This window comes from Sphingobium estronivorans, from assembly GCF_008692605.1.
In the GTDB taxonomy this organism is placed as follows: Bacteria; Pseudomonadota; Alphaproteobacteria; order Sphingomonadales; family Sphingomonadaceae; genus Sphingobium; species Sphingobium estronivorans.
On the sequence record NZ_LFCT01000004.1, the window covers coordinates 113,641 to 169,215 of the forward strand.

54 protein-coding genes and 1 riboswitch (2 of these 55 cut by a window edge) are annotated in these 55,575 nt (G+C 66.1%); of the genes, 30 read left to right on the top strand and 24 right to left on the bottom strand.

Features of this window, described 5'->3' with window-relative positions:
- The 4 genes in view from F7P65_RS04570 to F7P65_RS04585 are tightly spaced (each overlapping or abutting the next) and all read right to left on the bottom strand, a layout consistent with a single transcriptional unit that may run on beyond the window.
- A protein-coding gene (locus F7P65_RS04570; RefSeq protein ID WP_150290576.1) for an ABC transporter ATP-binding protein crosses the window boundary here: on the bottom strand, positions 1-81 show its 5' end (the start). It extends 1,761 nt beyond the left edge of the window; 81 of the gene's 1,842 nt are visible here — the first part of the coding sequence; it begins with the start codon at positions 79-81; its stop codon lies beyond the left edge, outside the window.
- Positions 78-1,094 (bottom strand): glycosyltransferase family 2 protein, encoded by a 1,017-nt coding sequence (locus F7P65_RS04575; protein WP_150290577.1) that lies wholly within the window; start codon positions 1,092-1,094, stop codon positions 78-80. The genes F7P65_RS04570 and F7P65_RS04575 overlap by 4 nt, the downstream gene beginning before the upstream one ends.
- Positions 1,091-4,117 (bottom strand): trifunctional glycosyltransferase/class I SAM-dependent methyltransferase/polysaccharide deacetylase, encoded by a 3,027-nt coding sequence (locus F7P65_RS04580; RefSeq protein WP_150290578.1) that lies wholly within the window; start codon positions 4,115-4,117, stop codon positions 1,091-1,093. The genes F7P65_RS04575 and F7P65_RS04580 overlap by 4 nt, the downstream gene beginning before the upstream one ends.
- Positions 4,110-5,147 carry a glycosyltransferase family 2 protein gene (locus tag F7P65_RS04585; protein ID WP_150290579.1) on the bottom strand — a complete coding sequence of 346 codons (1,038 nt, stop codon included), beginning with the start codon at positions 5,145-5,147 and terminating at the stop codon, positions 4,110-4,112. Before F7P65_RS04585 ends, F7P65_RS04580 begins: the two co-directional genes overlap by 8 nt.
- Positions 5,148-5,361: 214 nt before the next feature.
- On the opposite strand from F7P65_RS04585, the gene F7P65_RS04590 reads away from it, so the two are divergent.
- Positions 5,362-6,285 carry a glycosyl hydrolase gene (locus tag F7P65_RS04590; RefSeq protein ID WP_162854531.1) on the top strand — a complete coding sequence of 308 codons (924 nt, stop codon included), beginning with the start codon at positions 5,362-5,364 and terminating at the stop codon, positions 6,283-6,285.
- Here F7P65_RS04590 and F7P65_RS04595 read toward each other — a convergent pair.
- The 5 genes from F7P65_RS04595 to F7P65_RS04615 form a co-directional block, all read right to left on the bottom strand.
- The gene (locus F7P65_RS04595; protein ID WP_150290581.1) at positions 6,215-7,321 is read right to left on the bottom strand and encodes an acyltransferase family protein; all 1,107 of its coding nucleotides are present in this window, start codon (positions 7,319-7,321) and stop codon (positions 6,215-6,217) included. The two genes, F7P65_RS04590 and F7P65_RS04595, sit on opposite strands and share 71 nt — an antisense overlap.
- Before the next feature lie 9 nt (positions 7,322-7,330).
- Positions 7,331-8,548 carry a beta-ketoacyl-[acyl-carrier-protein] synthase family protein gene (locus F7P65_RS04600; RefSeq protein ID WP_150290582.1) on the bottom strand — a complete coding sequence of 406 codons (1,218 nt, stop codon included), beginning with the start codon at positions 8,546-8,548 and terminating at the stop codon, positions 7,331-7,333.
- Positions 8,545-8,802, bottom strand: coding sequence for an acyl carrier protein (locus tag F7P65_RS04605; protein WP_240334206.1), 258 nt, complete (start codon positions 8,800-8,802; stop codon positions 8,545-8,547). Before F7P65_RS04605 ends, F7P65_RS04600 begins: the two co-directional genes overlap by 4 nt.
- Before the next feature lie 115 nt (positions 8,803-8,917).
- Positions 8,918-10,261, bottom strand: coding sequence for an HlyD family type I secretion periplasmic adaptor subunit (locus F7P65_RS04610; protein WP_162854532.1), 1,344 nt, complete (start codon positions 10,259-10,261; stop codon positions 8,918-8,920).
- 1 nt (position 10,262) lies between these two features.
- Positions 10,263-12,002 (bottom strand): ATP-binding cassette domain-containing protein, encoded by a 1,740-nt coding sequence (locus tag F7P65_RS04615; protein WP_150290584.1) that lies wholly within the window; start codon positions 12,000-12,002, stop codon positions 10,263-10,265.
- 126 nt (positions 12,003-12,128) lie between these two features.
- Between F7P65_RS04615 and F7P65_RS04620 the strand changes: the two genes are divergently transcribed.
- The 3 genes from F7P65_RS04620 to F7P65_RS04630 all read left to right on the top strand — a co-directional run bounded on the left by F7P65_RS04620 (position 12,129) and on the right by F7P65_RS04630 (position 18,028).
- Entirely contained in the window at positions 12,129-13,229 is a 1,101-nt protein-coding gene (locus F7P65_RS04620; RefSeq protein WP_150290585.1) for an acyltransferase family protein, read from the top strand.
- Positions 13,230-13,849: 620 nt separating this feature from the next.
- Entirely contained in the window at positions 13,850-16,120 is a 2,271-nt protein-coding gene (locus F7P65_RS04625) for a glycoside hydrolase family 3 N-terminal domain-containing protein (protein ID WP_150290586.1), read from the top strand.
- Positions 16,121-16,159: 39 nt separating this feature from the next.
- Positions 16,160-18,028, top strand: a complete 1,869-nt coding sequence (locus F7P65_RS04630; RefSeq protein WP_150290587.1) for an ABC-F family ATP-binding cassette domain-containing protein — start codon at positions 16,160-16,162, stop codon at positions 18,026-18,028.
- A 52-nt stretch (positions 18,029-18,080) separates the two neighbouring features.
- Here the strand turns inward: F7P65_RS04630 and F7P65_RS04635 are convergent, their stop codons facing one another.
- Both F7P65_RS04635 and F7P65_RS04640 read right to left on the bottom strand, forming a co-directional pair.
- On the bottom strand, positions 18,081-19,178 hold the full coding sequence (locus F7P65_RS04635) for an AI-2E family transporter (RefSeq protein ID WP_150290588.1): 1,098 nt from the start codon (positions 19,176-19,178) through the stop codon (positions 18,081-18,083).
- A 42-nt stretch (positions 19,179-19,220) separates the two neighbouring features.
- Positions 19,221-20,444 (bottom strand): cytochrome b/b6 domain-containing protein, encoded by a 1,224-nt coding sequence (locus F7P65_RS04640; protein WP_150290589.1) that lies wholly within the window; start codon positions 20,442-20,444, stop codon positions 19,221-19,223.
- Between the two features lie 217 nt (positions 20,445-20,661).
- Here F7P65_RS04640 and F7P65_RS04645 point away from each other — a divergent pair, with 217 nt between their 5' ends.
- Positions 20,662-21,099, top strand: a complete 438-nt coding sequence (locus tag F7P65_RS04645; protein ID WP_150290590.1) for an acyl-CoA thioesterase — start codon at positions 20,662-20,664, stop codon at positions 21,097-21,099.
- Between the two features lie 3 nt (positions 21,100-21,102).
- On the opposite strand, the gene F7P65_RS04650 is transcribed toward F7P65_RS04645, so the two are convergent.
- Positions 21,103-21,486: a DUF983 domain-containing protein gene (locus F7P65_RS04650; RefSeq protein WP_150290591.1), complete on the bottom strand. Its 384-nt coding sequence runs from the start codon at positions 21,484-21,486 to the stop codon at positions 21,103-21,105.
- Between the two features lie 88 nt (positions 21,487-21,574).
- Between F7P65_RS04650 and pabB the strand changes: the two genes are divergently transcribed.
- The 5 genes from pabB (at position 21,575) to msrA (ending at position 25,880) form a co-directional block, all read left to right on the top strand.
- Positions 21,575-22,753 carry an aminodeoxychorismate synthase component I gene (pabB, locus tag F7P65_RS04655; RefSeq protein WP_150290592.1) on the top strand — a complete coding sequence of 393 codons (1,179 nt, stop codon included), beginning with the start codon at positions 21,575-21,577 and terminating at the stop codon, positions 22,751-22,753.
- A gap of 24 nt (positions 22,754-22,777) precedes the next feature.
- On the top strand, positions 22,778-23,401 hold the full coding sequence (locus F7P65_RS04660) for an aminotransferase class IV (RefSeq protein WP_150290593.1): 624 nt from the start codon (positions 22,778-22,780) through the stop codon (positions 23,399-23,401).
- A 125-nt stretch (positions 23,402-23,526) separates the two neighbouring features.
- The gene (locus F7P65_RS04665) at positions 23,527-24,729 is read left to right on the top strand and encodes a pyridoxal phosphate-dependent aminotransferase (RefSeq protein ID WP_150290594.1); all 1,203 of its coding nucleotides are present in this window, start codon (positions 23,527-23,529) and stop codon (positions 24,727-24,729) included.
- 322 nt (positions 24,730-25,051) lie between these two features.
- The gene (locus F7P65_RS21960; protein WP_162854533.1) at positions 25,052-25,222 is read left to right on the top strand and encodes a hypothetical protein; all 171 of its coding nucleotides are present in this window, start codon (positions 25,052-25,054) and stop codon (positions 25,220-25,222) included.
- Entirely contained in the window at positions 25,209-25,880 is a 672-nt protein-coding gene (gene msrA, locus F7P65_RS04670) for a peptide-methionine (S)-S-oxide reductase MsrA (RefSeq protein ID WP_150290595.1), read from the top strand. Before F7P65_RS21960 ends, msrA begins: the two co-directional genes overlap by 14 nt.
- A gap of 175 nt (positions 25,881-26,055) precedes the next feature.
- On the opposite strand, the gene F7P65_RS04675 is transcribed toward msrA, so the two are convergent.
- Positions 26,056-26,661, bottom strand: a complete 606-nt coding sequence (locus tag F7P65_RS04675) for a TlpA family protein disulfide reductase (protein WP_205451921.1) — start codon at positions 26,659-26,661, stop codon at positions 26,056-26,058.
- A gap of 58 nt (positions 26,662-26,719) precedes the next feature.
- Between F7P65_RS04675 and argH the strand changes: the two genes are divergently transcribed.
- The 5 genes from argH to F7P65_RS04700 are packed head-to-tail and all read left to right on the top strand — an operon-like array spanning position 26,720 to position 31,378.
- Entirely contained in the window at positions 26,720-28,099 is a 1,380-nt protein-coding gene (argH, locus tag F7P65_RS04680) for an argininosuccinate lyase (protein WP_150290596.1), read from the top strand.
- The gene (locus F7P65_RS04685) at positions 28,099-28,362 is read left to right on the top strand and encodes a hypothetical protein (RefSeq protein ID WP_150290683.1); all 264 of its coding nucleotides are present in this window, start codon (positions 28,099-28,101) and stop codon (positions 28,360-28,362) included. Before argH ends, F7P65_RS04685 begins: the two co-directional genes overlap by 1 nt.
- A gap of 42 nt (positions 28,363-28,404) precedes the next feature.
- Positions 28,405-29,670 carry a diaminopimelate decarboxylase gene (lysA, locus tag F7P65_RS04690; RefSeq protein ID WP_150290597.1) on the top strand — a complete coding sequence of 422 codons (1,266 nt, stop codon included), beginning with the start codon at positions 28,405-28,407 and terminating at the stop codon, positions 29,668-29,670.
- Positions 29,670-30,428: a siroheme synthase gene (locus F7P65_RS04695; protein WP_150290598.1), complete on the top strand. Its 759-nt coding sequence runs from the start codon at positions 29,670-29,672 to the stop codon at positions 30,426-30,428. Before lysA ends, F7P65_RS04695 begins: the two co-directional genes overlap by 1 nt.
- A complete protein-coding gene (locus tag F7P65_RS04700) occupies positions 30,425-31,378 on the top strand; it encodes a zinc transporter ZntB (RefSeq protein WP_150290684.1) in 954 nt (317 codons plus the stop codon). Before F7P65_RS04695 ends, F7P65_RS04700 begins: the two co-directional genes overlap by 4 nt.
- Before the next feature lie 22 nt (positions 31,379-31,400).
- Here F7P65_RS04700 and F7P65_RS04705 read toward each other — a convergent pair whose 3' ends face one another.
- Both F7P65_RS04705 and F7P65_RS04710 read right to left on the bottom strand, forming a co-directional pair.
- Positions 31,401-32,024 carry a response regulator transcription factor gene (locus F7P65_RS04705; protein ID WP_150290599.1) on the bottom strand — a complete coding sequence of 208 codons (624 nt, stop codon included), beginning with the start codon at positions 32,022-32,024 and terminating at the stop codon, positions 31,401-31,403.
- Positions 32,025-32,082: 58 nt separating this feature from the next.
- Positions 32,083-32,730 carry a TetR/AcrR family transcriptional regulator gene (locus tag F7P65_RS04710; protein ID WP_162854534.1) on the bottom strand — a complete coding sequence of 216 codons (648 nt, stop codon included), beginning with the start codon at positions 32,728-32,730 and terminating at the stop codon, positions 32,083-32,085.
- An 89-nt stretch (positions 32,731-32,819) separates the two neighbouring features.
- Here F7P65_RS04710 and F7P65_RS04715 point away from each other — a divergent pair, with 89 nt between their 5' ends.
- From F7P65_RS04715 to F7P65_RS04725, 3 genes are read left to right on the top strand one after another with little or no spacing between them, the layout of a single operon-like run.
- A complete protein-coding gene (locus F7P65_RS04715; protein ID WP_150290600.1) occupies positions 32,820-34,346 on the top strand; it encodes an efflux transporter outer membrane subunit in 1,527 nt (508 codons plus the stop codon).
- Complete coding sequence (locus F7P65_RS04720) at positions 34,339-35,502, top strand: EmrA/EmrK family multidrug efflux transporter periplasmic adaptor subunit (RefSeq protein ID WP_150290601.1); 1,164 nt, start codon at positions 34,339-34,341, stop codon at positions 35,500-35,502. The genes F7P65_RS04715 and F7P65_RS04720 overlap by 8 nt, the downstream gene beginning before the upstream one ends.
- A 13-nt stretch (positions 35,503-35,515) precedes the next feature.
- The gene (locus F7P65_RS04725) at positions 35,516-37,045 is read left to right on the top strand and encodes a DHA2 family efflux MFS transporter permease subunit (protein ID WP_150290602.1); all 1,530 of its coding nucleotides are present in this window, start codon (positions 35,516-35,518) and stop codon (positions 37,043-37,045) included.
- Between the two features lie 13 nt (positions 37,046-37,058).
- Here F7P65_RS04725 and F7P65_RS04730 read toward each other — a convergent pair whose 3' ends face one another.
- Both F7P65_RS04730 and mobA read right to left on the bottom strand, forming a co-directional pair.
- On the bottom strand, positions 37,059-38,639 hold the full coding sequence (locus tag F7P65_RS04730) for an ABC-F family ATP-binding cassette domain-containing protein (protein ID WP_150290603.1): 1,581 nt from the start codon (positions 38,637-38,639) through the stop codon (positions 37,059-37,061).
- Positions 38,640-38,821: 182 nt separating this feature from the next.
- Positions 38,822-39,343 carry a molybdenum cofactor guanylyltransferase gene (mobA, locus tag F7P65_RS04735; RefSeq protein ID WP_150290604.1) on the bottom strand — a complete coding sequence of 174 codons (522 nt, stop codon included), beginning with the start codon at positions 39,341-39,343 and terminating at the stop codon, positions 38,822-38,824.
- A gap of 69 nt (positions 39,344-39,412) precedes the next feature.
- A riboswitch (cobalamin riboswitch) is annotated at positions 39,413-39,624 on the top strand.
- A gap of 171 nt (positions 39,625-39,795) precedes the next feature.
- On the opposite strand from mobA, the gene F7P65_RS04740 reads away from it, so the two are divergent.
- Complete coding sequence (locus tag F7P65_RS04740; RefSeq protein ID WP_150290605.1) at positions 39,796-41,613, top strand: TonB-dependent receptor plug domain-containing protein; 1,818 nt, start codon at positions 39,796-39,798, stop codon at positions 41,611-41,613.
- A gap of 33 nt (positions 41,614-41,646) precedes the next feature.
- On the opposite strand, the gene F7P65_RS04745 is transcribed toward F7P65_RS04740, so the two are convergent.
- The gene (locus F7P65_RS04745; protein WP_150290606.1) at positions 41,647-42,447 is read right to left on the bottom strand and encodes an ABC transporter substrate-binding protein; all 801 of its coding nucleotides are present in this window, start codon (positions 42,445-42,447) and stop codon (positions 41,647-41,649) included.
- A 104-nt stretch (positions 42,448-42,551) separates the two neighbouring features.
- On the opposite strand from F7P65_RS04745, the gene F7P65_RS04750 reads away from it, so the two are divergent.
- Positions 42,552-43,547, top strand: a complete 996-nt coding sequence (locus tag F7P65_RS04750) for a FecCD family ABC transporter permease (protein ID WP_150290607.1) — start codon at positions 42,552-42,554, stop codon at positions 43,545-43,547.
- Entirely contained in the window at positions 43,541-44,320 is a 780-nt protein-coding gene (locus F7P65_RS04755; protein WP_150290608.1) for an ABC transporter ATP-binding protein, read from the top strand. Before F7P65_RS04750 ends, F7P65_RS04755 begins: the two co-directional genes overlap by 7 nt.
- Positions 44,321-44,346: 26 nt before the next feature.
- Here F7P65_RS04755 and F7P65_RS04760 read toward each other — a convergent pair whose 3' ends face one another.
- Positions 44,347-45,549 (bottom strand): penicillin-binding protein activator, encoded by a 1,203-nt coding sequence (locus tag F7P65_RS04760; RefSeq protein WP_420853303.1) that lies wholly within the window; start codon positions 45,547-45,549, stop codon positions 44,347-44,349.
- A gap of 11 nt (positions 45,550-45,560) precedes the next feature.
- Here F7P65_RS04760 and rsmI point away from each other — a divergent pair, with 11 nt between their 5' ends.
- The 4 genes from rsmI to F7P65_RS04780 are packed head-to-tail and all read left to right on the top strand — an operon-like array spanning position 45,561 to position 48,392.
- On the top strand, positions 45,561-46,403 hold the full coding sequence (gene rsmI / locus F7P65_RS04765; RefSeq protein ID WP_150290609.1) for a 16S rRNA (cytidine(1402)-2'-O)-methyltransferase: 843 nt from the start codon (positions 45,561-45,563) through the stop codon (positions 46,401-46,403).
- Positions 46,400-46,753: a YraN family protein gene (locus F7P65_RS04770; RefSeq protein ID WP_150290610.1), complete on the top strand. Its 354-nt coding sequence runs from the start codon at positions 46,400-46,402 to the stop codon at positions 46,751-46,753. The genes rsmI and F7P65_RS04770 overlap by 4 nt, the downstream gene beginning before the upstream one ends.
- Positions 46,754-46,801: 48 nt before the next feature.
- Complete coding sequence (gene gshB / locus F7P65_RS04775; protein ID WP_150290611.1) at positions 46,802-47,776, top strand: glutathione synthase; 975 nt, start codon at positions 46,802-46,804, stop codon at positions 47,774-47,776.
- 16 nt (positions 47,777-47,792) lie between these two features.
- Entirely contained in the window at positions 47,793-48,392 is a 600-nt protein-coding gene (locus tag F7P65_RS04780) for a DedA family protein (protein WP_150290612.1), read from the top strand.
- A gap of 34 nt (positions 48,393-48,426) precedes the next feature.
- Here F7P65_RS04780 and F7P65_RS04785 read toward each other — a convergent pair whose 3' ends face one another.
- Positions 48,427-49,323, bottom strand: coding sequence for a tyrosine recombinase XerC (locus tag F7P65_RS04785; protein WP_150290613.1), 897 nt, complete (start codon positions 49,321-49,323; stop codon positions 48,427-48,429).
- A gap of 65 nt (positions 49,324-49,388) precedes the next feature.
- Between F7P65_RS04785 and F7P65_RS04790 the strand changes: the two genes are divergently transcribed.
- Genes F7P65_RS04790 through nadA form a run of 3 tightly spaced genes read left to right on the top strand, consistent with a single transcriptional unit; the run spans position 49,389 to position 51,991 of the window.
- Entirely contained in the window at positions 49,389-50,267 is an 879-nt protein-coding gene (locus F7P65_RS04790; protein WP_150290614.1) for an MBL fold metallo-hydrolase, read from the top strand.
- Positions 50,252-50,971 (top strand): DUF4230 domain-containing protein, encoded by a 720-nt coding sequence (locus F7P65_RS04795; RefSeq protein WP_150290615.1) that lies wholly within the window; start codon positions 50,252-50,254, stop codon positions 50,969-50,971. Before F7P65_RS04790 ends, F7P65_RS04795 begins: the two co-directional genes overlap by 16 nt.
- A gap of 33 nt (positions 50,972-51,004) precedes the next feature.
- Complete coding sequence (gene nadA / locus F7P65_RS04800; RefSeq protein WP_150290616.1) at positions 51,005-51,991, top strand: quinolinate synthase NadA; 987 nt, start codon at positions 51,005-51,007, stop codon at positions 51,989-51,991.
- A 23-nt stretch (positions 51,992-52,014) separates the two neighbouring features.
- On the opposite strand, the gene F7P65_RS04805 is transcribed toward nadA, so the two are convergent.
- Positions 52,015-52,500, bottom strand: a complete 486-nt coding sequence (locus tag F7P65_RS04805) for an SRPBCC domain-containing protein (RefSeq protein WP_150290617.1) — start codon at positions 52,498-52,500, stop codon at positions 52,015-52,017.
- On the bottom strand, positions 52,497-52,820 hold the full coding sequence (locus F7P65_RS04810) for an ArsR/SmtB family transcription factor (protein WP_150290618.1): 324 nt from the start codon (positions 52,818-52,820) through the stop codon (positions 52,497-52,499). Before F7P65_RS04810 ends, F7P65_RS04805 begins: the two co-directional genes overlap by 4 nt.
- Before the next feature lie 88 nt (positions 52,821-52,908).
- Between F7P65_RS04810 and nadC the strand changes: the two genes are divergently transcribed.
- On the top strand, positions 52,909-53,772 hold the full coding sequence (gene nadC, locus F7P65_RS04815; protein ID WP_150290619.1) for a carboxylating nicotinate-nucleotide diphosphorylase: 864 nt from the start codon (positions 52,909-52,911) through the stop codon (positions 53,770-53,772).
- Complete coding sequence (locus tag F7P65_RS04820) at positions 53,765-54,469, top strand: ribonuclease T2 family protein (RefSeq protein WP_150290620.1); 705 nt, start codon at positions 53,765-53,767, stop codon at positions 54,467-54,469. Before nadC ends, F7P65_RS04820 begins: the two co-directional genes overlap by 8 nt.
- 5 nt (positions 54,470-54,474) lie before the next feature.
- Here the strand turns inward: F7P65_RS04820 and F7P65_RS04825 are convergent, their stop codons facing one another.
- Complete coding sequence (locus tag F7P65_RS04825) at positions 54,475-54,897, bottom strand: DUF4112 domain-containing protein (protein WP_150290621.1); 423 nt, start codon at positions 54,895-54,897, stop codon at positions 54,475-54,477.
- Positions 54,898-54,916: 19 nt separating this feature from the next.
- Positions 54,917-55,575: the end of an ABC transporter substrate-binding protein gene (locus F7P65_RS04830; protein ID WP_150290622.1), read on the bottom strand. The gene runs 829 nt beyond the window's last position; 659 of the gene's 1,488 nt are visible here — the last part of the coding sequence; the start codon falls outside the window, past its right edge; the stop codon is at positions 54,917-54,919.

The following is a 55,575-nucleotide window of genomic DNA, read 5'->3' on the forward strand; positions in this document are numbered from 1 at the left end:
GTGGAGGTCGCTCAGGGAAGCGCGCGCCGCGCCCGGTTCACGCTTGCCCTGCGTCGGTTCGGGGATGGCTGCGTCGGTCATGGTGCACAATCCCCGATTGCGAAAATATGGGATTGCGCGGGCGCCTGCGCGCGACGGCCATGGCGAAGGGCGCGCAGACGCTGCCGCAGGCGTCGCGCGGCACTCCTGGCAAGCTGCATGCCGGCACCGGGGACCGAGCGGAACAGGATATGCGCGGCAAGGCGCGGCTGCGGCCGTGCCAGCATCGCGACCAGCGCCGTCAACTGCCGCGCGTCGCGCAGGAACACGGCCCGGCGCGCCAGCCAGATCGCATAATTGGCCATCCCTTCCTTGAGGACTGCCTGCTTGTCGCCATGGCGCGCGGCCATTTCATCGACGACCATCATCCATGACCGCAGCATCCGGCACATGTTGCTGGACATATTGTCGGGCAGATAACGATAACCGACCAGATAGTCCGGCACCACGGCGAAGCGGTGCCGTTCCGCGACGCGGGCGTAGAACAATATGTCCTCGCAGCCCTGCGCTCCGGCGCGCCATAATCCGCTCTCAAAACCCCGGGCGTCGATCAACGCCTGCCGCCGGACCAGCGCCGCGCTGCCATTGCCGATGAAATTGCCCCGGAACAGATGGTCGAGAACCCAGCCGTCCCGCATCGGCCGGTCGCGATTGTCGGTGACATGGCTGTGCACGTCGATCTTCGCGGACCAGCAATATACCAGGCCGCACTCGGCACCCGCCGTGTCGAGCGCCGCCATTTGCCGCTCGATCTTGCCGGGCGCCCACAGGTCGTCCGCGTCGACAAAGGCGATCAGGTCCGACCGGGCATCCTGCCAGCCGCGATTGCGCGCGGCGGCGACCCCGCCATTGTGCGTTTCGATCAACCGCACGCGCGGGTCGGCGGCGGCGTGGGACCGCACGATGGCGGCGGTCTCGTCGCGCGACCCATCGTCCACGACGATGATCTCCAATGCGCGATGGGTCTGGCTGCGAACGCTGCGCAGCGTTTCGTCAATCGTCGCCCGGGCGTTGTAGGCGGGGATGACGATGCTCACCAGCCGTTCGTCGGTCATCGCACAGCCTCCATCATTGCGGCGAAATCCGCGACCGTGCGGTCGCCGCGTATCTCCATCCGGCTGAGGTCGAAGGGGCAGTCGCCCAGCCTCACCGCGCCCACGCCGCCGCCCAGCGCCAGGCCATAGCCGCATTGCTCGGCCAGCCTGCCGAAGCGGCCGTCCGTCGCGCCGAAGGGGGAGGCGACGGCGCGCGGCGCCCAGCCGATCCACCGTTCGATCATCGCCCGCGATCGCAGCAATTCGCTTGCCAGTTCGCGGCTCGACAGGCCGTCAGCCGCGCGATGCGACGCGAGATGAGAGCCGAAGAAAACCCCCTCCTGCGCCAGTCGCGCGATGGTCGCGGCATCCATCAACGGTGCGGGCGTCCCGTGCCGGGCATCCCATTGGGATGTGCCGCCGACATGATCGGTCACCAGAAATACCTCCGCCGTCAGGTCGAGTCCCTGAAGGATCGGCCAGGCGTGATCGGCGAAATTCTGAAATCCATCGTCGAAGGTGATCCAGACCGGCCGGCCGGCGAAGGGCTCGCCATGGGTCAGATGCCATTGGACATGATCCCCCGTCACCGCATGATAGCCATGCGACCGCAGCCAGCGCATCTGGTCGCGGAAATCCCGGCCCGTCACGCGATAACGCCGCAAGGCATCGGGCCCATCGTCGCTGACCGCATGGTACATCAGCACCGGCAGGGTGGGACGGCGCTCGTCCACGGCCTCGGCCCGCAGCGTGGGCGCGCCGTTCCAGATGACCCGCCGCGCCACCGCCGGGTCCAGCGGCGCCTCCATCGCATGGCTTTCGATCAGGGGCGCGGCAGAGGCCTCTCCCTCCGCCACGCGGCGGAAGCGGTCGACGCGATACAGTTCGGTCTGGATCGACCGTTCCAGGATCAGGCCGGGCATATCCTCCAGCACCTGCGCGATCACCTTGACGCCGAAGGGATTGGCCCAGTCGAAGCCGGTCCGGTCGCGGTCGTCGCCGATCATATGGGCATGGGCGGTGACAATGACGCCGCCGGGCGCCAGGGCCGCCGCCAGCCGTGCGGCCACCGCTCGCAATTCAGCGACATCGTCCAGATAATAAAGGACTTCGGAACAGACGATCAGGTCCATGTCCTGCGGCAACGGGTCGCGGGACAGATCGAGCACGGCGAAATCGACATTGCCCCTGCCTTCGCATCGGGCACGGGCACGCGTCACGGCCGGCTCGGCAATATCGGTGGCGGTCAGATGGCCGACCTTCTCCGCCAGCATGGCGGTGAAGCGCCCCTCGGCACAGGCCAGTTCCAACGCCTTCGCGACCGGACGGTCGGGCAACAGGGACAATTGCAGGCGATATTTTTCCTGCTCATAGGGCGATCCGTAATTCCAGGGATCCTCCACTGCGAAATAGCTGTCCCAGAATAGCTTCCGGTCCCCGTCGCGCGCCGCTTCGGCAGGCGGTTGCGAAAGGGCTGGCGCGGCCGGAGCGGGCCTGGGCGTCTCCAACGCTTCGGCGCGGGCCTCCACCGCCAGCATCGCCAAAGCGTGATTGTGACCGCCGGACGGATATAGTCTGGGCAGGCGGTCCACCAGCCGCGCGCCTTCCGCTCGTGCCCCTCGCGATTCATCGCCCGTGCCCAGCTTGCGCGCGATCCGCTCCATCCACCGCCCGCCGATGCCGTGCCGGCTTTCCGCGCGCCGGATGGCGACCGGCGCGGCCAGTGCGCCGATCAAGTCGCCAATGGCCTTGCGCGCCGGATCGGGAAAGCGGCTCTGGTCGACCCATTCCAGCAGGTCGAACCGTCCCAGCATGGCGGGTTCGGCAATGGCGGCGACCTTGTCGCCCTGCATGACATAGGCGTAAAGCCGATCCTGCGGGCCGGCGAGGTCCGTGACCGTGGGCGCATCGGCGGCCATGCGCAGCCCCAATGTCAGGCCCAGCGGACGCGGCGCCGACAGGTCGTCATGACAAAGCAATTTGTGATCCAGCGCATAGCGCATCCGCCGTTCCGCGAGGGGATCGGCCCAGGCCTGTCCCATTTCGAGGAACAGCCGATCCAGCGCGCTGCCATAATCGGGCCAACGCGCCGCCAGCCGGGCCGGCACGGTCCGCAGACTGACCGACAGCGCCTCGACGATCGTGTTGGCAAGCGCCTCCGCCCGGTCGGGCCCGTGGCCGAGCGCGGCCAAAACCTCCCGGTCGATGAGGCGGTCGTCGCCACCGGTCAGCGCAACCACCATGTTCCACAGGGCGAACCAGGCATAGGCCTCCTCCGGCGAAAGCCCGCTGGCATCGTCCAGTCCCGCGGCATGGCAGGGCAGGGGATGACGCACGCGCGGATCGGGTCCGAAGGCGCGGAACACCACCTTGCGGCCATCCTCCAGCATCTGGCGGCTGGCGCGGGTCAGCGATCCGGGGGAGGCGCGATAATAAGCGAAAGGCCGGTCCACCATCAGCCATTGGGCGCCTGCGCGGGAAAGACGTTGCCACAGATCCCAATCCTCGCAGGTCGGCAGGCTGGTGTCGAAACCGCCTGCGTCCACGACCATCTGCCGGTCGATCATGAGGGAATTGATCGTGACTGCGCAGGTCCGGGCAAATATGGAAAATGGTGCATCCTGCACCCGTGGATCGACCGCGCCGGCGGTCATCGTCCCATCGGGCATGACCCGCCGATAGCCGCAATAGGCAACGCGATAGGCGGGCGCGCTCTCCAGCGCGGCCAGCATCGTCGCCATGAAGGGGGGATCGATCCAGTCGTCCGAATCCAGGAAGCTCATCCACTGGCTCCGGGCGAGCGCAATACCGCGATTGCGCGCTGCCGCGGCGCCTTCGCGCGCGCCGGGCACCAACCGGAAACGGCTGTCCTGCGCCGCGCGCCGGGCCACGATGGCGGCTGTCGCGTCGGTCGACCCGTCATCGACGATCACCGCTTCCCAATCGGCGAAGCTCTGGGCGGCCAGGCTGTCGAGCGCCGCCTCGATCGTCGCTTCCGCATTATAGGCCGGCACGATGACCGACACGCGCGGGGCCTCAGCCATGGGGGCGCTTCTGCCGCCAGTAGAAGAGGAGGCCGGCGAAATAGCCGGTGACTTCCTGCTTCAGAAAGCGGTCCTCGATGGTTCGGCCCTGCCGCAGCCGCCGCCATATCCGCCCCGCATACCAGCGCGGCATCCGCCACAGCGCCTGCCGCAGGTTGCAGCGCAGCCCGGTGCGTTCGTTCTGCACCATCAGCGCCGCCGCATGGCCCCGCATATAGGAATAGATCTGGTGCGACAGTCCCTCCATCGCCCGGCGATGAAAGTGAAAGGCAATGGCCGTGGGTTCGTAACGGCAATCGATCCCTGCCGCGAGCAGACGGTACCAATATTCGGAATCGCCCGAACAGCCGGCCTGCCCGACATCCAGCCGCTCGTCGAAATAGCCGACCCGGTCGAAAACATCGCGGCGGAAGGCCATGCTGGCCCCGGCGCCCACCTTCCACGCGGGGAAAACGACCTGTGCGGAGGTCGCCGCGAAGTCGGCGGCGCGAAAATCGATCCGATCATAGCCCTGACCGAAGCTCCAATAGCTTTCGAAATGGCGTTGCGCCGCCGTTTCCAGCTCGCCCGGCAGCACCAGGCCGGTCACCGCGCCGATGGACGGCTCATCGAAGGCCGCCAGCAGATGCTCCAGCCATTGCGGGTGCAGCAGCACATCGTCGTCCGTATAGGCGATGATGTCGGCGGTGGCGCGCAGGGCGCCGGTGTTGCGGGCAAAGTCCAGCCCCGGCCGGTCCTCCCGCACATAGACGACGCCGGCCTCCAGCGCGACTTCGCGGGTGCGTCCGTCGCGCGAGGCATTGTCGACGACAACGATCTCCGCTGGGGTCACGCTCTGCTGCGGCAGCGAAGCGAGGCAGCGCCGCAGTTCGTCCGGCCGGTCGCGGGTGCAGATGACCACGCTGACGCTGAGCGGCGGCAGGGTGGCGTGAGGCGTGGGCGGCGTCCCCGCCTCCATGCGCTTTTCCCGCCCGTCGTCCAGCCGCAGCACATGGCCGACCGCATAGCCCGAACGCCAGAAAACGGTCATGGCTTCGCCTTCCGCGGGGTGCGAAGCGGCGCCGTTCCGATCAAGATCGATATGTTTTACGCCTTGCAGGTTCGATAGGCCCGGCAAGGATTGTGCGGGAAGATATGACACGATAGCCTGACCGTTATTGCCCCTGACCCGTTCGACGGGATTTTTTGTTCAATGCAGCAAAAGCACGCCAGTCGCAACTATTGCCATAGGCATGACTATGACAATGATGATGAATATTGAGTATAAACAGGATCGAATTGGGCCGGCGCGCCGGTTTTTTTCGATCGCCATGCTTTTTGGCCTGTGGTTCGCGCCTTTGCCCGCCATTGCGCGGGACGGCGCCCGCCCCGACAGGATCGAGCAGCCCGAAAAGATCGGCGTGGGCACCTGGCCGCTTCATGGCGAGGCGCGGATGATCCGCGACATCGACCGGCTCGGCGCGCGCTGGTTTTATAGCTGGACGAAGCGTGCCCCCCAATCGGACAGGCGCTTCGTGCCGATGCATTGGGGACGGCAGGACAGCGCCGGGCAAACCCATGCCGTCATGCTGGCGTTCAACGAACCCGATGAGCCGAAACAGGCCGCCATGACGGTGGAGGAGGCGCTCGCCCAATGGCCGCGCCTGATGGCGGCCGCCCGTCGCCTGTCGTCCCCCGCCACGTCGCGCGAACAGACGCTGGGCGCGCAGTCATGGCTCGGACGCTTCATGGCGGAGGCGGAGAGGCGGAGCTATCGCGTCGATTTCATCGCGGTCCATTATTATACGCAGGACCCGGACATCGGCCTGTTCAAACGCTTTCTGGAGCAGGTCCATGCCCAATATGGCCGCCCCGTCTGGGTCACCGAATGGGCGCTGGCGGACTGGGACAGGCCGGATCGCTTTTCCGCCGCCCAGCAGCAGGCCTTTTTCGAAGGGGCGGTCCAGATGATGGACGATCTCGACTTCGTGGAGCGCCATGCCTGGTTCGGAACCTATGCGGGTCTCGACAATCTCGACCTGGGATCGGCGCTGCTGACCCGCGACGGCCGGCTGACCCCGCTTGGCGATGCGTTCCGCGCCGCCGCGCAGGGCAGCCTCAAGGGGCCGGAATGCGTGTCCGAACCGAAAGACGCAGCGTCGGGATCCGTGTCACCAGCCCCCTGCTGAGGCTGAAGCACAGCGCGATGGCCCGGTCGAGCATCGGCCGCAGCAAATGGAACAGCAAGGCATGGATCGGCGCGTTGAGCAGCAGGACCGCAGCCAGCAGCAGATGCCTCTCCTGATTGGCCAGCGCGCCGATCAGCAAGGGATAGAAAGCGGTGATGACCCATCCGTGCAGCAGCAGGAATTGCAGCGAGTAGCGACCGAACCAACGGGCGATGCGCCGGGGCCAGACCGGCCGGTCAAGCCGGGACACCCAGAGCAGAAACAGCAGGAAGCCCACCTCCTGCACCAACGCCAGCGGGATGAAGCCCGCCGTGCCCACCATGGGATAGGGCAGGAAGTTCAGATTGCAGGTCCAGCACAGCCCGCTGCGCCAGAGATCCGGTCCATTGAACCACGCCGCCGCCAGCGACAGCAACAACCCGCCCGCGCCCGTTATGGCGGGCACTTGCCAAGAGCGCGAAAGGCGCATGCCCATCAGGAAGAACAGGCCGGCAAACGGCCAGTTGCGCCATTCGTAAAGATTATAGGGCCAGTGGCGGCTTTCCCCATAGGCGATCACGATCGCGATCGCCGTGACTGCCGCCGCAAAGCCGATCCTGCTCCGTTCGAACAGATAGGCGAGGGGGCGGATGACCGCGAGCACGACGAAGAACCAGGCCACGAACGTCGAATAGCCGGTGCCGTGCAGGATCGGGCGGACCAATGTGCGCAGCAGATCGTGCAGGGTCGCCGGCGGCCCATAGATCAGCGCATTCAAAGCGAAGCCGCCGAAATGCGACAGCACCGCCAGCAAGAGCAGCATGACCGACTGCATCGCGACGGACTCGACCGTTCGTCGCTTCAGACCCCTCGCCCCCATGCCGCCCAGGAAGAAAAAGGCCGACACATGCCCAGCCAGCAGCTTGATCTGCAGCAGTGACGCGGAAAAAGCGGAGGGATCGGGCGCCAGCTTCAACAGCGCGAACAGGATATGCAGGTGAAACACGCCCAGCAAGACATAGCCGCGCGCGGCATCGGCTCGGGCGTCGAGTGTCATGGCCGGCGATCAGTCCGGCGATCCGGCCGCCGAAAATGCCAGCACCGCATTCAAGCCGCCAAAGGCGAAGCTGTTGGACAGGGCGTGGCGAACGGGCGTGCGGCGCGCGCCTTCGGCCACGAAGTCCAGCCCCAGCGCGGGGTCCGGGTCCGTGCAGTTCGCGGTCGGCGGCACCAATTGTTCCTGTAGCGCCTTGACCGTCATCACCGCTTCCAGCGCGCCGGCAGCGCCCAGGCTGTGCCCCAGCACCGCCTTCACCGACGACACCAGCGGCAGCGGCGCGCCATCGAACACGGCCCGGATGACCGCGCTTTCCACCTCGTCGTTCATCGCGGTCCCGGTGCCATGGGCATTGACATAGTCGATGTCGGCGGGGCTGAGGCGGGCGTCCGCCAGTGCGGCCCGCATCGCCTCCATCGTGCTCTCCGCATTGGGGGAGGTCAGGTCGGCGGCGTCCGCATTTGCGCCGAAGCCCGTCAGTTCGGCCAAGATGGTCGCACCCCGCGCCCGGGCATGGTCCCATTCCTCCAGGATCAGCGTTGCCGCGCCTTCGCCGATCACGAGGCCCGAACGGTTGCGGGAAAAGGGACGGCAGGTGTCGGCGGACAGGACGCGCAGCGCCTCCCACCCGACCATCGTGCCGGCGGTGATGCAAGCCTCCGCGCCGCCCGCGACCGCGATCTTCGCTTCGCCCGAGCGCACCATTTTGAACGCCAGCCCCAGCGCATGGGCACCCGAGGCGCAGGCGCTGGCGACGGCCAGCGCCATGCCGCGCAAGCCCAGATCCATCGTGATCTGGCTGGCGGGAGCGTTCGTCATCAGCTTGGGTATGGAAAAAGGATGCACCCTGGGCTTGCCCTCGCCATAGAGCCGGGCGAAATTATCGTCCAGCGTCTGCATGCCGCCGACGCCGACGCCGATGATCGTCGGCGCCTGGCGCAGCGCCGGGTCATCCCGATCGATGCCGCTATGCGCCAGCGCCTCGCGCGCGGTGATGACCGCGAATTGCGAAACGCGGTCGAGCATCGCCAACTGCCGGGCAGGGAAATGATCGGCGGGATCATAATCCTTCACCTGCGCCGCAATGGGGCAGGTGACGAGATCGCCTCGCTCGATATCGATCGGGCCGATGCCGCTCTCGCCCGCAGCGACGGCGCGCCAGCTTTCCGGCGCCGTCTTGCCCACGGGCGTGATCGCGCCCAGTCCGGTGATGGCGACGCGCTTCATCTGCTCTGGCGTTTCGCCAACGCATCTTCGACGACCGTGACGATATCGCCTACCGTCCGCAACTGCACCGAATCCCCGACATTGGCATTGAACGGTATGTCGATGCCGAACTCTTCTTCGATGGCGAAGACCGTTTCGATCACATCTAGCGACTCATAGCCCGCCTCGGCAAGATCGCTATTGTCATCGAGCGATGCAGGATCGCGGCCGATCTGCTTGCCCACGATCGCCTTGACCCGTTCCAGAACAGACATGACATTACCCCCCAATGCGACGGCGCGCCAATATTCACCTTCGCAATTGCAGCATGCCGATTAAAATCTGGCCGTACAAGCAAGGAATTATATCGTCGGTTATACAAGATGATGATTAATTCTCGCGGAAAGCCCGGTTGAACTGGTCGCGAAGTGGCTTGGTGATATAGGAAAGCAGCGACCGTTTCTCCGTCTGGACGAAACATTCGACGGGCATCCCCGGTTTGAGTTGCAATGTTCCCAACCGGCGCAATTGCTGTTCGTCAATTTCCACTTCCGCCTTGTAGAAGCTGTTGCCGGTCCGGTCGTCGACCGTTCTTTCGGGCGCGATCCGCGCCACCGTGCCGCTCAGTTCGGGCGTGGACTGGAGGTTGAAGGCGGTGAAGCGGGCCACGGCCTTCTGCCCCAGATGCAATTGATCGATGTCATAGGGGCTGATGTGGATTTCGATGGTCAACCGGTCGGAATCGGGCACGATCTGCATGATCGTCTGCATCGGCGGCACGACCCCGCCCACGGTCGAATAGCTCAGCTTGTCGACGATCCCGGCATAGGGCGCGCGCAGCAGGCTGCGGTCATAGCTGTCCCCGGCGGTGACGGACCGGATTTCCTGATCGTTGAGCCGGGACTGCACATCGGCCAGCAGATTGCCCGCTTCGGCCCGTGCCGCCTGATCCGCCTGGATCGATTGCTGCCGCAATTCCGCGATCCGCGCCCGGCTCTGCGCGATCTGCGCACCCAGCGAGGCTTCCGTGCCTTCCAGATCCGCCGCGGTGCGCTCCAACTGATTGAGGCGCGAGATGGTGACGAGCTTGCGTTCGTAGAGCGACTTCACGCCCTCCCGCTCCGGGGCGATGAGCTGCGATTGCTTGTTGGCGGCCGCAGCCTGCGCCTGCAAGGCACGGATTTCCTCGCCCGCCTGCCGGATGCGCTCGGCATATTGCGCCTGTTCCCCGGCACGGGCGCGCCGCCGGGCTTCGAACAATTGCATTTCCTGCGCCATCGCCAGCCGGGCGGCGGGCGTCGGGTTGCGCGTCATCTCGGCCGGGAAGCCGAGCGCCGGCCGCCCGTCGCGCTCGGCCGTCAGGCGCACGCGCGCGGCGAGCAGCTGGTCCACGCTGTCGCCCATGCGGGCCGCGCTGGTGGCCGACACGGTGCTGTCCAGCCGCATCAGCTTCTGTCCCTTCTGCACCCGGTCGCCTTCCTTGACGAACATTTCGGCGATGACGCCGCCATTGGGATGGGCGATCTGCTTGACGCGGCTCTCGACCGTCACCTCGCCCTGGCCGATCACCGCGCCGCGCGTCTGGATGACCGCCGCCAGCAGGAACAGGCACAGGAACAGCGCGGCGACCGCGATCAGGCTGATGCGGACGCTGCGGCGCAGGGCGACCTCGGGATGGGCGAACAATTCCGCCTCGTCATCCGCGACGAAGGTGCTGGGCAACTGGTAATTCATCTCACTGCTCCTGCCCGTCTGCGCTGGGCGTCCCGGTCTTTTCCGTTCTGACGGGCTTGCGCGCTTCCAGCAGGCGTTGCCGCACATCCTGTTTCGGCCCGAAATCCTGTACCGCGCCGTCGCGCAGCACCAATATAGAGTCCGCCGCATCGACGGTGGCCGATGCGTTGCCGACGATGACGCAGATGGCCCCCCGCGCCCGCGCCCGGGCCAGCGCTTCGCTCAGCGCCTGTTGGCCCCGGCCGTCGAGATGGGTCGCCGGTTCGTCCAGCAGCAGAAGGAAGGGTTTGCCGTATAGCGCTCGTGCCAGCGCGATCCGCTGACGTTCGGCGACGGACAGCCTGTAGCCTTCTTCCCCCACCTGCGTCAGATAGCCTTCGGGCATCCGCACGATCATGTCGTGGATGCCCGCCGCCGTCGCCGCCTCGATAATGTCGTCCGGCTGCGCGTTGGGGGTGAAGCGCGCGATATTGTCGGCAATCGTGCCGTCGAACAAATCGATGGTCTGCGGCATATAGCCGACGTGCCGCGCCAATATGTCGCTTTGCCACTGGTCGAGAGCGGCATCGTCGAGCCGCACCGTCCCGGCCAGCGTGGGCCATATCCCCGCCAGCACCTTGAGCAGGGAGGATTTGCCCGAACCGGCCACGCCGATGATTCCCAATATCGTGCCTTGCGTCAGCGCGAAGCTCACGTCGCGCAGCAGAACCGTGCGGGTGCCGGGTGCCGCCACGGCGACCTGTTCCGCCCGCAGGCTGGCTTCCGGCGCGGGCAGCGGCAGCTTGTCCGGCTGGGCCGGAGCCGCGCCGAGCAACGTTCCCAGATTGCGCAGCGATTGCCAGCCCAAAGCCAGTTCCGGCAGCCTGCCGGCGACCGATGCGAAGGGCGCCATGGCCTTCCACCCCAGCAGCGCGGACGCGATGACGATCCCCAGGCTGGCCCGGTCGAACACTGCAAGGATCGCGCCGATCGCGATCAGCGCCGCGAACAGCGTGTTGAGCAGCATCGCGCCGATGACGCTCTGGGTCGTGGCCAGCCGGTCCAGCGTCCAGGCGGGAATGGCGACGCGGCGTTCGGCCTTGCGCCGTTCCGTTACCATGGTCGGGCGCATGCCCAGCGCGCGGACCAGACCGTGGTGGCGGCGATGATTTTCGGTCAGAAGATGGCGCTCTGTCAGGGCCGGGAGCATGGCGGACACCAGCGACCGGGCGCGCCGCCAGCCGGACAGCAGAAACGCGCCGCCGATCAGGCCCGCAATCGCCAGCGCCAGCGCCAGCCAGCCGCTCAGGAGGAACAGCACGATCAGGAAGAGGGGGAAGGCAGCCAGGTCCAATGCCGCCAGCGTCCCCGGTCCGCCGAGCGCGGCGCGAACGCTGTCCTGCGCATGGCCGATCTGCATGTCTTGCGCGCGGCTGCCGTCCGCATGGGGCAAACGGCCACGCATCGCCGCCGTTGTCGCGCCCAGCCGGATGTCGATGGCATTGGCATATTGGAGCAGGATTCGCGACCGCAGCAACGCAAGACCGGTCGTGAAGGCCAGCGCGACCAGCATCAGCAGCACGATGCCCAGCAGGCTTTCGCCGCTGCGCGCCACCATCGCCACGTCGAAAACCAGGATGCAGTAAATGGCGAGGATGATCGGGAACAGTGCCAGCGCGGCGGTCAGGAACAGCAATCCCGCCAGCGTGCTTCTGCTGCCCGCCGTCAACTCGCGCAGCGCGTGATGCGTGTCGTCCTGCAAACCGGTACCTGCTGTGATTCTGTCGAGAGTGCCGTTCTAATAGGCGGAAAGTTAAAGTGTTTCTAATCATTCCTTTTCGTGGCAGTGAAAAACCGACCGGCCGCGAATTAAAGGGTATCGCGATTGATGACGATCAACGACGAACTATTGAAACCGGAACGTAACAATCTGACGCTCGTTCGTCTTGTTCTGGCGTCCGCCGTCATCCTGACGCATTGCTACTGGCAGGTGCATCGCGTCATGGGGAAGGACCCGTTCAGCGACTGGCTGGGGGTGCCCCTGTCCGTGTATGCGGTGGACGGCTTCTTCTTCCTCAGCGGTTTTCTCGTTTATGGCAGCCTGCGTCGGCAGACCGATGTGCGCCGCTTCATGATGTCGCGCCTGGCCCGGATGATGCCTGCCTTGTGCGTGTCCGTCCTTCTGACCGTGGCGGTCGGCGCGCTGTTCACCGCCGCGCCGCTCACCGCCTATTTCGGCGGAGAGACGGCGCGGTTCGCTGCCTATAATCTGGCGCTTCAGGGCGGCCATTACAGCCTGACCGGCATAATCTGCGGCGATGCGCCCTGCGTCGTCAATGGATCGCTCTGGACGCTGCGCTTTGAATTTCTCTGTTATCTCGCGCTCGCGCTGCTGGGCCTGACGGGCTTGGCCCGGCCCCGGCTGGTCCTGACCCTCGTGGCGCCCGTGACGCTGGCCGGCGCGCTGATCGTGCATGTTCCTGCCGTTGCCGCGCTGGTTCATGCGATGGGCGGGAAAGGCGGGGTCTATTGGGTGGAAAGCATCGACCGTCTCTGGACGCTGTTCGCCGCCGGCATGGTGGCGGAAATCCTGCGTCATCGGATCAGACTGTCTTGGCTGCTTCTGGTCCTGCTCGGTCTGGCCAACGTGGCTGCCTATCGCTGGAACCTCAATGTCCATGTCCAGACGCTGTTCGTGGGCTATGCGGTGCTGTGCGGCGGTTTCCTGACGTCGCGCCACGGCGCGATTTCGGGGCGGTGGCCCGACTATAGCTACGGGATGTACATCTATGCCTTTCCCGTGATGGTCCTGCTGGCGGGGGTGTTGCGGACCGACGATTATCGGCTGCTGGCACTGGCGAGCTTTGTCGGCACCCTGCCGCTCGCTGCCCTGTCCTGGCATTTTGTCGAAAAGCCGGTGCTGGACAAGGCGCGGGCGCGTCGCAAAAAAGCGGCCGCCAAGCCGCAGCCGGCCTTCGGCACGATCTGAAATGATTTTTTTCTAGTTGGCCAGCTGGATGATGGGGATGGCGATCGCGATCCAGAGAATGATCGACAGTCCGACGCTCAGGAAAAAGCCGCGAACGGCACTTGGTGGCGTTGCATCAATCATACGACCTCTCCCCCGGACCGATTCTCATGGCTTCGGCCTCATTTCTTTACTTACATTAAAAATTTCCAGTGTGCCATAAATTCGATATAGATCGCGAAGAGATTGCCCGAAATCGATTTCTACCGCAGGACAATGCGGCGTTAAATCATCTCTTTGGGCATATTGTAAAAATTGGCCACTCCTTTGGATATGGAAAATTTTTGCAAGTCTTATATCTTTAGATGTATCTAATTTTGACCAACAATCCTGTGCTATGGTGGAGGTGTTGCGATAATAACGGAAAATCGACAGTAGAAATTGTCGGATAGCATCGAGCTATAAAAGGACGTTCCGATTTTCTGCTCCCGATCCGTCTTTGGCATCCTATATGGCGCGCGCCCTTCGAACATCCGCTCCCGAATTAGGCTCGCCTCGTCCTTTTGCGGCGGGAGGGGAGGTTCGCTTTCGGGCGCCAACCGGCTAACGCCCATTCATCCGGTTTCTGTTACCTTCTTCTGATGATCATCGACCGCCGCGCCGTTCTGACTGCCGCCCTTGGGGGTTTCCTGACCCTTCCGCTTCCTCGCCGCGCCCTGGCCGCGAGCGAAGTGGAGCGTGTGGACGGCCTGATCGCCCGCATGACGATCGAGGAAAAGGCGGGCCAGATGACCTGTCTGGCCGACAGCTTCCGTCCCTATAACCCGCCCAACCCGCAGGTCGGCATCCAGAATGAAAAGGATCTGGCCGACGAAATCCGCAAAGGCCGCGTCGGCTGCCTGTTCAACGGCATCGGCGTGGCAGGCGCCCGCCGCGCGCAGGACATCGCGCTCAAGCAGAGCCGCTTGCGGATTCCGCTGCTGTTCGCGGGGGATGTGATCCATGGCCTCAAGACCATCTTCCCGGTGACGCTGGGCGAATCGGCCAGCTTCGATCCGTCGCTGGCCGAACGCACCGCCCGCGCCATGGCGGTCGAGGCCACGGCAGCGGGCCTGCACCTGACCTTCGCGCCAATGGTCGATATCGCCCGCGATCAGCGCTGGGGCCGGGTGGTCGAGGGGGCAGGGGAAGACGTCATCCTGAGCAGCCTCTTCGCCGCCGCCCGCGTGCGCGGCTATCAGGGGCGTGACCTGCGCCGTGACGACTCCTTGCTCTCCTGCCCCAAGCATTTTGCCGCCTATGGCGCGGTGGCAGGCGGCCTGGAATATGGCAGCGTCGACATTAGCGACGAAACGCTGCGCGAAACCCATCTCCCACCCTTCGGCGCGGCCTTTGCGGCGGGTGCGCTCACGACCATGGCCGCCTTCAGCGAGATCAACGGCGTGCCCGCAACCGCCGACCGCGACCTCCTCACCGACACGCTGCGCGGTGAGATGAAGTTCCGCGGTTTCGTCTTTTCCGACTATACCGCCGACGAGGAACTGATCGCCCATGGCTATGCGGAGGACGAGCGCGACGCCACCCGCCTCGCGATCCTCGCGGGCGTCGACATGTCGATGCAGAGCGGCCTCTACATCCGTCACATCCCCGAACTGGTGAAGAGCGGCGCGGTGCCGATGGAGACGGTCGACGTCGCCGTCCGCCGCATCCTCTATGTCAAGACCGCCATCGGCCTGTTCGACAATCCCCATCGTTCGCTCAACGAGGAAGCGGAAAAGACCCGCATCTTCACCCCGGCCCACCGCGCGCTGGCCCGTGAGGCCGCCACCCGCTCCATCGTGCTGCTCCAGAACAGCGGCATCCTCCCGCTCGATCCGGCGAAGGGCCAGAGCATCGCCCTCATCGGTCCGTTCGGGGAGGACAAGGCCAACATCTACGGACCCTGGGCCTTTTATGGCGACAAGGGCAAGGGCGTCGACATCGCGACCGGCCTGCGGGCCGCCTTGCCCGATCCCGCCAGGCTGATCATCGCCCAGGGCTGCGACATCCTGTCTCCCATCGAAGGGGGCATCGCCAGCGCCGTGGACGCCGCCAGGGCTGCGGACATCGTCATCCTTGCCGTCGGCGAATCGCAGGACATGTCCGGCGAAGCCCAATCCCGCACCGCCATCGAAATCCCCCCGCCCCAGCAGGCGCTGGCCGACGCCGTCGCCGCCACCGGCAAGCCCATGATCGTCCTGCTCCGCCATGGCCGCGCGCTGGCGCTGCATGACGGCGTCGCCAATGCGCAGGCGATCCTTGCCACCTGGTTCCTCGGTTCGGAATCGGGTCATGCCATAGCCGACATTGTGTTCGGCAAGGAAAACCCCTCCGCCAAGCTGCCGGTCAGCTTCCCCTGGGAATCGGGGCAGGAGCCGTTTTTCTACGACCGAAAATCGACCGGCCGCCCGGTGATCGACAACCGCACCGAATATCGGTCGCGCTACACCACCACCGACAACAGCGCCCGTTTCCCCTTTGGCCATGGCCTCAGCTACAGCGATTTCGCGCTGGAGAATCTGAAGCTGTCCGACACGGCCCTGCGCTGGGACCGCGCCATCGAAGTCACCGCCCGTCTCACCAACAAGGGCGACCGCAAGGGCAGCGAAGTGGTGCAACTCTACATCCGCGATCGCGTGGCGAGCCGAACCCGTCCGATCCGCGAACTGAAGCGAATCGAGCGCGTCACCCTTGGCCCCGGTGAGAGCAAGACGGTCCGCTTCTCCCTCTCGCGCACCGACCTGCAATTCGTCGGGGCGGGGAGCAGGATCATCGCGGAGCCGGGCCTGTTCGACCTCTGGCTGGGCCAGTCGTCCAATGGCGGCCTCCACAGCCAGTTCACCCTCTATGCACCAGAACCGGCGCAATCCTGACGGCTTCCCCCGCGCCGATAAGCTGCTAAAGGGCGCCTCATGCTTAACTTGAACGCCATCACCGTGCGCCTCGGCGGCCGCACCATCCTCGACCGCGCCAGCGCTGCCTTGCCGTCCCGTTCGCGCGTGGGCCTGATCGGCCGCAACGGCGCGGGCAAGTCGACGCTGATGAAGGTGATGATCGGCCAGCTCGACCCGGACGAGGGCAGCTGCGACATGCCGCGCGACACGCGCCTCGGCTACATCGCGCAGGAAGCGCCGTCGGGCACCGCCACCCCGTTCGACACCGTGCTCGAAGCCGACAAGGAACGCGCCGAACTGATGGCGGAGGCAGAGCATACCGAAGACCCCGACCGCCTCGGCCATATTTACGAGCGGCTGAACGCCATCGACGCCTACACCGCGCCGGCCCGCGCCGCGCGCATCCTTGTCGGCCTGGGCTTCGACGAGGAAATGCAGGGCCGTCCGCTGGACAGCTACTCGGGCGGCTGGAAGATGCGCGTGGCGCTGGCCGCGCTGCTCTTCTCCAACCCCGACCTGCTGCTGCTCGACGAACCGTCGAACCATCTCGACCTCGAAGCGACGCTGTGGCTGGAGAATTTCCTCAAAAGCTATCGCGGCACCGTGGTCGTCATCAGCCACGAACGCGACCTGCTCAACAATGTGGTCGACTATATCCTGCATCTGGAGGGCGGGAAGGTCACCCTTTATCCCGGCGGCTACGACGCCTTCGAGCGCCAGCGCGCCGAACGCCTGGCGCAGCAGGAGGCCGCCCGCGCCAAGCAGCAGGCCGAGCGCGAGAAGCTCCAGGACTATGTCGCCCGCAATTCGGCCCGCGCCTCGACCGCGAAACAGGCCCAGTCCCGTGCCAAGGCGCTGGCCAAGATGCAGCCCATCGCGGCGGCGATCGAGGACCCGACGCTCCATTTCGGCTTCCCCAGCCCGCCCGAACTGCGCCCGCCGCTCATCACCATGGACATGGCGGCGGTCGGCTATGACGAAACGCCGATCCTGCGCCGGGTGAACCTGCGCATCGATCCCGATGACCGTCTGGCGCTGCTCGGCCGCAACGGCAACGGCAAGACCACGCTCGCCCGCCTGATCGCCGCGCAATTGAAGCCGATGGAAGGCGCGATCAACAGCTCGGCCAAGATGAATGTCGGCTATTTCACCCAATATCAGGTGGAGGAGCTGGACGTCACCGACACGCCGCTGGAGCATATGACCCGCGTGATGAAGGGCGCGACACCCGGCGCGGTGCGCGCCCAACTCGGTCGCTTCGGTTTTTCCGGCGAGCGGGCCACGCAGAAGGTCGGCAGTATGTCGGGCGGGGAGAGGGCGCGGCTCGCGCTGGCGCTCATCACCCGCGACGCACCGCATCTGCTGATCCTCGACGAACCGACCAACCACCTAGACGTCGACAGCCGCGAGGCGCTGGTGCAGGCGCTCAACGACTATTCGGGCGCGGTGGTGATCGTGTCCCACGACCGCCACATGATCGAACTGGTGGCGGATCGCCTGGTGCTGGTCGACGGCGGTACGGCCCAGCCCTTCGACGGCAGCCTGGAGGATTATACCGACATCATCCTGCGCAAGGCCGACGGCAACAACAGCGGCGGCGACGCGCCCAAGGTCGATCGCAAGGCGGAAAAGCGCAACGCCGCGCAATGGCGCGAAAAGCAGAAGGCGGCCAAGAACGCGGTCAGCAAGGCCGAAAAGGAAATGGCGACGCTCAGCGCCGAACGCAGCCGCATCGATCAGGCGCTGTTCGACCCCAAATCCGCCGGCGGCGCGGAGGCGAAGATGACCACGTCCCAGCTGATGGTGAAACGCGCGGAGGTCGAGAAGAAGCTGGAAACGGCGGAAGAAGTCTGGATGGAAGCCAGCGCCGCCCTCGAAGAGCTGTAAGCGGTAGGCCGACTGTTGCGCCCCACGCCGCGCGTGGCGGGCGACAGTCGCCTTATTCCGTCAACGGCCCTTCCAGCCCGTCGGTGCCCTGCCGCATCTTGGTCACGATATTCCAGGTCGCGATGAACAGCGCCGCGATCACTGGCCCGATGATGATGCCATTGAACCCGAACAGGTCGATGCCGCCCAGCGTGGTGATCAGCACCACATAGTCGGGTATCCGCGTATCCCGCCCGACCAGCACCGGGCGCAGGATATTGTCGACCATGCCGATCACGAACATGCCGCAAAAGGCAAGGATCACCCCCTTCGCCACCGCGCCCGTGACGAACAGGTAGATCGCCACCGGCACCCAGACGAGGCCGGTCCCCACCGCCGGGATCAGCGAAAACGCCCCCATCAGCACGCCCCACAGCAGCGCACCCGGCAATCCCAGCGCCCAGAACACGACCCCGCCGATCAACCCCTGCACGATGGCGACGATGATGCTGCCCTTGATGGTCGCCCGCGTCACGATGACGAACTGCTGCATCAACGCCCGGCGATAGGCGATGCGCATCGGCGCCGCCGCGTCGAACCGCGCCGCCAGTTGCGCTCCGTCGCGCAGCAGGAAATAGGTGAGGTACAGCATGACCGAGAGCGCCACGAGGAAGCTGAAAGCGCTTTGCCCGATGGCGAGCGCCTGCGCCGCGACCGTGCGGAAACTGGACGCGATCCCTGCGCTCAGCATTTCCCGCACGGCATCGAAATTGGTGATCCCCAGCCGGGCGAGAAAGGCCGATGCCCAGCCGGGCAGGCTGGCCTGGAACCGTTCGAACATCTGCGGGACATCGATCTGGCCCGACTGCACCCGCCCGTAGAAGAGCGTCGCTTCCTGCACCAGGGCGATGGACAGGATGATCGCGGGCACGATCACCACCGCGACGATCAGCAACAGCGTCAGCCCCGCCGCGCTGTTGCGCCGCCGGGGCATGGCGGCCAGCAGCGCCTGATTGACCGGCGCGAACAATATGGCGGCGATGACGCCCCACAGGATCGCGGCGAAAAACGGCTCGATCACCAGGGCAAAGGCGATCGAGACGACCAGCACGAAGGCGAGGAAAACCCCATCCTCTATGCGCGGGGCGGGCGATGACGATGTGCTGTCCATGGCCCCGGTTTGGCAGAAGAACGGTGCCAAATCCATGCCCGCTTATTCCGCTTTGGCACGGAAGCCGAAGTGGACGGCCACCTTGGGATCAAGCCCGGCGCTGCTTTCGCCATTGCCGACGCCAAAGGATGCGCGGGCGATGGTGGCGGACCCTGCAACCTTCCGCGCCTTGCCTGCGCCGGACAGGGTGAAACGAATGCTCTGCGGTTTGCTCACCCCCTTCAGGCTGAGCGTTCCAACAGCCTGATAGCTGTTCGCCCCGGTCTTTTTCGCGCCCTTGGCGGTAAAGACCGCCTTGGGATGCGCAGCGACGCCGAAAAATTCGTCCCCGGCCAGCATCCCGTCCTGGTAGCTGTCGCCCACGCTGGCGCTGGCAAGGTCGATCTCCACGCGGATGTCGGCGCTGTCGGGCCGGTCGGGGTCCATCGCGATCTTCGTTGTCCATTGGGCAAAGCCGCCGCTGATCGTCTCTCCGCCGTTGCCAACGGAAAAGCCGATGCTGCCGCCCGGCTGAACCGCCCAGACCGGCGGCGGCCCCACGGGTTCCTCTTCTGCCACGGCGTTGTCAGCCCCGGTGGGCGCCGCTGCATTGACAACAGTGTCGACGGCCTCCGCGACGGGGGCGGGTGCTTCCTCCTCGACCGGAGCCGGTGCCGCAGCCACCTTGGGGGCGGGCGTCGGCAGGATCACCCGCCCCAGCACGAAGCCGCCCGCGATCAACGCAGGTAGAGCCGCCAGCATCACCGGCGAGCGCGCCGGCATCATCCGCCACAACAGCCCGTCATGCATCAGGAAATGATGCCGCAGCGCCCCTGCGACATGCAGCGCGAACAGCGCAATGCCGATCCAGGCCAGCACCGAATGCGCGGCAAAGGCCGGGTCGTTGGCGCTCATCGGCAAAGGCAGATGGGGGAGGGGAACCACTCCGAAGATCAGCGTCGGCACCTTGACCTTGGCCGTGGACACCAGCGCCCATCCGGTCAGCGGTGCGCCCAGCATGAAGCCATAAAGGCCCGCATGTACCGCCTTGACCAGCATGCCCTGCCATCCCCCCTCAACCGGTGCCGGGCGCGGCTTCCAATAGCGCACGACGATCCGCGCCAGGGTCAGCAGCAGGATCGTGATGCCGATCGACTTGTGCCACTGGAACAGCGCGAAACCGCGCGCGCCCAAATCCTCCAGCGCCCAGCCCACGGCGATCTGAAAGGCGAGCAGGGCGGCGATTGCCCAATGCAGGAAAATGGCAATCCGACTATAGCGTTGCATCGTGGACCCTTGCGCGAAGACTGTGGCGCGGACGCTATGTCGCCACCGCCTTGAAGTCCATTGCTGTCCCTGGAAACGATCCGTTGCGCAGGCCGTATGGCCATTTCCGCCTGTGTCAAAAAGGACGCAGCCTCGTCAATTTGCTGCCCGAAGATTTGCATCCCTGCTCACACGGGTTAAGGAGCATAGGATAAACAGGACATATGGAAAGCAGGACATGGCCAAACCCGAATCCTGGCGTCTGAGCCCGGAAGCCTATCGTTTCGTTACCAGCATCGACACCCGCTTCCAGGACATCGATACCATGGGCCACATCAACAATGTGGCGATTTCCGGGATTTTCGAAACTGCCCGCATCCGTTTCCACCATCATCTGGGCCGCCATCCGCAGGAACAGGGCGTGCGCTGGCTGGTGGCCAATGTGAACCTCAACTTCGTCGAGGAAGCGCACTTTCCCTATCCGTTCGAAGTGCACTGCGCCATCGGCCATATCGGCCGCACCAGCTGGACGATCAGTTCGGCGGGCTTTCAGAAGGGCGTGTGCGTCGCCACCTGCGACACCACTGTCGTCACCCACGGCTCGGAAGGCCGCCGCAGCATCGAGGACACGCTGCGCGAGGCGATGGAGCGCAATTCCATCATCCAGCCTGCCTGACGCTCAGGCAAAACCATCCATGCGGCGGCTCCACTGAAAGGCGATGACCGCGCCCTTGACGGGCTGGATCATCGCCACCGCCAGCAGGATCGCCAGCCCCGGCCACAGCGCCGCCTGCACCCCCAGCGGGATCGCGAACGCCGCATTCACCTCGATCATCAGCGGCACCAATATGTGGCCCAGCAGCAGGATGACGATATAGGCCGGGAAATCGTCCGCCCGCGAAAGGTCCCAGGCCTGGCCGCAATGGCTGCAGGCGGCGCTGGGCTTCAGGAAGCGCGCGAACATCCGCCCCTCGCCGCAGGCCGGGCAGCGGCCGCGCAGCGCCAGCGAAAGTGCCGGGCCAAAGGGACGCGCGGCATCGTCGGGGGAGGGGGAAATATTCATGCCGCCCGCCTCTATGGCCTGCGTCCGGAACAGGCAACAGACAGGATCAGACCTTCCGCCCCGGCAAAAGACTGGTAAGAGGGCGGCCATGCGCCTGCCGGGACCGACCGAAGCCTTTGCCCTGTTCGACGATGCCCGGACGCGTGCGCCGGCGCCCGCGCGCCTCTATCGCGATCCGGTATCGATCATCGCCGCATATCGGCAGGAGGAAGTGCAGCCCGCGCTTGACCGTCTGGCCGAAGCGACGGAGGCCGGCCTCCACGCCGCCGGCTTCCTCAGCTATGAAGCCGGCCTCGCGCTGGAAGACCGCCTCCGCCCGCTCGCCACGCGTTCCCGCGCCGACGCGCCGGGCACGCCGCTGCTCTGGTTCGGCCTGTTCGAAGGGGTGCGGCTGATCGCGTCCGATGCGCTGCCCGACCTGCTGCCCGATCCGGCTTCGGCCCATGTGGATTCGCTGACCCCCCTGATCGACGAAGCGGCCTATCGCGCCGCCTTCGCGCAGGTGCAGGACTATATCCGCGCCGGCGACATCTATCAGGTCAACCTGACCTTTCCCTGTGCGGCGCAGTTCAGCGGCGACCCGATGGCGCTCTATGCCGCGATCCGTCCCCGTCAGAATGCGGGCTATGGCGGCGTCATCCGCACCGGCGACCATAGCATTCTGTCCTTTTCGCCCGAACTGTTCTTCACCCATGTGCGCGGTCAGTTGACCGCCCGCCCCATGAAGGGCACCGCACCGCGCGATGCCGACCCGACGCGCGACGCCGCGCTGCGCGACTGGCTGGAAAGCGATCCCAAGCAGCGCGCCGAAAATCTGATGATCGTCGACCTGCTGCGCAACGACCTCTCCCGCGTCTCCCGCGCCGGCAGCGTGACCGTGCCCGATCTGTTCAAGGTCGAAACCTATCCCACCGTCCACCAACTTGTATCGACAGTCCGCGCCCGGTTGCTGCCCGGCCTTTCGCCGGTGGATGTCCTCCGCGTCCTCTTCCCCTGCGGATCGATCACCGGCGCGCCGAAGGTCCGGGCGATGGAGATCATCGACGCGGTCGAACCCCACCCGCGCGGCGTCTATACCGGCTCCATGGGCTGGATCGATCCGGAGGGCGACGCCGCCTTCAATGTTGCCATCCGCACGATTTGCGTCGAAGAAGGCAGTTCGGAAGGGCGTCTGGGTCTGGGATCGGGCATCGTCGCGGATTCGGAAGTCGCTTCCGAATGGGCGGAATGTCTGGCCAAGGGGCGCTTCCTCACACCGATAGAATAAACGCAGGGAGCGTGATGGGTTTCAATGGCATTGGCTGACGGACGGTTCGACCTGCTGGAAACGATGGCCTTCGATCCCGTCGACGGCATCCGATTGCTGGAATTGCATCTGGAACGGCTGAAGGACAGCGCCGCCGCGCTTGATTTCGCCTTCGACCGCCATGATGTGCGCAACGAACTGCAAGCCGCCACCTTCCGCCTGCGTGAACGCAGCCGCCTGCGCCTGCTCGTCTCGCGCCGAGGCTCCGTCGCCATCGAGGTGCGGGAACATCGTACCTGGCCGCAGGCGATCATGCATGTGGCCTGCGTGCCCCGTCAGGCCCCGGCCAGCGATACGCGCCTGGTGCACAAGACCACCGACCGCGCGCTCTATCGCGACGCGCTGAAGCGCGGCGGCACCTATGAAGTGGTGATGACCGATGAGCAGGGTTATCTGACGGAGGGCAGTTTCTCGTCCATCTTCGTCGAGCGCGGCGACAAGCTGCTGACCCCGCCGCTTTCGCGCGGCCTGCTCCCCGGCGTGCTGCGCCGCAGCCTCCTTGACATGGGCGAGGCGATCGAAGCGGACCTGCGGCCGCGCGACCTGGAAAACGGCTTCTTCATCGGCAATGCGGCGCGCGGCATGGTGGCGGCTTCGCTGGCCCGCTGATGCGATAATCTGCCGTTACGGCCAGCCCGAGGCAACTGGCGGTTGCTCCTTCTTTCGTTGCGCACTAAGGAGCCTCGCGTCCGCTTCATTGCGGACTCAGGGATCTTTTCAGAAAGACTATTGCCATGAGCCAGACTTCCGCTGCCCTCGGTCGCATCCAGCCCTCCGCCACCCTGGCGATGAGCGCGCGCGTGAATGCCCTTAAAGCCGAAGGCGTGGATGTTATTGGTCTGTCCGCCGGCGAACCGGACTTCGACACGCCCGACTTCGTGAAGGAGGCCGGGATCGAGGCGATTCGCAAGAACCTGACCCGCTACACGGACGTCGATGGCACCGCCGACGTCAAGGAAGCCGTCGCGTTCAAGTTCCAGCGCGACAATGGCCTCGTCTACAAGCGCAGCCAGATCAGCGTGAACTCGGGCGGCAAGCACACGCTGTTCAACGCGCTGGTCGCGACCGTCGACGTGGGCGATGAAGTCATCATCCCGGCGCCCTATTGGGTCAGCTATCCCGACATCGTGAACTTCGCGGGCGGCACCCCGGTGTTCATCGAAGGCCCCGCGTCGCAGGGCTACAAGATCACTGCCGCCCAGCTGGAAGCCGCGATCACGCCCCGCACCAAGTGGGTCATGCTGAACTCGCCCTCCAACCCTAGCGGAGCGGCCTATTCGGCGGCGGAACTGAAGGAACTGGGCGAGGTGCTGCTGCGCCATCCGCATGTTCTGGTGATGACCGACGACATGTATGAGCATGTCTGGTACGCGCCGACCCCCTTCGCCACCATCGCGCAGGTCTGCCCGGAGCTGTACGACCGCACGCTGACGGTGAACGGCTGCTCCAAGGCCTTCTCGATGACCGGCTGGCGCATCGGTTTTGCCGGCGGTCCCGAATGGATCATCAAGGCGATGGGCAAGCTCCAGTCGCAGTCGACCAGCAACCCCTGCTCGATCAGCCAGGCCGCCGCCGCCGCCGCGCTGACCGGCCCGCAGGACTTCCTTGAAGAGCGTAACATTGCCTTCAAGAAGCGCCGTGACATGGTTGTCGCCATGCTGAACGATGCGCCGGGCCTCGATTGCCCGACGCCGGAAGGCGCCTTCTACGTCTATCCTGACGCCAGCGGCCTGATCGGCAAGACGACGCCCAAGGGCGAACGGATCGACAGCGACGAGGCGCTGATCGGCTATTTCCTCGACGAAGCCCGCGTGGCTGCCGTGCATGGCGCCGCCTTCGGCCTCTCGCCCGCCTTCCGCATCAGCTACGCGACCTCGGAAGAGGTGCTGCGCAAGGCCTGCACCCGCATCCAGGAAGCCTGCGCTGCCCTGAAGTAAGGGCCGGAACCCTCCTCGTCGCAGATGGGGAGGGGCCTTTGCTGCGAAACGGCGAAGGAGAAAAGGGCCAGCCGCAACGCTGGTGATTTCGCAGCCGATTATCGCAAAATCGGAAACGGAATTTTTCTCCCGCGCCGTCTTGCAGATGGAGCGGCGGGCGCTATATCCCGTTGCGAACCGAAACTGGTTCTGTTCCCGTCATCCATCGCTCCAATCGGCGCGTTGGTCGAACCCCTTCCCACAGGGCGTTCATGCGGAGCTAAACCGCGTAATACTCATCGCCGCCGTCTGGGGCGGCCCAGATGACCGAAAGAAAAACGCCATGACGGCATTTTTGAAATCCGACCTGTTCCTGCGCTTTCTGGGCGGGTTCGCGATCGGCGCGGTCGGCATGTTCGCGCTTCAGCCGAATGACGATCATTCGGTGCTGACGCCGCCCGCCATGGCCGTCTCGGCCAGCGCGGCCTCGGCAGCGGGCCATGCGACGCTCTGACGGCATAGCCCTTGTCTTTCTGGCGGCTCTGGCCGTCGCTTCCCCGCTGCGCGCCGAGCGCCCGGTCCTCGCGCCGGTCCCGGCCGTCGATGCCGCGCCGACCCGCAAGCTCGAAACCGCCGTCTTCGCGGGTGGCTGCTATTGGGGCGTGGAAGGTGTCTTCTCTCACGTAAAGGGCGTGCATCTCGCCGTCTCCGGCTTCGCGGGCGGCCCCCGCGACCGAAAGGTCGATTATGAGCGCGTGAGCGAGGGCGACACCGGCTTCGCCGAGTCCGTCCGCGTCACCTACGATCCCCAGCAGGTCAGCTACGGCACTCTGCTGCGCATCTTTTTCTCGGTAATCGCCGACCCGACGACGCTCAACTATCAGGGACCGGATCACGGCACCCAATATCGCAGCGCGCTCTTTCCCTTGAACGCGGAACAGGAAAAGGCGGGCAAAGCCTATCTGATCCAACTCGGCCAGTCCGGCCTCTGGCAAGGGCCGATCGTCACCCGCCTCGAACGCTTCACCGGCTTTCAGGACGCCGCCGCCGATCACCAGAATTTCCTGACGCGAAACCCGCGCCACCCCTATATCCTGCGCTGGGACATGCCCAAGCTGACGGCGCTGAAGGCCATGTTCCCAACCCTCTACCGCGAGAAACCTTCGGCCTGATTCCTGTGATGGCTCGGTTAGGGTGGTTTGCAGACGCCGCCCCTCCGTCACGTCAACGCCCCCATTGTCACCCCAGCGCAGGCTGGGATGACGACAAGGGGACGGTGGTGCCGGATGATCTGGATGTCCGCAACTGGTCATTGCGGCCTTCGCCCAAATCGGTCCCGGACAACACTCAACTCTTCATCGCTGCTTCGATCAGTGCGCGGCCTTCCTGGCTGTTCCAGTCCATCGCGCCGACCACGCGCGCCATTTCCTTGCCCTGCGCGTCATAGATCACGGTCGTCGGCAGCATGCCGGTGTTGTAATGGAAGCCGAACTGATTTTCCGGGTCGATCCAGCCCTTGAGATGCGGCAGGCGATGCTTCTTGAAGAAAGGCTCGATCACTGCTTCCCCCTGGCTGTCCTGCGAGATGGTGAGGACGGCCAGGCCCTTTTTCCCATATTCCGCCGCCACGGCATCGAGGGTGGGCATTTCCGCGACGCAGGGCGCGCACCATGTCGCCCAGAGATTGACCAGCATCGGCTTGCCCGCAAAGTCGCTGAGCTTCGCGTCGCTGCCGTCCGGGTTCTGGAAGGTGAAATCGGGAGCCGGGGTACCGGCCTTCGACTTGTCGAGCGTGTAGCTGAACTGGCCCCCTTTGCCCGCAACGCCGTTTTGACCCGGTCCGGTCGCCTCGCCGCTGGTGGCGGGGGCCGGCGCATTGGCGTTCGGCCCTTGCCCGGCGGGCGGCGATTGCTTATCGCACGCGGCAAGGCCAGCCAGCAGGAGCAGTGTCATTACGCAGGGCAATGAAGATCGGAATGGAGAAGTTCGCAACGGGGATAGCTCCAACAGCATGTGGGGCGGACGCTTCGCGGCCGGTCCGGCTTCGGTCATGCGGGAGATAAATGCCTCCATCCCGTTCGACAAGCGTCTGTGGAAACAGGATATCGCCGGGTCGAAGGCGCATGTCGCGATGCTGGCCAGGCAGGGCATCGTCGCGCAGGCCGATGCCGACGCGATTTCCGCCGGGCTGGACCAGATCGCCGCCGAATATGAAGCGAACGGCGTTCCGGTCAATCTGGACCTGGAAGACATCCACATGGTCACGGAGTCGCGGCTGGCCGAGCTGATCGGCGCTGCGGCAGGGCGGCTGCACACGGCGCGCTCGCGCAACGACCAGGTGGCGACCGATTTCCGCCTCTGGGTGCGCGACGCCATGGATGAGGTCGATGCCGGGCTGGCCGCCTTGCAGGCGATGCTGCTGACCCGCGCCGAAGAACATGCCGACGCGGTGATGCCGGGCTTCACCCATCTTCAGTCCGCGCAGCCGGTGACGCTGGGCCATCACCTGATGGCTTATTATGAGATGGTGCGGCGCGACCGCAGCCGTTTCGCCGATGCGCGCGAGCGGCTCAACGAATGTCCGCTGGGCGCGGCGGCGCTCGCGGGGACGGGCTTCCCCATCGACCGCCATGCCACGGCGGCGGCACTGGGCTTCGCCAAGCCGACGGACAACAGCCTCGACAGCGTGTCGGATCGCGACTTCGCGCTCGATTATCTGATGGCGGCGACCCAGTGCAGCCTGCACCTTTCGCGCCTGGCCGAAGAATTCATCATCTGGGCGAGCCAGCCCTTCGGCTTCGTCAAGCTGCCCGATGCCTATTCGACCGGCAGCTCGATCATGCCGCAGAAGCGCAACCCCGACGCTGCCGAGTTGGTGCGCGGCCATGCCGGGCGGATCATGGGCTGCATGAACGCGCTGTGCGTCACGATGAAGGGCCTGCCGCTCGCTTATTCCAAGGATATGCAGGACGACAAGCCGCCGGTGTTCGAGGCGCATGATCTGCTGGGCCTTTCCATCGCGGCGATGACCGGGATGATCGAGACCGTCACCTTCCGCACCGACCGGATGCGCGGGCTGGCGGAAAGCGGTTTTGCCACCGCGACCGATCTGGCCGACTGGCTGGTGCGCGAGGGCAATGTGCCTTTCCGCGAGGCGCATCACATCACCGGCCGCGCCGTCGCGGCGGCGGAGGCGGCGGGCGTGCAACTGGCCGATCTGCCCATCGAGACGCTCAAGGGCATTGATGCGCGGATCGATGAGCGTATCTATGCGGTGCTGACGGTCGACGCCTCGGTCGCCAGCCGCAAGAGCCATGGCGGCACGGCGCCCGATCAGGTGCGGGTGCGGATCGCGCAGGCCCAGAAGAACGCGGAAGGGCAGACGAAATGATGGTCGCACGGATCGCCAAGGGGATAGCGCTGGCCGCGCTCGCGCTGGCTTTGGCGTCCTGCGGCGGTCGTCAGCCCCTGAAACCCGCGCAGGGCCAGCGCTTGCCGGCCGTGCCGGTCGGCGCGGCGACCGCTCCTACGGCGGCGCAACTTATCCAGCCGTCCATTCAGGCACGGCCGGAGCGGAACGTTGAGCTGCTGACCCAATCGAAGGAGCGCGGCGACGATCCCTTCAATGTCCCGCCCGAGCACGATCCCCGTTAAGATTGTTTGGGCCCCGTCAAGATTTCTCTAGGATAACAAGCCTTGGACCATTTTACCTATGTCGACGGCGCCATGCAGGTGGAGCAGGTGCCCATGGCGGAGATCGCCGCGCAGGTCGGCACGCCGGTTTATGTCTATTCGACCGCGACGCTGACGCGCCATGTCAATGTGTTCCGTGATGGCTTGTCGCAGCTTGCCGATCCGCTGATCGCCTTTGCGGTGAAGGCCAATCCCAACGCCGCCGTGCTGGCGACGCTGGCGAAGCTGGGCCTTGGCGCGGACGTGGTGTCGGCGGGCGAATTGCTGCGCGCCATCGCGGCGGGGATTCCGGCGGACCGGATCGTCTTTTCGGGAGTTGGCAAGACGGCGGCCGAAATGCGGATCGCGCTGGAGCAGGGCATTTATCAGTTCAATCTGGAGAGCGAACCGGAGGCGGAGATGCTGTCCGAAGTCGCGCTCTCCATGGGGAAGAAGGCGCCTGTCGCCTACCGCATCAACCCCGATGTCGATGCAGGCACCCATGCCAAGATCTCGACCGGCAAGTCGGAAAACAAGTTCGGCATCCCCTATGACCGCGCACTGGCAAGCTATGCCGCGGCCCGTGATCTCCCCGGCCTCGATGTGCAGGGTGTGGCGGTGCATATCGGCAGCCAGCTGACCGACCTCAATCCATTGGAAGCCGCCTTCATCAAGGTCGGTGCGCTGATCGAGAAGCTGCGCGAGGCTGGCCACGACGTCCGCACCGCCGACCTCGGCGGCGGCTTGGGCGTGCCTTATGATCCGTCACAGCCCTTGCCGCCCAGCCCCGCCGATTATGGCGCGATGGTTTGCCAGGTGACGCAGGGCTGGAACGTCCGCCTGATGTTCGAGCCGGGTCGCCTGATCGTCGGCAATGCGGGCGCCCTGCTCTCGCAGGTGGTGCGGGTGAAGCAGGGCGCGCAGGCGCCCTTCGTGATCGTCGATGCGGCGATGAACGACCTGCTGCGGCCGAGCCTTTACGACGCCTGGCACGACATTCGCGCCGTTCACCCGAAGGGCGACCGTGCCGCCGCCAATGTCGTGGGGCCGGTGTGCGAGACGGGCGACACCTTCGCCATGCATCGCGATATGGATGTGGTGGGCGCGGGCGATCTGGTCGCCTTCATGACCGCGGGTGCCTATGGCGCGACCATGGCGAGCACCTACAACAGCCGTGCGCTGACGCCCGAAGTGCTGGTGTCGGGCGATAAATGGGCCGTGGTCCGTGCCCGTCCGCCGATCGAGGCGCTTATCGAGGGTGACAGCATTCCCGATTGGGTGAACGACTGATGCAGAGCCTGCCCGTCTTTCTGCGATTGACGGGCCGGCCTGTCATCCTGACGGGCGAGGGCGAGGCGGCGGATGCCAAGCGCCGGCTGCTTGAACGGGCCGGCGCAAGGGTGGTGGGCGAGGCGGATGACGCGACGCTCGCCATCGTATCGGACGGTGACGAGGCTACCGTTGCCCGGCTCCGGAAGCGCGGCATATGGGTGAATGCGACCGACAAACCGGACCTCTGCGATTTCACCTTGCCAGCCATTGTCGACCGTGAGCCGGTACTGATCGCCATCGGCACGGGGGGCGCTTCTGCGGGGCTGGCCAAGGCGCTGCGCCAGCGGATCGAGGCTTTGCTGCCCACGCGATTGGGCGCGCTGGCGATGGCGCTCCACGATGCCCGCGGCGCGATCCGGGCGCGCTGGCCTGATGCCGCGGCGCGGCGGCGGGCCATCGATGCCGGGCTGGCGGCGGGCGGGATGATCGATCCGTTGTCGGACAAGGCTGCCGATACTGTGCCGGAATGGGTCGGCGGAGGGGCCGATGTGAGGGGCGACCGGCGCGAATCGATCAAGCTGCTCTCTGCCGACCCCGACGATCTGACACTGCGCGCCGCGCGCCTGCTGGGCGAGGCGGATCGCGTCTATCATGCGCCGGATGTGCCCGCCGCGATCCTCGACCGGGCGCGGGCCGATGCGGTCCGTATCGCGGCCAGCACCATGCCCGACGAACCGGGCGGGGGCCTGTCGCTCTGGCTGGAGATGATGCCATAAGCCGGGTTTTTCTCTTCGACGGAGCCAAGGCGCACGAAATCTCGCTGGAGGACTTCTGCGCGCGGACCGAAGATGCGCCGTTCAGTTGGGTCCATGCCGATGGCTGGCGGGAGGATGCCCGTGCCGTCGCCGCTCGCTGCGACCATATGCCCCCGGCGGCGCTGTCCGCCCTGCTGGCGCAGGAAACCCGCCCGCGCTGCACGCTGATGGGGCGTGGCGCGCTGGTCAATCTGCGCGGGCTGGGTGCGGGTGATGACGATAGCGGCGATCCCCTGGTGTCGATCCGCCTGTGGGCGGAGCAGGCACGGGTCATTTCGGTGAGCTATCGCCCGCTCGCCGCGATGGAGCCGGTCATGGCGCAGATGCTCGCCGGAAAGGTCCGCGATCCGGGCGACCTGATCGCCGCCTTCGCCCAGCAGATCACCGAGGCGCTGGACCCGGAGGTCGCGGATCTGGGCGACGGGCTGGATGAGATCGAAAGCGCGCTTACCCAGCATGGGCCGGCGGAGGCACGGCGGCGCGTATCGGACATCCGCGCGACGGCGATCAGCTATCGCCGCTTCATCGCGCCGCAGCGGCAGGCGCTGGAACGGCTGTCGGCGGCGGAGGCGGAGTGGCTGGAACCCGATGACCGGCTGCATCTGCAGGAAGCTGCGGATCGCTGTGCCCGCATGGCCGAGGAACTGGAGGCGGTGCGCGAACGCTCCGCGCTGGCGCATGAAGAACTGACCGACCTGCGCGCGGAACAGATGAACCGGCAGGCACTCATCATTTCCATCGTCGCGCTGGTGTTCCTGCCACTGACCTTTCTGACCGGCCTGCTGGGCATGAATGTCGAGGGGATTCCCTTCGCCCATGCGCCCTGGGCCTTCTGGGGCGTGGTCGGGGTTTGCGTCGCGATGGCGGCGGGGATCGGCGGCTGGTTCGTCGCGACCCAATGGCTGAAATAGGCGTGCCTCATCGCGCGCGGCCCTAATTGCGCGAGGTGTTGAGCCGATCAATCTCGTCATGCAGCGCCTGGATCGAGGAGACCAGCCGTGCCCGGTCCGCCTGCATCTCCGCCAGCGCGTCGCGCGTTTCACCCAGTTCCAGAGCGCGGCGCGCGATGCGCGCGTCCAATTCGGCATTGTGCCGGGTCAGCACGCCCAATTGTTCCGCGCGGGCGCAGAGATGGCGCAGGCGGGCGTCGAGCAGGTCGAAATCATAGGGTTTCACCACATGATCGTCGGCGCCGGCGTCCAGCGCCTCGACGGCGGATACGGTTTCCTGCCGCCCGCCGATCATCACGAAACAGCTGTTTTCCGCCAAAGCCGCCGCGCGGATCTTCCGCATCGTCGCGATGGCGGGCAGCAAGGTCAGCCCCATGTCGATCAGGATGACGTCCGCCGGCCGCGTCACCAGCAGGGAGAGGGCGGCAAAGCCGTTTTCGGCCAGCGCGACATCATAGCCCAGATGCGACAGCCGCCGCGCGACGACGGCGCGGGAGGTCGCGTCCTCATCCACCAGCAACAGCCGCAACCGGCGCGCGGCGCGGGCATCGTCCGGGACTTGTCCTTGCCGGGGGCGGCGGATCGCATCGCGTTTCCAAAACTGCATGACGTTCACCTCCTGCGGCGGACAGGCTAGGCGGCGCGCGCAAAGAAATGGTTAACGGTCAGGCGGGGCGGGCGTCCGGCGCATAGGCCCGCAGGAAGCAATCGAGGGCGAAGCTGACATCGGCGTCGATCTGCGCCTCTGTGGGCCGGACGATCTGTCCCATCAGCATCAACTGATGGCAGCCCGAAAGCAGCAGCGTCATGAAGGTGCGCGCCGCCTGTTCCGGGTCTGCCCTGCGCAAAAGGCCACGGTCCATCGCCTGGTCCAGAAAGGCCGCGACCAACAGGCGAGTATGCCGGGGCGCAAGATTATAGAATATCGCGCCCATTTCGGGAAAGCGTCCCGCTTCCGACGTGACCAGCCGATTCAGCGCAATGGCATCGGGCGACGTCACCTTGTCCAGCAGGTTGATCCCCAGCTTGCGCAGCGTTCCGTCAAGGTCGCCCTGGGGATCGAGGATCGCCGCCAGACGCCCGCGATAGGCGGTTGTCGCATCCTCCAGAACGGCGGAGAACAGCGCCTCCTTGGAGGGGAAATAGCTCCACAGCGTTCCCTTCGACCCGCCCATTTCCGCCGCGATCGACGACATGGTCGTGGCCGCATAGCCATTGTTCAGGAAGGACCGGGCCGCCACCTCCAATATCGCCTTGCGCCGGTCGCGGCGGCGCGCCTCCCGGCGGCTGAGGGTGGAATCGCAACTCGTCATAAAAGCGTACCATATAGTACGCTATTTCTGTTGACAAGGATTTGCAACGGGAGCAAACGCCCATTTCATACTATCTGGTACGGTTTGATATGCCCGTGAGTCGTCCCTTGCGCCGCTCTGCCCTTTTGTGCCGCGCCACCCCGGTGGCGCTGTCCGCATTGCTGCTGTCCGCCTGTGCGGCGGTGCCCGATCTCGGCCCCAAACCGGTCGTGCGCACGCCTGACAGCATTGCGGCGGAGCGCAGCCTTCAGGCTGGCGCCGTGACCCAATGGCCGTCCGAAGGCTGGTGGCAGGCATACGGCGATCCGCAACTCGATGCGCTGATCGAGGAAGGCCTGAAGGGATCGCCCGATGTCGCTGCCGCCGCCGCCCGGTTCCGGCAGGCTGGCGCCGTCGCGCAGCAGGCGGGGGCGCCGTTGCTGCCCTCGGTCGATCTGGACGCGAAGGGGGGCGTCACCAAGTCCAGCTACAATATGGGCATGCCCAAGGAATTCGTGCCCAAGGGCTGGCTCGGCACGGGTCAGGTGGCGCTGAATTTCGGCTTCGACCTTGATCTGTGGGGCAAGAATCGCGCGGCGCTGGCGGCGGCAACGTCGGAAGCGCGGGCAGCGGAGATCGATGCCCGGCAGGCGCGGCTGGCGCTGGCGACCGGGGTGGCCGATGCCTATGCCGACCTCGCCCGGCTCTATGATGAGCGGGATATTCAGGCCCGCGCGCTGGAAATTCGCACCGCCAGCCGGAAGCTGGTGGCGGATCGCCGTGCCAATGGGCTGGAAACGCGCGGCAGCGAGCGGCAGGCCGATGCCACCGTGTCCTCCGCCAAGGCGCAACTCGCCGCCGCCGATCAGGCAATTGCGGTGCGTCAGCACCAGATCGCGGCGCTGATCGGTGCCGGGCCGGACCGGGGCATCGCCATGGAGCGGCCCAAGCTGGGCGCGATTGCCCCGCTCGGTCTGCCCGCCGATGTCACCACCAATCTGGTCGCACGCCGCCCGGACATTGCCGCCGCGCTTGCCCGGACGGAAGCCGCCGCCAAGCGGATCAAGGTGGCGCGGGCCGATTTCTTCCCTGCCATCCGCCTGAGCGCGCTGATCGGGGTGCAGTCGCTGGGTTATCAGACGCTGCTTCAGGGTAGCCAGTTTGTCGGTGGGCCCAGCCCCTTCACGGATACGCTGTTCAAGAAGGACTCGCTGTTCGGCAGTGCCGGGCCGGCGGTCAGCCTGCCGATCTTCCATGGCGGTGCGCTCAGCGGCCAGTATCGGGGCGTCCGCGCCGCCTATGATGAGGCGGTGGCATCCTACGACAAGACCGTTCTGGGCGCCTATCGGGAGGTTGCCGATGCCGTGACCGGGCGCCAGACGCTGGATCAGCGGCTGGCCGACGCCCGCGCGGGGCTGGCCGCGTCCGAGGAAGCCTATGGCATCGCCCGCCAGCGTTATGAAGGCGGCCTCAACACCTATCTTGACGTGCTGAATGTGGAGGACCAGCTTTTGGCCACCCGTCAGGCCGTCGCCGAGCTGGAGGCGAGCGCCTTCACGCTCGACATTGCCCTTATTCGCGCGCTGGGCGGCGGATTTGCCGCCAGCGTCCCTTCCAAGGATATTCCCAATGGCTGACGCCACGCCCGAATTCACCGCGCAAGCGAGCAAGGCCGAAACGGCCGACGATGCCGCCGCGCAGCGTCAGGAAAACCGGAAGAAATGGCTGGTGCGGCTGGCTTTGGCCGTACTGATTGTCGGCGCGGCCTATGCGCTCTGGTATCTGCTTGTGGGCCGCAACCATGTCAGCACCGACAATGCCTATGTGAATGCGGAGGTGGCGCAGGTGACGCCGCTGATTTCCGCCCAGGCGGTCGAGATACTCGTGACCGATACGCAATCGGTCAAGCGCGGCGACATATTGGTGAAGCTCGATCCGACCAACGCCCGGATCGCCGTGGCGCAGGCGGAGGCCGATCTTGCCGAAGCGCGTCGCCGCTTCCGCCAGACGGTCGCGACCAGCGGTGCACTGGCCGCGCAGGTCGACGCCCGCGGCGCCGACATCGCGCAGGCCCGCGCGCAACTGGCGACGGCGCAGGCCGATTTCGACAAGGCCCGCATCGACCTCAAGCGGCGCGAAGCGCTGGCCCCCAACGGCGCCGTCTCCGGCGAGGAACTGACCAGCGCGCGCAAGGGCTATGCAGCGGCGCAGGCGGCGCTGGATCAGGCGCGGGCCGGCGTGGCGACGGCGGAGGCGACGCGCGGCGCGGCCACCGGCCAACTCGCGGCCAATGACGCGCTCGTGCGCGGATCGACCATCGACACCGATCCCGCCGTGCTGGCGGCCAAGGCAAAGCTGGACAATGCCCGGCTGGACCTCGACCGCTCGATCATCCGCGCGCCGATCGACGGCGTGGTGACGCGGCGGTCGGTGCAGGTCGGCCAGCGCGTCGCGCAGGGCACGCCGATCATGAGCATCGTCCCGCTCGCGCAGGTCTATGTCGACGCCAATTTCAAGGAACGCCAGCTGGGCCGGGTGAAGGTGGGCATGCCCGCCACCGTCACGTCCGACCTGTATGGCAGCGGCGTCGTCTATCATGGCAAGGTCGTCGGCTTTTCCGGCGGCACGGGGTCGTCCATGGCGCTGATCCCGGCGCAGAACGCGACCGGCAACTGGATCAAGGTGGTGCAACGCCTGCCCGTGCGTATCGCGCTCGACCCCAGGGAACTGGCCGCGCACCCGTTGCGCGTCGGCCTTTCCATGGACGCCGAGATCGATCTTTCCGGCGAATAAGGAAGCTTTTTCCGTGAGCCGTCCGGCAGAGACATTCTCGCTCCTGGCGCCCCGTCATCGCCTGCTGGCGGGGCTGACGCTGGCGCTCAGCAATTTCATGGTCGTGCTCGACCTGACCATCGCCAATGTCTCGGTGCCGCATATCGCCGGCAATCTGGGCATTTCCGCGGATCAGGGCACCTGGGTCATCACCAGCTATGCCGTGGCGGAGGCGATCTGCGTGCCGCTGACCGGCTGGCTGGCGCAGCGTTTCGGCGCGGTGCGGCTGTTCATCCTGGGCATGGTCGGTTTCGGCCTGTTTTCGCTACTGTGCGGCCTGTCGATGAGCCTGGGCATGCTGGTCGTGTGCCGCATCGGCCAGGGCCTGTGCGGTGGGCCGCTGATGCCCATGTCGCAGACGTTGCTGATGCGCATCTATCCACCGGAACAGCGGGGGCGCGTCATGGGGCTGTGGGCGATGACGACGTTGCTGGGACCGGCCATGGGGCCGATCATCGGCGGCTATATCAGCGACAATTGGAGCTGGCACTGGATCTTCTTCATCAACCTGCCGATCGCCGTCCTGTGCGTCTTTTCCGCGCTGGTTCTGCTCCGCCCGGTGGAAACGGAACGGGTGAAACTGCCCATCGACTATGTCGGTCTGGGGTTGTTGATCTTCTGGATCGGTTGTCTGCAGATCATGCTGGATATCGGGCGAGATCATGACTGGTTCGGCGACCCGTTCATCGTTGCGCTGGCGGTGCTGGCCGGGCTCGGTTTCTGCGTCTTCCTGATCTGGGAACTGACCGAGGAGCATCCCATCGTCGACCTGCGCGTGTTCCGCCATATCGGCTTCACCTCCGGCGTGTTCACGCTGGCGCTGTGTTTCGGCGCCTATTTTGCGGGCATCGTCGTCATCCCGCAATGGTTGCAGATGTCGATGGGCTATACCGCCGCCTGGTCGGGGCTGGCGACGGCGATGACGGCGATGACGGCGCTGTTCGTCGCGCCCGTTGCCGGACGGTTGGTGAGCAAGGTCGATGTGCGCATCATGATTTCGGCCGGGGTCTCCTGGATTGGCCTGATGACGCTGTGGCGGGCACAATGGAGCATGGACGCCGATTTCTGGACGATCGCGCTGCCGCAGTTCGTCCAGGGCTTTGGCATGCCCTTCTTCATGATCCCGCTGACGACGCTGACTCTGGGATCGGTCCGGCCGGAGGAAACCGCCTCCGCCGCGGGCATGCAGAATTTCCTTCGCACGCTGGCCATCGCCATTTCCACCTCGATCGTGCTCACCGGCTGGAGCGACGGGCAGCGGGTGTCGCGCAACGAAATGGCCGGTGCGCTGAATGCCGATCCGACCATGGCCGATCTGGCCAGCCGGGGCTTCACCCAGGAACAATCGCGGCAGGTCGTGTCCAACCTGGTCGACGCGCAGTCCCTGGTGGTGTCGATGAACCATGTCTTTTATGCTGCGGCGATGGTGCTGTTCCTGGCGGCCGCGCTGGTGTGGCTGGCGCCGCGTCCGACCGGCAAGGTGGATACGTCCGCCGCGCACTGATCGGCACGCGCGCCTAAAGCCTGATCGCTCGGTCGATGCCGATGGCGTCGAGAAAGGCGGCGTCATGGCTGGTGACGATCAACGCTCCGTCGAAGGCGGCCAGACCGCGCTCGATGGCGGTCAGGGAGTCGAGGTCGAGATGGTTGGTCGGCTCGTCCAGCATCAGCAGCGGCGGCAATGTGTCTCCGCCCAACACGCAGGCAAGGCCCGCGCGCAGCAATTGCCCGCCGCTCAATGTCCCGACCGGTTGCAAGGCCAGATCGGCGCGAAAGCGAAAGCGGGCCAGCGCTGCCCGCACGGCATTGTCCGTCGCGGCCGGATGCAGCCGGGCGAAATTGTCGGCAATGCTGCGGCGCGGGTCGAGCAGGCTGACGCGCTGGTCGAGCAGGGCGCAGCCGACCGATAGCCGCACCGTGCCGGAAAGGGGCGCCAGCTGGCCCGCGATCAGCTTCAGCAGCGTCGATTTGCCCGCGCCATTGGGGCCGGTTATGGCGATCCGCTCCGGTCCCGTCACGCGCAGGCTGAAGCCGCGCAGCACCGGCGCATCGGGCGCATAGCCCGCCGTCACATCGTCCAGCCGGACAATCGGCCGGTCGGCCTGCACGCCGGTCGAGGGCAGCGCCACCGTCAGGCTCTCGACAACCTCGATGCGGCTGCGCGCTGCCTGCGCCGCGTCTTCCGCCTCCCGGCGAAGCCTGTCGGCCAGCCGCGCGGCGTCGCCGCCGGACGCCTCCGCCTGGTTCTTGCGCAGGCCGATCAGGATGCGCGGCATGTCGCCCTTCGCGCCCTTGCGCGCCCCGGCGGCGTCGCGGCGTTGCTTGCGTTCGGTCGCGATCCGGGTCCGGCGGGCCATGTCCTTCACGCGCCGCTCGGCCTGTTCCAGTTCCTGACCGGCAGCCGCCAGCTCAATGGCCTTGCGCTCGCGATACGCCGTCCAGTTGCCGCCATAGCGGGTGATGCCCAGCGTCGTCAGCTCCGCAATCGCCTCCATCTCCTCCAGCAGCGCGCGGTCATGGCTGATGACGATCGCGCCGGCCTTCCACTGGCCCAGCAGGGTTAGCAAGGCGTCGCGCCCCTCCGCATCCAGATTGTTGGTCGGTTCATCCAGCAAGAGGAAATCGGGCCGGGCGAAGATCGCTCCAGCCAGCGCGGCGCGGCTGCGCTGGCCGCCGGACAGGGCGATCAGGGGCGTTTGGGGGTCTGCCGTCAGTCCGACCTGCGCCAGGCTTTCCTCGATCCGGCTGGGCAGCAGCCAGTCGCACGCTTCCAGTTCCGCCATGCTGGCCGTGCCGCTTTCCGCCTTGCCGAGCAGGGCCAGACCCTCGCGCACGCCGAACAGGTCGGCGATGCTTTCGTCCGGCGTGACCTGTACCGTCTGCCGCAGGGTCGCCACGCTGCCATCGACCTGGATCCTGCCGCTGCCGGGGACGAGCGTTCCGTCGATCAGCGCGAGCAGGGTCGATTTGCCGACGCCATTGCGCCCGACAAGGCCGAGTCGTTCGGTGGTGAAGCGAAAATCGAGGTCCGAAAGGACGGATGAGCCGTCAGGCGCGGACCAGTTGAGATGAGAAACGACGATCGAGGGCACGGGCAGGGACTTTCCTGAAAGCAGAGCGATGGGGCTTTGCGATCAGATGCATGTCCATGACGGGTCTCTCCGGAAAATGTCGGATCGTGATACAGGGAGGAGCCTTTGCTGGCAACCGTGGTGAAGCGGGCGCGATGGACCCGACGCAGCATCGTCGTCACCCACGGCGGCGGCCTGCGCATGACAGGCTATGACCGCTCCAGATCCTCCGGCCGATTGATGTTGGGCAGCAGGATGTCCGGTCGCTCGACGATCCGCGCGCCGATTCGCGTCAGCCAACCGTGGATCGATCGATTATTCTCCTCGGCCAGATGCGCGTCCAGCGCCCCGGCCAGAACGGCCGGCCAGAAGCCCGCCAGCTGCTGCCCCTTGAGGATCGCCGGCCCCTCTCCGATCAACGCCCGCGCCAGCTTCGCCGGATAGACCGGCATGTCGCAGCCCGTGGTCAGCACCGCGTCGAACCCTTCGGCCGCCGCATGGTGCAGCGCCGCGTTCAGCCCGCCCAGCGGGCCCATGTCCGGCGCGGGCCGGTCCGCCAGCCACCGCCGCCCCGCGACCTGCCGCCCGCAGATCACCACCTGTTCTACATGCGCGCCCAGCGCCGTTGTCGCATGGTCCAGCAAGGTCCGCCCGGCCAGCATCGCCAGCGCCTTGTCGCTCCCGAAGCGGCTGGAGCGTCCCCCGGCCAGCACCGCGCCCAGCAATCGCATCCGTTCCCTCCTTGGCAGAGCCCCTGCTTTCCCTTATGGCGCGCAGCGCGAGCGGGGCAAAGCCGCGCGCGCACAGAAGATCGCGCCGGTGCCCGAAAGGGCTGAAAACGGGAATGCGGTGCGGACGGGCAACCGTCCTATTCCGCGGCTGTCCCTGCAACTGTAAGCGGAGAGCGCGATGCACAGGGGGTAAATCCCCGCCACTGGGCGCAAGCCCGGGAAGGCGTGCATCGCTGCATTGACCCGCGAGCCAGGAGACCTGCCGGCGCCCGGTCGCTCTTGCCCTGGTCCAGGGATCGGCCATGGCACGGTGTTTTCCGTCTGAGCGACGACCAGCGGCGCAGGGCCGCATCGGTGGGGGGCGGGCACTGGCGTCGACTTCCCCTTGATCCGACCGCGCGCGCGGAGGCCCTGAGTCCCAAAGTCGCAGCGGCGCTCAGGGAACGGATAGAATGTTGAAAACCGCCATATCTCTTGCCGCATTGCTTGCGGCCACCCCGGTTCTGGCCGAGGATGAGGAGATCATCGTCACCGCGCTGGGCATCGAACAGCCCCGCGACGAAGTCGGCCAGGCCGTCACCGTCATCGACGCCGATACCATCCGCACGCGGCAGAGCGTCAGCGTGACGGACCTGCTCGCCACCACGCCGGGCGTGCGGTTCAGCCGCAATGGCGGCGTGGGCGGCGTGACGGGGGTGTCGCTGCGCGGCGCGGAAACCACTCAGACGCTGGTGCTGATCGACGGGGTGAAGGTCAACGACACCAGCGGCATCGGCGACATGTATGATTTCGGCAATCTGCTGACCGGAAATATCCAGCGCATCGAAATTTTGCGCGGTTCCAACTCCATCGTCTACGGCAGTCAGGCGATCGGCGGCGTCGTCAACGTCATGACCGGCACCCCCGGCGAAGATTTCGCGGGCAACGCCTCGGTCGATTACGGCTATCGCGACACGCTGGACGCGAAGGCGGACATTTCAGGGACCAGCGGCATCGCGTCGGGGGGCGTGGGCGTCGCCTATTTCCGTACCGACGGCATTTCCGCCGCCTCCAACGGCACGGAAAAGGACGGTTACAAGAATCTTGCCGCCAATGCGAAGCTGAAGCTGAACTTCACCGACGCGCTGAGCCTCGACCTGCGCGGCTATTATATCCATGCCGATCTCGATACCGACAACGGCATTGTGGACAGCGTCGCCGACACGTCGAGGACCGACCAATATATCGGCTATGCGGGCCTCAACCTCGCCCTGCTCGACGGCAAGCTCACCCATCGCGCCGCCGTCACATGGTTTCGCACCGACCGGGACTATACATCCGGCTTCGGCCCTTTTGGCTATTCGGGCACCAATCTGCGTTTCGAATATGAGGGCGTCTATCAGCCGGTGGAACAGGCCCGCCTGATCTTCGGTTATGACCATGAACGCCCGGACTATGATTTCGCCGGCTTCGGTTCGGTCGAAAGCCACAAGGCGGACATCGACAGCGTCTATGCGCTGGCGGTGGTGAAGCCGCTTGCAGGCCTGTCGCTCACCGGCGGCGTGCGGCATGACGATCACAGCCAGTTCGGCGGCGCGACCACCTTTGGCGCCAATGCCAATTACACGCCCAATGACGGTGCGACCAACCTGCGCATCAGCTATGGGGAGGGGTTCAAGGCGCCCTCCCTCTACCAGCTTTACGGCGCCGATGTCGGCAACACCGCTCTGCTTCCCGAACGATCGGAAAGCTATGATGTGGGCTTCGACCAAAGGCTGGACGGCGACCGGGCGATCCTGTCGGTCACGGCCTTTCTTCGCGATACGAAGAACCAGATCAACTATGATTATTCGATCGGCCTTTATGGCGGATACAATAATATCGACAATACACGCGCCAAGGGGGTGGAGGCGATGTTGACGCTGAAACCTGTCGACGCGCTGATCTTCACCGCCGCTTACAGCTATGTCGATGCGCGGGACCGCGATACCGGGGCGCGCCTGCCGCGCCGCGCGGCCAATGCGGTCAGCGTCTCGGCGGACTATGTCTGGCCCTTCCGCCTGTCGACCGGGGCGACCGTCACCATGGTGGGCGACAGCTTCAATGATTCGACCAATGCGCAACGCCTGGACGGATATGCCGTGGCGAATGTGCGGGCGTCCTTCCCGATCACCGACAATCTGGAAATCTACGGCCGCGTCGACAATCTGTTCGATGAAGGCTACGCCACCGTCTATGGCTATGGCACCTATGGCCGCTCGGCCTATGGCGGCGTGCGTGTCCGTTTCTAAAGGATCGGTGTGAGAGGGGCGGGTGTCCGCCCCCTATCGTGGCGCAGCGTCGATCTGCGCCACGATGCTGCGCGCCGCCTGCACATAAGCGGGGCCGCCGCACACCGTCCATGCCTGCGGTATGCGAATGCGCGGGATGGAGCGGAGGATCGGATGGTGCAGCATCTCCGTTCCCTGATCGACGACCTTTTCCGTGCCGGTCTCGACGATCAGGAAGTCGGGCCGCGCGGCGATCATCTCCTCCAGCGGCACTTGCGCCAGAGCGGGTTTGCCGAGCTTCCCCGCCAGATTGACGAGGCCCGCGCGCCGCATCAGGTCGTCGACCAGCGTGCCTGTGCCGGTCATATAGCCGCGCCGTTGATAATAGGCCGCAACCCCGCCGCGCCGGGCGCGGGGCAGGGCGGCCAGATCGCGGTTCATGGCCCGGATCAGCGCCTCGCCCCGCTCCGTATGACCGACCGCCGCCGCCACCTGGCGGATTTGCGTCAGGATCATCGGATAGCTGTCCGCGCTTGCCAGCCCCAGCGTCCGCCACGGCCCCGGAGGCGCGCCGACGACGCTGTCGCCCATCGGAAAGCCGATCAGCAGATCGGGCCGGATCGCCAGCACTTCCTCGCCGGGCCGTTTCAGGGTTCGAAAGGCGCGCGCCTTGCCGACCGCCGCCGAAAGTTCCGGATCGTGGCCATAGGGGCTGAGCGCCGCGATCTGCGCCGGATCGGCCAGCGCCAGCACATATTGATCGGCGCAGGTGTTGAGCGACACGATCCGCTGGGGCGGGGCGGCGCCGGTCAGCGCAAGGGCGCCGAATATAATGACGATCTTTTTGCGCCGCATTCCCGCGCCCATCCTTTTCGCCTCGACACGCCATCATGCGCCCGCAGGGGCGGGAGCACGGAGCGCTTGAGCCGCTCTAGCAAGCAGAATGGGGTTCGCAAGTCATGAGCGCCCGCCGCCACCCGTTGCTGATCCCCGTCCTGCTGCTGCTGGTCGTGGTCGCCGCGCTCGGCTCGCTCACCCTCGGCGCGGTGCCGCTCTCCCCGGCGCGCATCGTCGCGGTCCTCACCGGCGGGGGCGACGATGTGGCCCGTGCGATCCTGCTCGATCTGCGCCTGCCGCGCATGCTGCTCGGCCTGATCGTCGGCGCCATGCTCGGCCTGTCGGGCGCGGCGCTGCAAGGCTATCTGCGCAACCCGCTGGCCGAACCGTCCGTGCTGGGCGCGTCCAATGCCGCCGCGCTGGGCGCCGTCTGCGCGCTGTATTTCGGCCTGGCGCAGAGCCATCCGCTGGCGCTTCCCGCGCTCGCCATTGTGGCCAGTCTGATCGGGATCGGCGCGCTGTTCCTGCTTGCCGGACCGGCCGAAAGCCCGCTGACCCTGATCCTCGCGGGGATCGCCATCGCCACGCTGGCGGGGGCGGGGATCAGCCTGTCGTTGAACCTCTCGCCCAACCCCTTCGCGGCGATGGAGATTATGAGCTGGTTGATGGGCAGCCTGGAAAACCGCGCCTATGGCCATGTCTGGATCGCGCTGCCCTGCGTGGCGGTCGGCGCGGCGCTGCTGATCGCGGATGGCCGGACGCTCGACGCGCTGACGCTGGGCGAGGATGGCGCTCAGGCGCTCGGCATCGACCTGCGGCATGCGCGCCTGCGCCTGATGCTGGGGGTTGCCATCGGCGTGGGCGGCGCGGTCGCGGTGTCGGGCGCCATCGGTTTCGTCGGGTTGATCGTGCCGCATCTGATGCGGCCGCTGACCGACCGCTCCCCCTCCGCGATCCTGCTGCCCTCCATGCTGGGGGGTGCGGTGCTGTTGACGCTGGCGGATATCGGCGTGCGGCTGATCCCGACCGCCAGCGAACTGAAGCTGGGCGTGCTGACGGCGCTGCTGGGCGTGCCCGTCTTCCTGATCCATCTCATGCGGGAGCGGCGGCTATGGTGACGATCCGCGCGCAAGGCCTTGCCGTTCGCCTCGGCCGTCATCCGGCGGTGAGCGGCGTCGATCTCGATCTAGGGCCGGGACAATTGGTTGGCATCATCGGCCCCAATGGCGCGGGCAAGTCGACCCTGATCCGCGCGATGCTGGGCCTGGCAAAGCGGGAGAGCGGAACGGTACTGATCGACGGGCTGGACAGCGAACGGCTCAGCCGGCGCGCCATCGCCAGACGCGTGGCCTATCTGCCCCAGGGGCAGACCCTGCATTGGCCGCTGGCGGTCGAACGGCTCGTGGCATTGGGACGGATGCCGCATCTGGGCCCATTATCCCGCCTGTCCGCGCAGGATGAGGCGCAGGTCGATGCGGCCTTGAAGCGCGCCGATGTGCTGCATCTCAAAGGGCGGGTGGCGACCGAGCTTTCCGGCGGCGAGCGCGCCCGCGTGCTGCTGGCCCGGGCATTGGCGGTGGGCGCGCCCGCGCTGATCGCGGACGAGCCGCTGGCGGCGCTCGATCCGGGGCATCAGATCGATGTCATGGATTTGCTCAAGGCCGAGGCGCGGGCCGGATCGCTCGTCGTCACCGTGCTGCACGATCTGAGCATGGCGGCGCGCTATTGCGACCGGCTGGTGCTGATGGACCGGGGCGCGCTGGTGGCTGACGGCGCGCCGCTCGATGTGCTGACCCAAGCGCGCCTTGCCCGCGTCTATGGCATTTCCGCCTGCATCCAATCCCATGGCGACTGGCCGCTGATATTGCCGACCGGGCGGGTCAAGGACTGAACGATTCTGCGGGCGAAGGGGCGCGCCTATTCCGCGAAAGACCGGGGCGCGGGCGCCACCACGGTCAATGTTCCCGCGCCGATCTCCGACACTTCCAGCGCGCGTTCAGCAATCCCGTCGCGCCCGAAGCGGAAGGCGCCGTCGATCCCGGAAAAGCCCCCGGCATCGCGCAGCCGCGCCGCCGGGAAGGTTGATCCCGGCTTCCAGTCGCGCGCGATCCGCACGGTCAGCAGCACCGCGTCATAGCCCAGCGCCGACAGCCGGAAGGGCGCATTGCCGTAACGCGCCCGATATTTGGTCGCGAGCTGGCTGTAGAGACCGTCCGACACGCTGGCGAACCACGCGCCGCGCAGCACCGGGCTGGAGGCGAGGCCATTGTCGGTATTCCACAATTCCGTGCCCAGCAGCCGCGCGGTCGCGCCGCCATTTTTCCGCACGATGGGCGCGACCTGCATCGCCACCTTGCCGCTGTCCGCGATCAGCAGCGCATCGTAGCTGGATGAAGCCTGCAATTTCTTCACCGCCGCCGCGATGGAGGTCGGCGTCCTGTCGAAGGTCTGCATCGACACGACCGTTCCGCCCGCGCTCTCCACCGCGCGCAGCAGCGACGTGCCCGACCGCTCGCCATAGACGCCCCGCGGCACCAGCGCGGCGAAGTGCGACAGCCCCTTGCCCTTGGCGAAGTCGACGACGCGCTCGATGGACTGGTTGGGGTTGTAGCCCATGATGTAGACGCCGTTGCCGGCGACGCTCACATCGTTGGAGAAGCTGATGACCGGCACATTGGCGCGCGCCGCGATGGGCCCCACGATCCGCGCATCTTCGGCCAGCAGGGGGCCAAGGATCAGCTTGTTGCCGTCCGCCAGCGCCTTGCTCGCCGCCGCGGCTGCGCCCACGCCGGTGTCATAGGTGGTGATGCGCACCTTGTCGGCCTTGGTATCCAGCAGGGCCAGGGTGGTCGCGTTGGCGATGGACTGGCCGACGCCGGCATTGGGCCCGCTCATCGGCACCAGCAGCGCGACGCGGTGGCGCAACGTGTCGGTCGGCAGGCCCTCCGTCACTTCCGGGCCGGTCGGCGCCGGACCTGTGGGCTGCGCCGGACCCGGCCCCTTGGGCACGATGGACTGACAGGCGGCGACCAGCAGCGCGGAGGCTGCGAACAAAATCCTCCCGGCCCGTTTCATCGAAGCGAACAAGTCCGCTTGCCGGGGGGCATCCGTCTCTGTCATCTGGCGTCCTTATGGAAACTGATATTATTAGGCTTGAGGCAGGGCTTTACATCGTTGCGGGGCCGATCGGCAACCTTGGAGACCTTACCCCCCGCGCGGCCGAAGTCCTGCGGCTGGCCGATGTAGTCGCCGTGGAAGATACACGGGTCAGCGCACGTTTGCTGCGTCATGCCGGGTCGGACCGGCCGATGGTTCCCTATCACGACCATAGCGCCGAAGGGGTGCGCGCCCGCCTGATCGAGCGGATGGCGAGCGAATCGGTGGCCCTGCTGTCGGACGCGGGCACGCCGCTGATCTCCGATCCGGGCTACAAGCTGGTCCGCGATGCCCGTGCGGCGGGGCGCAGGATCACGACCCTGCCGGGACCCAGCGCCGCCATCGCCGCGCTCACGCTCTCCGGACTGCCCACCGATCGATTCCTGTTCATGGGCTTCCTGCCGTCGAAACAGAAGGCGCGCGGCGACGCCCTTGCCGAAGTCGCCGCGCTGCGCGCCACTCTGGTCTTCTACGAAAGCGGCCCGCGCCTGTCCGAAAGCCTCGCCGCCATGGCCGAGCATCTGGGCGACCGCGAGGCCGCCGTCAGCCGCGAAATCAGCAAGGCGTTCGAGGAGACCGCCACCGGCACGCTGACCGAACTCTCCGCCCGCTATGCCGACGCTCCCCCCAGGGGCGAGATCGTCGTCACCGTCGGTCCGCCCGGTGAAGCGCCCCCGGCCAGCGCGGAAGATGCCGACGCGGCTTTGCGCGACGCCATGGAGCGCCTGCCCGTATCCAAGGCGGCGGGGGAAGTCGCCAAGAAGCTCGGCCTTGACCGCCGCGCCCTTTATGCCCGCGCGATGGAACTCAAGGGGTGAAGCGAGCGGCGGCGGAAAAGCGCGGGCGGCAGGCAGAGCGCATCGCCGGCTGGTGGCTGCGTCTGAAGGGCTGGCAGATTATCGGCCGCCGGATGCGCACCCCTGCGGGCGAAGTCGATCTGGTCGCCCGGCGCAACAGGATGCTGGCCTTTGTCGAGGTCAAGGCGCGCGCCACCGCTGCCGATCTCGACCTGGCCATCGATGAGCGCCGCCTGGCGCGGGTCGCGGCGGCGGCGGAGATTCTTTTCCACGATCTCGGAAAACCAGGCGACGACATGCGAATCGACGTGATGCTTCTTGCGCCGGGCCGGCCGCCACGCCATCTGGCCAATGTCTGGCACGGGGGGTAAGGCAGCCTTCCGGTTTTTGGCCGCCACTGGAAGGAACGCGAAACGCCCATGACCCAGCTCAACCCGCTCACCGTCGCCGTGCAGATGGACCCGATGGAGGGCATCAATATCGGGGGTGATTCTACCTTCCACATCATGCTGGCGGCGCAGGCGAGGGGGCACCGGCTCTATCACTATCTCGCCCCCGACCTGACCTATCGCGACGGCCGCGTGCTGGCGAAGGCGCGCCCGGTGAAGGTGCAGAAGGTCAAGGGCGATCATTACGTCTTCGGCGAGCCGGAGATGCTGGACCTGGGCCGCGATGTCGATGTCGTGCTGATGCGGCAGGACCCGCCCTTCGACCTGAGCTACATCACCGCCACCCATTTGCTCGAGCGGGTGCAGGCGGAGACTTTGGTAGTGAACGACCCTGCTTCCGTCCGCAACGCGCCGGAGAAGCTGTTCGTGCTCGACTATGCGCGCTTCATGCCGCCGACGATGATTACCCGCGATCTGGAGGAGGTGAAGAGCTTCCTCGCCCAGCATGGCGAGGTGGTGGTGAAGCCGCTTTACGGCAATGCCGGCAATGCCGTCTTCCATGTCGGGCAGTCCGGCGCGAATCTGTCCGCGCTGGTGGAACTGTTCAAATCCTCCTGGGTCGAACCCTTCATGGTTCAGGCTTTCATCCCCGGCGTCGCGCAGGGCGACAAGCGCATCGTTCTCATTGACGGGGAAATTGCGGGTGCCATCAATCGTATTCCCGGCGCGGGCGAGATCCGTTCCAACCTTGCCGTCGGCGGCTCGGCCGCCAAGACCGAACTGACCGACCGCGAACTGGAAATCTGTGCTGCCATGGGTCCTGAACTCAAGCGGCGCGGCCTGTTGTTCGTCGGCATCGACGTGATAGGCGGTGAATGGCTGACGGAAATCAACGTGACCTCCCCGACCGGCATCGTGTCCATCGACGCCTTCAACGGCACCGATACCGGCGCCATGATCTGGGACGCCATCGACGCCCGGCTGGCGGCGAGGGCGGCGGCCTGAGCTGTAGCATCGCATCATGACCGACTGGGTGCTGCGCCTGATCGATGCGGGCGGCTATTGGGGCATTTTCGCCCTGATGGTGATCGAAAACATATTTCCGCCCATCCCCTCCGAACTCATCATGGGGATTGGCGGCATTCGCGTCGGGCAGGGGCGGATGGACATGGGCTGGCTGCTGTTCGCGGGCACGCTGGGCACCACCGTCGGCAATTATTTCTGGTATCTGATCGGCCATATATTGGGTTTCGGCCGGTTGAGGCCGATCGTCGACCGCTATGGCCGCTGGGCGACGCTGGAATGGCGGGATGTGGAAAAGCTCGACCATATTTTCGGCAAATATGGGCAGATCGTCGTCTTCGTCTTCCGCTTCATGCCCGCGTTCCGCACGATGATCTCGCTGCCGGCCGGACTGTTCCGCATGGGGCATGCGCGCTTCCTGTTCTGGACGGCGGGCGGCGCGCTGGTGTGGAATATCATCCTGGCCTATGCGGGCTACGTGCTCGGCCAGAATTTCCGTGACATCGACAAATATGTCGGCCCGGTTGCGACCGCCTGCGTGGTCGGAGCGCTGGGTTTCTATCTCTGGCGCCTCGCCACCTGGAAGCCGCGCGGCTAGAGCATTATTCGATTCAGTCTGATCGGATCGCGCTCTAGGCGCGCGGATGGGCGTTGCGGTAAATGTCGAGCAGATGCGCCGCATCCACCTGCGTATAGATCTGGGTCGAGGACAGGCTGGCATGGCCCAGCAGTTCCTGCAACGACCGCAAATCCGCGCCGCGCCCGAGCAAATGCGTTGCGAAACTGTGGCGCAGCGCGTGCGGCGTCGTTCGATCCGACAGCCCCAACCGTCCCCGCGCGCCCTGTACTGCCCGCCGGATGAGCGCCGGGGATAGTGGCCCGCCGCGCGCGCCCCGGAACAAGGGCGCGTCCTTCTCCGCCGTGAAGGGACAGAGCGCCAGATAAGCCTCAATGGCCTCCCGCACCTGCGCCAGCAGCGGCACGATCCGCGTCTTGCCCCGCTTGCCCGTCACCCGCAGCGTTTCGCCCAGCGGCAGCACGGCGCCGGTCAATCCCATCGCTTCCCCGATGCGCAACCCCGCCCCGTAAAGCAGCAGCAGCACAGCCCAGTCCCGCGCGCCGATCCATGGCTCGCGCGCTGTTTCGGCAATATCCCCGGCCAGTGCAATGGCCTCATCCGGCGATACCGGGCGGGGCAGGCCGCGCTTCACCCGCGGCCCTTTCAGCACCGGCACCCGCGCATCCTCGCCGCCCGCGAATTTCAGAAAGCCCCGCACCGCCGACAATTCCCGCGCCGCCGAGACATTGCCGATCCCATCCATCCGCCGCGCCGTCAGGAAAGCGCGCAAATCGGCCTGCCCGATGCCGGTAAGCGTGGTTTCCGTCACCGCCTCGCCACAATGCTCCTCCAGGAAAGCGACCAGCCGCTCCGCCGTCGCCACATAGGCGCGCACCGTATGCATCGACCGCCGCCGGTCGAGCGCCAGATGCTGCCGCCATCGCTCGCAAAGATCGCCCGAAGCCGTCATGGCTCCACTGTAGGCGAGGGGATCGCCCTTGAAAACTGCCCGAAAATGGGCACATGGGAATGGATATGGCAGCTTCCTTCGATCCGGCCGATCTCCCTACGGGCACGCTGATGCAGCTTTCCCCGCTGGTGGGACGCGTGCTGGCGCCCAATCCCTCGCCCTTCACCTATACCGGCACGCAGACCTATGTGGTCGGCATGGAGGATGTCGCGGTCATCGATCCCGGCCCGGCCGATCCGGCGCATCTGGACGCGCTGCTGGCGGCAATCGGCGGTCGTCCGGTCAGGGCGATCCTGTGCACCCACACCCATCGCGACCACAGCCCCGCCGCCGCGCCGCTCAGCGCGCAGACCGGCGCTTCGATCATCGGCTGCGCGCCGCTGACGCTGGACGATGACGGACCCCGTGCCGATGCGGCGTTCGATGCCGCCTATCGCCCCGATCGGGTGCTGAAGGATGGCGAGCAGGTCGCGGGCAAAGGCTGGACGCTGGAGGCGGTCGCGACCCCCGGCCACACCTCCAACCATCTGTGCTTCGCCCTGATCGAGGAAGCGGCGCTCTTCACCGGCGACCATGTGATGGGCTGGTCCACCAGCGTCGTTTCGCCCCCCGATGGCGACATGACCGCCTATATGGCGTCGATGCAGCGGCTGCTCGACCGGCCGGATGCGATCTACTATCCCGCCCATGGCGAGCCGGTGGAAAACCCCCGGCGGCTGGTGCGCGGCATGATGGGCCACCGCAAGCAGCGGGAGGGGCAGATAGTCCGTTTCCTCGAACGCAACGGCGCGTCGGAAATCCCCGACATGGTCACGGAAATGTACAAGGGCGTCGATCCGCGCCTGCACAGCGCGGCGGGCCGTTCCGTCCTTGCCCATCTGATCGACCTCGACGGGCGCGGCATCGCCGCCGCGACGGGGGATGGCCGATGGCAGTTGCGCTGAAACGCTATGCCGGTTCGATTGCCGCCGCGCTGCTGATCCTGTTGGTCGGCGCCGCGATGCTGGTCGGCTGGCACCGCTATAATCGGGACTATGCGGTCACCGTCGAGGAAGACGGCTCCGCCCTCACCAAGGTCATTGCCCAGCGTTTTGCCGGGGCCTCCAGCCTCAAGGTGTCGGAACTGTCCGGCACGATCCAGAGCACGGCGCAGGATGTGCGCGGCTTTGGCTGGCTAAAATCGGATCAGGTCGTGAAAATGCCTTTCTCCGTCGATTATTTCATCGATGTGAGCGGCATCGACGCCGGCGATCTGGAATGGAATGAAAGGACCCGCACGCTCATCGTCAATGCGCCGGATGTGAAGCCGGCCCGCCCCAATATCGATGAAGGCAGCCGGACGCTGGTCCAGACCAACGGTCTGTTCGTGACGCGCAAGGCGGGCGAGGAACTCAGCCGCCGCACCTCGCTCCACGCACAGGGCCGGGCCGAAAAGGAAGCCCGCTCCCCCGAGCGCATGGCGCAGGCGCGCGATTATGGCCGTGCGGCGCTGGGCAAGCTGCTCGGCGCGCCGCTGGGCGCATTGGGCTATGGCGACGCGCGGGTCATCGTCACCTTCCCGCCGGAACGGGCGAACCGGAACCGCGAGCAATGGGACGTGACGACACCGATCAACGAGGTACTGGCCAACAGGCAGAAGGCCCGCTAGGGGCGCGCCTGGAGGCCGAGAGGAGTGAGGCATATGACTGCAATGACCACCATCCCGCAGGGGATCGACCTGCGCGCGGAGATCGACCGGCTGCGCAAGGAGCGCAATGCCGTCATCCTGGGCCATTATTATCAGAAGCCGGAAATTCAGGACCTGTCCGATTTCGTCGGCGATTCCCTTGAACTCTCGCGCAAGGCGGCGGAGACGGACGCGGACGTGATCGCCTTTTGCGGGGTGCGCTTCATGGCGGAAACGGCGAAGATCCTCTCGCCGGAAAAGATCGTGGTGCTGCCCGACATGGATGCCGGCTGTTCGCTGGAGGACAGCTGCCCGCCCGCGCAGTTCAAGGCGTTCCGCGAGGCCCATCCCGATCATATCGCGCTCAGCTACATCAACTGCTCGGCGGAGGTGAAGGCGCTCAGCGACATCATCGTCACCTCCTCCTCGGCGGAAAAGATCCTGGCGCAGATCCCGAGGGACCAGAAGATCATCTTCGGTCCCGACAAGCATCTGGGCGGCTATCTGAAGCGCAAGCTGGGTCGCGACATGCTGCTCTGGCCGGGCGTCTGCATCGTGCATGAAGCGTTCAGCGAGACGGAATTGCTGAAGCTCAAGGCCCAGCACCCGCAAGCGCCCATCGCCGCGCACCCGGAATGCCCGCCCTATATCGTCGATCACGCCGATTATGTCGGATCGACCAGCGGCATTCTGGAATTCTCGAAGACTATGTCCGGCGACACGCTGATCGTCGCCACCGAACCGCACATCATCCACCAGATGCAGAAGGCGGTGCCGGAAAAGACCTTCATCGGCGCGCCCGGCGCGGACGGCAATTGCAACTGCAATATCTGCCCGTACATGGCGCTCAACACGATGGAGAAGCTCTATCTGGCCCTGCGCGATCTCCAGCCGCGCATCGAGATGGACGAGGAACTGCGCCTCGGCGCCAAGAAGAGCCTCGACCGGATGCTCGAAATGGCAAGCGGCACCGTGGGGCAGGGCGACCTCGGCAACCGGTGATGTTCAGGAGTGGGCGGGGCTTTTTAGCCCCCGCCCGTTTCCGCCACCAGTTCGCGCACCACTTCTTCCAGCTGATCCAGTCCGCTGTTCGTCCCATCCTCGAAGCCCTGGCCCAGATAATCGTCCCGCATCGCCTTGCTTTCGAAGACGGTGTGATGGGTCAGCAGCGTCCGCCCCTCCTCATCCTCGTCAAAGCTGATCGTCGTCACCATGACCGGCGATCCCGGCGCCTCGAAACGATTGTCGTAACGGATGCGGCTGTTGGGCACGATCTCCAGATAGGTCCCGCCAAAGGGCGGTCCCAATTCCCCTTCATCGCTGGTCATCTGAAAGCGAAACCGCCCGCCGACGCGAAAATCCATCTCGCATTTGGTAAGCGGCCAGCCGACCGGCCCGAACCAGCGTTTGACATGGACCGGATCGGCATGGGCGGCGAAGACCAGATGCGCGGGGGCATCGATCAGCCGGGTGATGAAAATCTCACGGACGGTTTCGGGTTCGGCGCTCATCTTTCCTCTCCTTTCAGATAGGCTTCCAGTCGGTCGTAACTGGCGTTCCAGAACGCCTCATAATCGCCCAGCCATTGAGCCGCGGCCTTGAGCGGTGCTGGCTCCAGCCGCACCGGGCGCGTCTGTGCGGCGCGACCCCGCGACACCAGACCCGCCTGCTCCAATATCTTCAGATGCTTCGACACGGTTGGCTGGCTGAGGCCGGATGGTTCGACCAATGCATTCACCGTCGCCTCACCCTTGGCAAGACGGTTCAGGATCGCCCGGCGCGTGGGATCGGCCAGGGCGCTGAAAATCCGGTCCAGTTGGGCGTGTTGCAAAACATTGCTCTCTATCTATATAGCTATTAGGCTATATATTAAAGGAAGGACTGTCAACCGGCTGGCGACTGTGCCAAATCGCTCGATCATGACCGCTGATTCTTCCGCCTTTTCGCTCCCCGGCTTCGATCTCGACGCCTTTGTCGCCTCCACGCTGGCCGAGGATCTCGGTCCGGAGGGCCGCGACGTCACCAGCGAGGCGGTGATTCCCGCCGATGCGATGTTCGACGGTGTGATGGACAGCCGCGACGCGGTGACGCTGGCCGGGCTGCCCATCGCCATGGCCTTCTTCCGCGCGCTCGACCCGGATGTGGAGATCGAGCTGCTGAAACAGGATGGCGATCGCGTGTCCGCAGGCACCGACATCATGCGCATCCGGGGCAAGGCCCGCGCCATGCTCACCGCCGAGCGGTCGGCGCTCAACACCGTCCAGCATCTGACCGGCATCGCGACGATGACCCGCGCCTATGTCGATGCGATCCTGGGCACGGGCGCGACCCTGCTGGACACGCGCAAGACCATTCCGGGCCTGCGCGTGCTGGAAAAATATGCGACGCGGATGGGCGGGGCGACCAACCACCGCATGGGCCTGTGGGACGCGGCGATGATCAAGGACAATCATGTCGCCGTCGCCGGATCGGTCGGAGAAGCCGCCCGCCGCGCCGCCGCCGCCGGGATCGCCAGCATCATCGTGGAGGTCGACCGCGTCGACCAGATCGAACCCGCGCTGGCCGCCGGAGCCACGCATCTGCTGCTCGACAATATGGACGCGCCGACGCTGCGCGGCGCGGTCACGCTGGTCGGCGGGCGGGTGCCTACCGAAGCTTCGGGCGGTGTCACGCTCGACACCATCCGGGCCAAGGCGGATACCGGCGTCACCTATATCAGCGTCGGCCGCCTCACCCAGTCGGCGCCTGCCGCCGACATTGGGCTCGACTTCGCTTATGCGTAGCGCGCTGCTGCTGCTGGCGCTCGCCGTTCCGGCGCCCGCGCTGGCGCAGCCCGCCCAGTGCAGCATCCCCGAGCAACTTCCCCGTCCCCGCGCCGAAGGCCCAACAGCGGGGGAGCCGCGCCGCGTCCTGCCGATCGGCAGCTACACCCTGGCGATCAGCTGGTCGCCGCAATATTGCGCCGGCGCACGGGGACGGAAGGACGATTTCCAGTGCGGCGGCCGCAACGGCCGCTTCGGCTTCACGCTGCACGGTCTCTGGCCCGACGGTTATGGCAAGCCGTGGCCGCAATATTGCAAGGCCGCCGCGCCGCTGCCGCGCGCCGTGATCCGCCAGCAGCTCTGCTCGACGCCTTCGGTGCAGCTGATCCAGCATGAATGGGTGAAGCACGGTAGCTGCATGCCGACCACGCCCGATCGCTTCTTCGCCTTGTCGCGCCACTATTATCAGGCGCTGCGCTATCCCGACATGAAGGCGCTCGCCCGCCGTCCCACAGTCACCGCCCGCGCCTTTGCCGAAGCCTTCGCCGCCGCCAACAAGGGTCTGCGCGCCGACATGATGCGGATCGCCGCCACCCGCGACAACTGGCTGAGCGAGGTGTGGCTCTGCATGGACCGCAGGATGCGCTACACCCGATGCCCCGCGCATCAGGGCGGCGTCAGACCCGGAACGGTCTTGAAGATCGCTCCGCCCGTCTGAACCGTTTATCCGTCGATCACCACGGTCGAGGGATGATGCCGATCCAGATGCTTGCGGATGATCCGCAGATTCTTCGTGTTCGACTTGTAGAGAAAGTCGAAAATATCGCCGGCAAAGGGGATCGCTCCGACCAGCGTGTCGAAACCGACATTGGCTGCCATGCGGGTCAGCTGCCATTTCGACATGCCCAGATTGCGCGCTTCCCATATGATCCACGCGCCCATCGCCGCCGTGGCGAAATCGCCCACCACCGGGATCAGCCCGACCAGACTGTCCAGCCCGACCCGGCGCTGGGTGCCGGGGATCACGAACAGCCCCTCCAGCAGCGCTTCCATCGCCTCGATCCGCTTGCGTATCGAAGCCGGATCGCGTCCGAAGCCCGGCATGTCGCGCATCACCCGATCGAACTGCTCCTGCGAAATCGGCATTCCATGTCCTCCAGAACGCCTAGTTGGTGCTCTTGAACAGATGGTTCAATGGGTGCCGCGCGCGCGGCGATGCGGTGAAGCCGGTCAGCCGCCGCGCCACCAGCGACCAGCGGACCGGCGCGCCCAGCGCGATATAGCCATTATGCGCCTGCATCAGCGCCTCGGCCTGCGCCACGCGCGCCATGCGCTCGTCCAGCGTGCTGGCCAGGCTGGCCGCCTGCAACGCCGCCTCGGCCTCCGCCGAACAATGCACCTTCCGCGCGCAGCCGATCCGCCCCAGATACCAGAGCACGCTGTCATAGGCCGCAACCTCATCGACCAGCCGCAGGTCCGCATCCTCTTCCGGCGCCACCCGCTCCACCGCCAGGCCGATGGTGCCGAGATTGTGCCGCACCAGCCCGAACAGCATCGTCGCCCCCGGTCCGGTGGGCAGCGCCAGCCGCAGCGCCGGCGGATCGCCATGCTCGCTGCGCCAGCGCTTAATCACCGCCTGGCCCTGCGCCCAGCGGTCCGCCATCGCCATTCCGGTCCAGTCGGGCGCGGCGGGCGGCCCCGGCAGGTCGATCTGTCCCGGCACGATCTGTTCGGTTGTGGCCCAGCCGCCGACCGGGAACATGACCGGCAACTGGCTGCGATCGATAGCCATGTTGATCGCCCGCCGCACGCCGTCATCGTCCA

What these genes read in the sequence shown, in the direction of transcription:
- F7P65_RS04785 (WP_150290613.1), bottom strand. Translation starts at nt 49,323, where the DNA reads ATGACGGCTTCGGGCGATCTTTGCGAGCGATGGCGGCAGCATCTGGCG.
- F7P65_RS04710 (WP_162854534.1), bottom strand. Translation starts at nt 32,730, where the DNA reads ATGACGAGTTGCGATTCCACCCTCAGCCGCCGGGAGGCGCGCCGCCGC.
- F7P65_RS04805 (WP_150290617.1), bottom strand. Translation starts at nt 52,500, where the DNA reads ATGAGCGCCGAACCCGAAACCGTCCGTGAGATTTTCATCACCCGGCTG.
- F7P65_RS04605 (WP_240334206.1), bottom strand. Translation starts at nt 8,802, where the DNA reads ATGTCTGTTCTGGAACGGGTCAAGGCGATCGTGGGCAAGCAGATCGGC.
- F7P65_RS04705 (WP_150290599.1), bottom strand. Translation starts at nt 32,024, where the DNA reads ATGCAGTTTTGGAAACGCGATGCGATCCGCCGCCCCCGGCAAGGACAA.
- F7P65_RS04795 (WP_150290615.1), top strand. Translation starts at nt 50,252, where the DNA reads ATGGCAGTTGCGCTGAAACGCTATGCCGGTTCGATTGCCGCCGCGCTG.
- F7P65_RS04740 (WP_150290605.1), top strand. Translation starts at nt 39,796, where the DNA reads ATGTTGAAAACCGCCATATCTCTTGCCGCATTGCTTGCGGCCACCCCG.
- F7P65_RS04745 (WP_150290606.1), bottom strand. Translation starts at nt 42,447, where the DNA reads ATGCGGCGCAAAAAGATCGTCATTATATTCGGCGCCCTTGCGCTGACC.
- mobA (WP_150290604.1), bottom strand. Translation starts at nt 39,343, where the DNA reads ATGCGATTGCTGGGCGCGGTGCTGGCCGGGGGACGCTCCAGCCGCTTC.
- msrA (WP_150290595.1), top strand. Translation starts at nt 25,209, where the DNA reads ATGCGACGCTCTGACGGCATAGCCCTTGTCTTTCTGGCGGCTCTGGCC.
- F7P65_RS04665 (WP_150290594.1), top strand. Translation starts at nt 23,527, where the DNA reads ATGAGCCAGACTTCCGCTGCCCTCGGTCGCATCCAGCCCTCCGCCACC.
- pabB (WP_150290592.1), top strand. Translation starts at nt 21,575, where the DNA reads ATGCGCCTGCCGGGACCGACCGAAGCCTTTGCCCTGTTCGACGATGCC.
- F7P65_RS04640 (WP_150290589.1), bottom strand. Translation starts at nt 20,444, where the DNA reads ATGCAACGCTATAGTCGGATTGCCATTTTCCTGCATTGGGCAATCGCC.
- argH (WP_150290596.1), top strand. Translation starts at nt 26,720, where the DNA reads ATGTGGGGCGGACGCTTCGCGGCCGGTCCGGCTTCGGTCATGCGGGAG.
- F7P65_RS04755 (WP_150290608.1), top strand. Translation starts at nt 43,541, where the DNA reads ATGGTGACGATCCGCGCGCAAGGCCTTGCCGTTCGCCTCGGCCGTCAT.
- F7P65_RS04825 (WP_150290621.1), bottom strand. Translation starts at nt 54,897, where the DNA reads ATGCCGATTTCGCAGGAGCAGTTCGATCGGGTGATGCGCGACATGCCG.
- F7P65_RS04610 (WP_162854532.1), bottom strand. Translation starts at nt 10,261, where the DNA reads ATGAATTACCAGTTGCCCAGCACCTTCGTCGCGGATGACGAGGCGGAA.
- F7P65_RS04595 (WP_150290581.1), bottom strand. Translation starts at nt 7,321, where the DNA reads ATGACACTCGACGCCCGAGCCGATGCCGCGCGCGGCTATGTCTTGCTG.
- F7P65_RS04720 (WP_150290601.1), top strand. Translation starts at nt 34,339, where the DNA reads ATGGCTGACGCCACGCCCGAATTCACCGCGCAAGCGAGCAAGGCCGAA.
- F7P65_RS04635 (WP_150290588.1), bottom strand. Translation starts at nt 19,178, where the DNA reads ATGGACAGCACATCGTCATCGCCCGCCCCGCGCATAGAGGATGGGGTT.
- F7P65_RS04585 (WP_150290579.1), bottom strand. Translation starts at nt 5,147, where the DNA reads ATGACCGTTTTCTGGCGTTCGGGCTATGCGGTCGGCCATGTGCTGCGG.
- F7P65_RS04780 (WP_150290612.1), top strand. Translation starts at nt 47,793, where the DNA reads ATGACCGACTGGGTGCTGCGCCTGATCGATGCGGGCGGCTATTGGGGC.
- F7P65_RS04675 (WP_205451921.1), bottom strand. Translation starts at nt 26,661, where the DNA reads ATGACACTGCTCCTGCTGGCTGGCCTTGCCGCGTGCGATAAGCAATCG.
- F7P65_RS04695 (WP_150290598.1), top strand. Translation starts at nt 29,670, where the DNA reads ATGCAGAGCCTGCCCGTCTTTCTGCGATTGACGGGCCGGCCTGTCATC.
- nadC (WP_150290619.1), top strand. Translation starts at nt 52,909, where the DNA reads ATGACCGCTGATTCTTCCGCCTTTTCGCTCCCCGGCTTCGATCTCGAC.
- nadA (WP_150290616.1), top strand. Translation starts at nt 51,005, where the DNA reads ATGACTGCAATGACCACCATCCCGCAGGGGATCGACCTGCGCGCGGAG.
- rsmI (WP_150290609.1), top strand. Translation starts at nt 45,561, where the DNA reads ATGGAAACTGATATTATTAGGCTTGAGGCAGGGCTTTACATCGTTGCG.
- F7P65_RS04660 (WP_150290593.1), top strand. Translation starts at nt 22,778, where the DNA reads ATGGCATTGGCTGACGGACGGTTCGACCTGCTGGAAACGATGGCCTTC.
- F7P65_RS04625 (WP_150290586.1), top strand. Translation starts at nt 13,850, where the DNA reads ATGATCATCGACCGCCGCGCCGTTCTGACTGCCGCCCTTGGGGGTTTC.
- F7P65_RS04575 (WP_150290577.1), bottom strand. Translation starts at nt 1,094, where the DNA reads ATGACCGACGAACGGCTGGTGAGCATCGTCATCCCCGCCTACAACGCC.
- F7P65_RS04820 (WP_150290620.1), top strand. Translation starts at nt 53,765, where the DNA reads ATGCGTAGCGCGCTGCTGCTGCTGGCGCTCGCCGTTCCGGCGCCCGCG.
- F7P65_RS04620 (WP_150290585.1), top strand. Translation starts at nt 12,129, where the DNA reads ATGACGATCAACGACGAACTATTGAAACCGGAACGTAACAATCTGACG.
- F7P65_RS04650 (WP_150290591.1), bottom strand. Translation starts at nt 21,486, where the DNA reads ATGAATATTTCCCCCTCCCCCGACGATGCCGCGCGTCCCTTTGGCCCG.
- F7P65_RS04645 (WP_150290590.1), top strand. Translation starts at nt 20,662, where the DNA reads ATGGCCAAACCCGAATCCTGGCGTCTGAGCCCGGAAGCCTATCGTTTC.
- F7P65_RS04790 (WP_150290614.1), top strand. Translation starts at nt 49,389, where the DNA reads ATGGCAGCTTCCTTCGATCCGGCCGATCTCCCTACGGGCACGCTGATG.
- F7P65_RS21960 (WP_162854533.1), top strand. Translation starts at nt 25,052, where the DNA reads ATGACGGCATTTTTGAAATCCGACCTGTTCCTGCGCTTTCTGGGCGGG.
- F7P65_RS04760 (WP_420853303.1), bottom strand. Translation starts at nt 45,549, where the DNA reads ATGACAGAGACGGATGCCCCCCGGCAAGCGGACTTGTTCGCTTCGATG.
- F7P65_RS04580 (WP_150290578.1), bottom strand. Translation starts at nt 4,117, where the DNA reads ATGGCTGAGGCCCCGCGCGTGTCGGTCATCGTGCCGGCCTATAATGCG.
- F7P65_RS04600 (WP_150290582.1), bottom strand. Translation starts at nt 8,548, where the DNA reads ATGAAGCGCGTCGCCATCACCGGACTGGGCGCGATCACGCCCGTGGGC.
- F7P65_RS04630 (WP_150290587.1), top strand. Translation starts at nt 16,160, where the DNA reads ATGCTTAACTTGAACGCCATCACCGTGCGCCTCGGCGGCCGCACCATC.
- gshB (WP_150290611.1), top strand. Translation starts at nt 46,802, where the DNA reads ATGACCCAGCTCAACCCGCTCACCGTCGCCGTGCAGATGGACCCGATG.
- F7P65_RS04590 (WP_162854531.1), top strand. Translation starts at nt 5,362, where the DNA reads ATGATGATGAATATTGAGTATAAACAGGATCGAATTGGGCCGGCGCGC.
- F7P65_RS04685 (WP_150290683.1), top strand. Translation starts at nt 28,099, where the DNA reads ATGGTCGCACGGATCGCCAAGGGGATAGCGCTGGCCGCGCTCGCGCTG.
- F7P65_RS04750 (WP_150290607.1), top strand. Translation starts at nt 42,552, where the DNA reads ATGAGCGCCCGCCGCCACCCGTTGCTGATCCCCGTCCTGCTGCTGCTG.
- F7P65_RS04715 (WP_150290600.1), top strand. Translation starts at nt 32,820, where the DNA reads ATGCCCGTGAGTCGTCCCTTGCGCCGCTCTGCCCTTTTGTGCCGCGCC.